42 protein-coding genes and 3 pseudogenes (1 of these 45 only partly in view) are annotated in these 42,498 nt (G+C 73.1%); 18 read left to right on the plus strand and 27 right to left on the minus strand.

Annotation, left to right across the window (positions count from 1 at the left end; genetic code table 11):
• On the plus strand, positions 1–161 hold the 3' end of the coding sequence (locus ACFXGN_RS17805) for a DUF6493 family protein (RefSeq protein ID WP_384859679.1). 2,599 nt of this gene lie to the left of the window's left edge; the window shows 161 of its 2,760 coding nt (coding positions 2,600–2,760); its start codon lies off the left edge, out of view; the stop codon is at positions 159–161.
• A gap of 88 nt (positions 162–249) precedes the next feature.
• On the plus strand, positions 250–1,698 hold the full coding sequence (locus ACFXGN_RS17810) for a GNAT family N-acetyltransferase (protein ID WP_384859682.1): 1,449 nt from the start codon (positions 250–252) through the stop codon (positions 1,696–1,698).
• On the opposite strand, the gene ACFXGN_RS17815 is transcribed toward ACFXGN_RS17810, so the two are convergent.
• Entirely contained in the window at positions 1,616–2,836 is a 1,221-nt protein-coding gene (locus tag ACFXGN_RS17815) for a trans-sulfuration enzyme family protein (protein ID WP_384859685.1), read from the minus strand. The two genes, ACFXGN_RS17810 and ACFXGN_RS17815, sit on opposite strands and share 83 nt — an antisense overlap.
• 59 nt (positions 2,837–2,895) lie before the next feature.
• Between ACFXGN_RS17815 and ACFXGN_RS17820 the strand changes: the two genes are divergently transcribed.
• Genes ACFXGN_RS17820 through ACFXGN_RS17830 form a run of 3 tightly spaced genes read left to right on the plus strand, consistent with a single transcriptional unit; the run spans position 2,896 to position 5,664 of the window.
• A complete protein-coding gene (locus ACFXGN_RS17820) occupies positions 2,896–3,393 on the plus strand; it encodes an Lrp/AsnC family transcriptional regulator (protein ID WP_384859687.1) in 498 nt (165 codons plus the stop codon).
• 40 nt (positions 3,394–3,433) lie between these two features.
• Positions 3,434–5,146, plus strand: coding sequence for a DUF885 domain-containing protein (locus ACFXGN_RS17825; protein ID WP_384859689.1), 1,713 nt, complete (start codon positions 3,434–3,436; stop codon positions 5,144–5,146).
• Positions 5,147–5,178: 32 nt separating this feature from the next.
• The gene (locus ACFXGN_RS17830) at positions 5,179–5,664 is read left to right on the plus strand and encodes an Lrp/AsnC family transcriptional regulator (protein ID WP_351783998.1); all 486 of its coding nucleotides are present in this window, start codon (positions 5,179–5,181) and stop codon (positions 5,662–5,664) included.
• Between the two features lie 84 nt (positions 5,665–5,748).
• Here ACFXGN_RS17830 and ACFXGN_RS17835 read toward each other — a convergent pair whose 3' ends face one another.
• The 3 genes from ACFXGN_RS17835 to ACFXGN_RS17845 form a co-directional block, all read right to left on the minus strand.
• Positions 5,749–8,811, minus strand: a complete 3,063-nt coding sequence (locus ACFXGN_RS17835) for an AAA family ATPase (protein WP_384859692.1) — start codon at positions 8,809–8,811, stop codon at positions 5,749–5,751.
• The gene (locus ACFXGN_RS17840; protein ID WP_384859695.1) at positions 8,808–10,055 is read right to left on the minus strand and encodes an exonuclease SbcCD subunit D; all 1,248 of its coding nucleotides are present in this window, start codon (positions 10,053–10,055) and stop codon (positions 8,808–8,810) included. Before ACFXGN_RS17840 ends, ACFXGN_RS17835 begins: the two co-directional genes overlap by 4 nt.
• Before the next feature lie 420 nt (positions 10,056–10,475).
• Entirely contained in the window at positions 10,476–11,102 is a 627-nt protein-coding gene (locus ACFXGN_RS17845; RefSeq protein ID WP_384859698.1) for a YigZ family protein, read from the minus strand.
• A 124-nt stretch (positions 11,103–11,226) separates the two neighbouring features.
• Here ACFXGN_RS17845 and ACFXGN_RS17850 point away from each other — a divergent pair, with 124 nt between their 5' ends.
• A complete protein-coding gene (locus ACFXGN_RS17850; RefSeq protein WP_384859701.1) occupies positions 11,227–11,670 on the plus strand; it encodes a CoA-binding protein in 444 nt (147 codons plus the stop codon).
• A 330-nt stretch (positions 11,671–12,000) separates the two neighbouring features.
• On the opposite strand, the gene ACFXGN_RS17855 is transcribed toward ACFXGN_RS17850, so the two are convergent.
• From ACFXGN_RS17855 to ACFXGN_RS17865, 3 genes are all read right to left on the minus strand, one after another.
• On the minus strand, positions 12,001–12,564 hold the full coding sequence (locus ACFXGN_RS17855) for a YbaK/EbsC family protein (protein ID WP_384859704.1): 564 nt from the start codon (positions 12,562–12,564) through the stop codon (positions 12,001–12,003).
• Between the two features lie 97 nt (positions 12,565–12,661).
• On the minus strand, positions 12,662–13,234 hold the full coding sequence (locus ACFXGN_RS17860; protein ID WP_384859823.1) for a helix-turn-helix domain-containing protein: 573 nt from the start codon (positions 13,232–13,234) through the stop codon (positions 12,662–12,664).
• Between the two features lie 398 nt (positions 13,235–13,632).
• Positions 13,633–14,187, minus strand: coding sequence for a hypothetical protein (locus ACFXGN_RS17865; RefSeq protein ID WP_384859707.1), 555 nt, complete (start codon positions 14,185–14,187; stop codon positions 13,633–13,635).
• 326 nt (positions 14,188–14,513) lie between these two features.
• Here ACFXGN_RS17865 and ACFXGN_RS17870 point away from each other — a divergent pair, with 326 nt between their 5' ends.
• Positions 14,514–15,329: a thioesterase family protein gene (locus ACFXGN_RS17870; protein ID WP_384859710.1), complete on the plus strand. Its 816-nt coding sequence runs from the start codon at positions 14,514–14,516 to the stop codon at positions 15,327–15,329.
• 198 nt (positions 15,330–15,527) lie between these two features.
• Here ACFXGN_RS17870 and ACFXGN_RS17875 read toward each other — a convergent pair whose 3' ends face one another.
• Positions 15,528–16,274 (minus strand): acyltransferase, encoded by a 747-nt coding sequence (locus tag ACFXGN_RS17875; protein ID WP_384859712.1) that lies wholly within the window; start codon positions 16,272–16,274, stop codon positions 15,528–15,530.
• Between the two features lie 131 nt (positions 16,275–16,405).
• Here ACFXGN_RS17875 and ACFXGN_RS17880 point away from each other — a divergent pair, with 131 nt between their 5' ends.
• Entirely contained in the window at positions 16,406–16,933 is a 528-nt protein-coding gene (locus ACFXGN_RS17880; RefSeq protein ID WP_351796858.1) for a gamma carbonic anhydrase family protein, read from the plus strand.
• Positions 16,934–17,079: 146 nt separating this feature from the next.
• Here the strand turns inward: ACFXGN_RS17880 and ACFXGN_RS17885 are convergent, their stop codons facing one another.
• Together ACFXGN_RS17885 and ACFXGN_RS17890 are read right to left on the minus strand one after the other, a co-directional pair.
• Positions 17,080–17,727: a DedA family protein gene (locus ACFXGN_RS17885; RefSeq protein ID WP_384859714.1), complete on the minus strand. Its 648-nt coding sequence runs from the start codon at positions 17,725–17,727 to the stop codon at positions 17,080–17,082.
• A 229-nt stretch (positions 17,728–17,956) separates the two neighbouring features.
• Complete coding sequence (locus tag ACFXGN_RS17890) at positions 17,957–18,409, minus strand: DUF4442 domain-containing protein (protein ID WP_384859717.1); 453 nt, start codon at positions 18,407–18,409, stop codon at positions 17,957–17,959.
• A gap of 130 nt (positions 18,410–18,539) precedes the next feature.
• Between ACFXGN_RS17890 and ACFXGN_RS17895 the strand changes: the two genes are divergently transcribed.
• Together ACFXGN_RS17895 and ACFXGN_RS17900 are read left to right on the plus strand one after the other, a co-directional pair.
• Entirely contained in the window at positions 18,540–19,667 is a 1,128-nt protein-coding gene (locus ACFXGN_RS17895; protein ID WP_384859720.1) for a hypothetical protein, read from the plus strand.
• A 217-nt stretch (positions 19,668–19,884) separates the two neighbouring features.
• On the plus strand, positions 19,885–21,240 hold the full coding sequence (locus ACFXGN_RS17900) for an MFS transporter (protein ID WP_384859722.1): 1,356 nt from the start codon (positions 19,885–19,887) through the stop codon (positions 21,238–21,240).
• Here ACFXGN_RS17900 and ACFXGN_RS17905 read toward each other — a convergent pair.
• Together ACFXGN_RS17905 and ACFXGN_RS17910 are read right to left on the minus strand one after the other, a co-directional pair.
• Positions 21,202–22,047 (minus strand): spermidine synthase, encoded by an 846-nt coding sequence (locus ACFXGN_RS17905; protein WP_384859725.1) that lies wholly within the window; start codon positions 22,045–22,047, stop codon positions 21,202–21,204. The two genes, ACFXGN_RS17900 and ACFXGN_RS17905, sit on opposite strands and share 39 nt — an antisense overlap.
• Before the next feature lie 67 nt (positions 22,048–22,114).
• A complete protein-coding gene (locus ACFXGN_RS17910) occupies positions 22,115–22,801 on the minus strand; it encodes a DNA alkylation repair protein (protein ID WP_384859728.1) in 687 nt (228 codons plus the stop codon).
• A 688-nt stretch (positions 22,802–23,489) separates the two neighbouring features.
• On the opposite strand from ACFXGN_RS17910, the gene ACFXGN_RS17915 reads away from it, so the two are divergent.
• Positions 23,490–24,248: a TVP38/TMEM64 family protein gene (locus tag ACFXGN_RS17915; RefSeq protein ID WP_384859731.1), complete on the plus strand. Its 759-nt coding sequence runs from the start codon at positions 23,490–23,492 to the stop codon at positions 24,246–24,248.
• 50 nt (positions 24,249–24,298) lie between these two features.
• On the opposite strand, the gene ACFXGN_RS17920 is transcribed toward ACFXGN_RS17915, so the two are convergent.
• Positions 24,299–24,745, minus strand: a complete 447-nt coding sequence (locus ACFXGN_RS17920; protein WP_384859734.1) for a nuclear transport factor 2 family protein — start codon at positions 24,743–24,745, stop codon at positions 24,299–24,301.
• Between the two features lie 184 nt (positions 24,746–24,929).
• Here ACFXGN_RS17920 and ACFXGN_RS17925 point away from each other — a divergent pair, with 184 nt between their 5' ends.
• Positions 24,930–25,334 carry a PPOX class F420-dependent oxidoreductase gene (locus ACFXGN_RS17925; protein ID WP_384859736.1) on the plus strand — a complete coding sequence of 135 codons (405 nt, stop codon included), beginning with the start codon at positions 24,930–24,932 and terminating at the stop codon, positions 25,332–25,334.
• Between the two features lie 76 nt (positions 25,335–25,410).
• Here the strand turns inward: ACFXGN_RS17925 and ACFXGN_RS17930 are convergent, their stop codons facing one another.
• From ACFXGN_RS17930 to ACFXGN_RS17940, 3 genes are all read right to left on the minus strand, one after another.
• The gene (locus tag ACFXGN_RS17930) at positions 25,411–26,946 is read right to left on the minus strand and encodes an alpha/beta fold hydrolase (protein WP_384859739.1); all 1,536 of its coding nucleotides are present in this window, start codon (positions 26,944–26,946) and stop codon (positions 25,411–25,413) included.
• Positions 26,947–27,287: 341 nt separating this feature from the next.
• Complete coding sequence (locus tag ACFXGN_RS17935) at positions 27,288–28,160, minus strand: undecaprenyl-diphosphate phosphatase (RefSeq protein ID WP_384859742.1); 873 nt, start codon at positions 28,158–28,160, stop codon at positions 27,288–27,290.
• Between the two features lie 82 nt (positions 28,161–28,242).
• Positions 28,243–28,713 carry a winged helix-turn-helix transcriptional regulator gene (locus ACFXGN_RS17940; RefSeq protein ID WP_384859745.1) on the minus strand — a complete coding sequence of 157 codons (471 nt, stop codon included), beginning with the start codon at positions 28,711–28,713 and terminating at the stop codon, positions 28,243–28,245.
• 135 nt (positions 28,714–28,848) lie between these two features.
• Here ACFXGN_RS17940 and ACFXGN_RS17945 point away from each other — a divergent pair, with 135 nt between their 5' ends.
• On the plus strand, positions 28,849–30,018 hold the full coding sequence (locus ACFXGN_RS17945) for a thiolase family protein (RefSeq protein ID WP_384859748.1): 1,170 nt from the start codon (positions 28,849–28,851) through the stop codon (positions 30,016–30,018).
• Between the two features lie 248 nt (positions 30,019–30,266).
• Here ACFXGN_RS17945 and ACFXGN_RS17950 read toward each other — a convergent pair whose 3' ends face one another.
• Positions 30,267–31,172, minus strand: coding sequence for a Gfo/Idh/MocA family protein (locus ACFXGN_RS17950; protein WP_384859750.1), 906 nt, complete (start codon positions 31,170–31,172; stop codon positions 30,267–30,269).
• 135 nt (positions 31,173–31,307) lie between these two features.
• Here ACFXGN_RS17950 and ACFXGN_RS17955 point away from each other — a divergent pair, with 135 nt between their 5' ends.
• Positions 31,308–31,844: a DinB family protein gene (locus ACFXGN_RS17955; protein ID WP_384859753.1), complete on the plus strand. Its 537-nt coding sequence runs from the start codon at positions 31,308–31,310 to the stop codon at positions 31,842–31,844.
• A gap of 407 nt (positions 31,845–32,251) precedes the next feature.
• Positions 32,252–32,731 carry a hypothetical protein gene (locus ACFXGN_RS17960; protein WP_384859756.1) on the plus strand — a complete coding sequence of 160 codons (480 nt, stop codon included), beginning with the start codon at positions 32,252–32,254 and terminating at the stop codon, positions 32,729–32,731.
• An 8-nt stretch (positions 32,732–32,739) separates the two neighbouring features.
• Here ACFXGN_RS17960 and ACFXGN_RS17965 read toward each other — a convergent pair whose 3' ends face one another.
• From ACFXGN_RS17965 to ACFXGN_RS18000, 8 genes are all read right to left on the minus strand, one after another.
• Positions 32,740–33,213, minus strand: a complete 474-nt coding sequence (locus ACFXGN_RS17965; RefSeq protein ID WP_384859758.1) for a hypothetical protein — start codon at positions 33,211–33,213, stop codon at positions 32,740–32,742.
• 69 nt (positions 33,214–33,282) lie between these two features.
• Positions 33,283–33,966 (minus strand): uracil-DNA glycosylase, encoded by a 684-nt coding sequence (ung, locus tag ACFXGN_RS17970; RefSeq protein ID WP_384859761.1) that lies wholly within the window; start codon positions 33,964–33,966, stop codon positions 33,283–33,285.
• Between the two features lie 85 nt (positions 33,967–34,051).
• Entirely contained in the window at positions 34,052–35,629 is a 1,578-nt protein-coding gene (locus ACFXGN_RS17975) for an ABC transporter substrate-binding protein (RefSeq protein WP_384859762.1), read from the minus strand.
• 148 nt (positions 35,630–35,777) lie between these two features.
• On the minus strand, positions 35,778–36,545 hold the full coding sequence (locus tag ACFXGN_RS17980) for an SDR family oxidoreductase (RefSeq protein ID WP_384859764.1): 768 nt from the start codon (positions 36,543–36,545) through the stop codon (positions 35,778–35,780).
• Between the two features lie 23 nt (positions 36,546–36,568).
• Entirely contained in the window at positions 36,569–37,330 is a 762-nt protein-coding gene (fabG, locus tag ACFXGN_RS17985) for a 3-oxoacyl-ACP reductase FabG (RefSeq protein ID WP_384859767.1), read from the minus strand.
• 182 nt (positions 37,331–37,512) lie between these two features.
• Complete coding sequence (locus ACFXGN_RS17990; RefSeq protein WP_384859770.1) at positions 37,513–37,896, minus strand: DUF3037 domain-containing protein; 384 nt, start codon at positions 37,894–37,896, stop codon at positions 37,513–37,515.
• Positions 37,893–38,735 (minus strand): HipA family kinase, encoded by an 843-nt coding sequence (locus tag ACFXGN_RS17995; RefSeq protein ID WP_384859772.1) that lies wholly within the window; start codon positions 38,733–38,735, stop codon positions 37,893–37,895. Before ACFXGN_RS17995 ends, ACFXGN_RS17990 begins: the two co-directional genes overlap by 4 nt.
• A gap of 125 nt (positions 38,736–38,860) precedes the next feature.
• On the minus strand, positions 38,861–39,160 hold the full coding sequence (locus tag ACFXGN_RS18000) for a tyrosine-type recombinase/integrase (RefSeq protein ID WP_384859775.1): 300 nt from the start codon (positions 39,158–39,160) through the stop codon (positions 38,861–38,863).
• A 168-nt stretch (positions 39,161–39,328) separates the two neighbouring features.
• On the opposite strand from ACFXGN_RS18000, the pseudogene ACFXGN_RS18005 reads away from it, so the two are divergent.
• Positions 39,329–39,537 (plus strand): annotated as a pseudogene (locus ACFXGN_RS18005) (ATP-binding protein); the annotation flags it as partial.
• Between the two features lie 121 nt (positions 39,538–39,658).
• Here ACFXGN_RS18005 and ACFXGN_RS18010 read toward each other — a convergent pair.
• On the minus strand, positions 39,659–40,045 hold the full coding sequence (locus ACFXGN_RS18010) for a hypothetical protein (protein WP_384859778.1): 387 nt from the start codon (positions 40,043–40,045) through the stop codon (positions 39,659–39,661).
• A 123-nt stretch (positions 40,046–40,168) separates the two neighbouring features.
• On the opposite strand from ACFXGN_RS18010, the pseudogene ACFXGN_RS18015 reads away from it, so the two are divergent.
• A pseudogene (locus ACFXGN_RS18015) lies at positions 40,169–40,279 on the plus strand (DUF6891 domain-containing protein); the annotation flags it as partial.
• 505 nt (positions 40,280–40,784) lie between these two features.
• Positions 40,785–42,185 carry an IS701 family transposase gene (locus tag ACFXGN_RS18020; protein ID WP_384859781.1) on the plus strand — a complete coding sequence of 467 codons (1,401 nt, stop codon included), beginning with the start codon at positions 40,785–40,787 and terminating at the stop codon, positions 42,183–42,185.
• A 187-nt stretch (positions 42,186–42,372) separates the two neighbouring features.
• On the opposite strand, the pseudogene ACFXGN_RS18025 reads toward ACFXGN_RS18020, so the two are convergent.
• Positions 42,373–42,498 (minus strand): annotated as a pseudogene (locus ACFXGN_RS18025) (IS5/IS1182 family transposase); the annotation flags it as partial.

The following is a 42,498-nucleotide window of genomic DNA, read 5'->3' on the forward strand; positions in this document are numbered from 1 at the left end:
TCGCGGCGGACTGCGTGGAGCGGTGCGGGGCGGGCGGGGAGGTGGCCGGGCTGGAGGCGGTCGCCTCGGGGCGGGGCGCGTCGCAGTTCGTCGTGCAGGCCAGACGGCTGCTGGGCGCGCTCCGACAGGGGGCCGATCAGACCCCGCCAAGAACGGTCTGAATCGGCCTTTATCCTGCTAGAGCAGCGCTTAACCCGTCAGTCACAGAGCGTTCGTGATCGCGCAACACCACTGGGTCACAGTGAGGTCATGACCGATGTGACGTCCTCGAAGAGCACCCGCCGCCCGCACCACTGGCGGCACGACCTGATCGAGCTGGCCGCCATGTTCACCGCCGTGGTGGTGGCCGACACGATCGCCAAGACCATCGCCAAGGGCCCCGACGGCCGCTACCTCCTGGTGTTCTCGGCGATCGCGCTGGTCGCCACCGCCGCGTTCCACACCTGGTGGGCGCGGCGGCACGGGCACACGAGTCACGCCCCTCCCGCAGGTCATCCCGGCGGACGCTCCCGCACCGGCCCGTCCACGCACCCGGCGGACGGCTCCGCCGGGGCGCCGGAGGCCACGGCCGGGTCCGGGGAGTCCACCGGGACCGTGCTGTGGCGGATGCGGACGACCGTCGCCGACGCGCCGGGCAGCCTGGCCGCGCTGTGCACGGCCCTCGCCGGGCTGCGCGTGGACATCCTGACCCTCCAGACGCATCCGCTGGCCGACGGCACGGTCGACGAGTTCCTGCTGCGCGCCCCCGCCGACCTCTCCGCCCGGACCCTCGCCCGGGAGACGGCGGAGGCCGGCGGCCGGGACACCTGGACCGAGCGGGCCGACGCCCACGACCTGGTCGACACCCCGACCCGGGTCCTGGAGCTGGCGACCCGTACCGCGCTCGACGCCGCCGAACTGCCGCTGGCGCTGCGGCGGCTCCTCGGCCGCTGCACCCTCCACTCGGTGCCCGCCGTCTCGCTGACCGGCCGTTCCACCGGCGAACCCGTCCCGGTGGAAGGGGTCCTGGAGGAGACGGTGATGCGGCTGCGCGACCCGCACGGCGGCACGCTCGTCGTGGAGCGGCCCCATCTGCCCTTCACCCCGACCGAGTTCGCCCGCGCCCGGGCCCTCGTGGAGCTCGACGCCCGGCTCGGCCCCCGCGTCCCGCACGGCCGGGACGTCCTGACCCTCCCCGAGGGCAACGAGATCACCGTCCGCCGGGCCGACCGGCGCGACCTCCCGGCCGCGCGCGCCATGCACGACCGCTGCTCGGCCGACACACTCGCCCAGCGCTACCACGGCCCGGTCGGCGACGCCGACCGCTATCTCGACCACCTGCTCAGCCCCCGCTTCGGCCGCACCCTCGCCGCGCAGACCGCCTCCGGCCGCCTCGTCGCCCTCGGGCACCTGCTGTGGGACGGCGACGAGACGGAGGTGGCGCTCCTGGTGGAGGACGACTGGCAGCGGCGCGGCGTCGGCGCCGAGCTCCTCGGCCGTCTGGTGGCGATGGCGGAGGAGGCCGGCTGCGCGAGCGTCTACGCCGTCACCCGGGCGTCCAACACCGGGATGGTGGCCGCGATGCGCGCCCTCGGTCTGCCCCTGGACTACCAGATCGAGGAGGGCACGCTGGTGATCACCGCCCGGCTGACCCCGAAGCCGTCAGCCCGGCCGAGGCGGGAACAGCGTCCGGAAGGGGCCCGGCGGGCGGAGCGCTGAGCGCCCGGCTCAGGTCGCGCCACAGGTCGTCGACGTCCTCGAGACCGACCGACATCCGGAGCAGCCGGTCGCTGACGCCCGCCGAGCGCCGGTCCCCCTCGGCCACGATCCGGTGGCTGATGGAGGCCGGGTGCTGGATGAGGGTGTCGACGCTGCCGAGGCTGACCGCCGGGGTGATCAGCCGGACGCCGGAGATCACGTCGTACGGGTCCCCGTACACCTCGAAGGCGATCATCGCGCCGCCGATGCGGGGGTAGTGGACCCGTTCGACCCGGGGATCGGTGGTGAGCCGCCGTACCAGCTCCGCCGCCGTCGCGGACGCCGCCCGGACCCGTACCGGCAGGGTCGACAGACCGCGCAGCAGCAGGTACCCGGCGAGCGGGTGCAGCACCCCGCCGGTGGCGAAGCGGACCTGGCGCAGGGTCCGGGCGAACTCCTCGTCGCAGGCGACGACCCCGCCCATGACGTCGCCGTGCCCGCCGAGGTACTTGGTGGCGCTGTGCAGCACGATCCGGGCGCCCCGTTCGACCGGGCGCTGGAGCACCGGGGTGGCGAAGGTGTTGTCGACGAGCAGGGGCACGGAGCCGCAGGAGTGCGCGAGGGCGCGCAGGTCGGCCTCGGCGAGGGTCGGGTTGGCGGGCGACTCGACCATGACGAGGCCGGTGTCGGGCCGGATCGCCGCCGCGATGCCCGCCGGGTCGGTCCAGGTCACTTCGGTGCCGAGCAGTCCGGCGTCGAGGAGGTGGTCGCTGCATCCGTAGAGGGGCCGGACCGCGACGACGTGCCGCAGGCCCCGGCTCGCGCGGGCGAGCAGCACGGCGGTGAGGGCGGCCATGCCGCTGGCGAAGGCGACGGCCGCCTCCGCTCCCTCCAGCCGGGCGAGGGCCTCCTCGAAGCGGGCGACGGTGGGGTTGTCGAGCCGGGCGTAGACGGGCGGTCCGTCGAGCCGGGCGCCGGTGGTGGCGAACTCGTCGATCCGGGCGGCCTCCGCCCGTGCGTCGTACGAGGGGTAGGTGGTGGACAGATCGAGCGGCGGTGCGTGCACCCCGAGCCGGGCGAGGTCTTCCCGTCCGGCGTGCACGGCTTCGGTGGCGAGGGCCCTCGGGGTGGCCGAGGTGCCGTAGTCCATGGCGTCCATGGCGAGACTGTGAACGAATACCGGAAAGTAGTGGATAAGTCCCGTGCTACGTTCGACAGATGGCCGATTCTGTCGTACTGGACACGGTTGATCTGCACATTCTTCGCCTCCTGCAGAACGACGCCCGGACCACCTATCGCGAGCTCGCCGCAGAGGTCGGGGTGGCTCCTTCGACCTGCCTGGACCGCGTCGCCCGGTTGCGGCGCACGGGTGTGGTGCTCGGGCATCAGCTACGACTGGATCCGGCCAAACTCGGCCGGGGGCTTGAGGCGCTGCTGCTCGTCCAGGTCCGCCCCCACCGGCGGGAACTGATCGCTCCGTTCGTCGACCGGATCCGGGCGCTGCCGGAGTCCCGTGCCCTGTTCCATCTGACGGGACCCGACGACTACCTGGTGCACGTGGCCGTGGCGGACCCTTCCGACCTGCAGCGACTCGTGCTCGACGAATTCACCTCGCGCCGGGAGGTGGCGCGCGTGGAGACCCGGCTGATATTCCAGCAGTGGGAGTGCGGGCCGCTCCTGCCGCCTTCTCCGGCCCCTTCCATGTCAGCCGACTGAGCCCGGACGAGGGTGACGCGGGCCCGAGGAAGGCGTCAGGATGGCCCCCATGCCAGAGACTTCCCCCCACCCGCTGCCCCGCCAGGTCGCCGACAACCACGTCGACGCACTCATCGCCCTCGACCCGATCACCGGTACGTATCTGGGAGTCGCCGAGAGCGCCGGGCAGTTGCCCGACTTCTCCCCCGCCGGTCAGCGCGCGGTGGCCGACCTCGCCCGGCGCACCCTCACCCGGCTCGACGTGGCGGAGCGCGCGCCGGGCGCGGACAGCGAGGCGGAGCGCCGCTGTGCCCGGCTGCTGCGGGAGCGTCTGACGGCGGAGCTCGCCGTGCACGAGGCCGAGGAGAATCTCTGCGCGGTCAGCAACATGCGGTCCCCGGCGCACAGCGTGCGGATCGTCTTCACGGTGATGGCGACGGAGACCGAGGCGGACTGGACGGCGGTCGCCTCCCGGCTGCGGGCGGTTCCCGCCGCCCTGGAGGGGTACCGCGCCTCGCTCGCCCTCGGTCTGGAACGGAAGCTGCTCGGCGGTCCCCGGCCGACGGCCACGTTCATCGGCCAGCTCACCGAGTGGGCGGGCGCGGAATCCGGGGCGCCGGGCTGGTTCGAGGAGTTCGCCGCCGGTGGCCCCGACGCGCTCTCCGACGACCTGCGCGCGGAGCTGACGAAGGCGGGCCGGGGCGCCACCGAGGCGGTGCTCGCGCTGCGGGACTGGATGCGGGACGTGTACGCCCCGGCCGTGGCCGGGGCCCCGGACACGGTGGGCCGTGAGCGGTACCAGCGCTGGACCCGCTACTTCAACGGCACCGATCTGGACCTCGACCAGGCATACGCGTACGGCTGGACCGAGTACCACCGGCTGCTCGGGGAGATGCGGGCCGAGGCCGAGCGCATCCTGCCGGGGGCCGGTCCCTGGGAGGCGCTGGCCCATCTCGACGAGCACGGCACGCACATCGAGGGCGTGGAGGAGGTGCGGGTCTGGCTCCAGGAGCTGATGGACGAGGCGGTCGAGGCGCTCGACGGCACCCACTTCGAACTGGCCGACCGGGTGCGGCGGGTGGAGTCGCGGATCGCCCCGCCGGGCGGTGCGGCGGCCCCGTACTACACCGGGCCCTCGGAGGACTTCACCCGGCCGGGCCGGACCTGGCTGCCGGTGGACGGCACCACCCGCTTCCCCGTGTACGACCTGGTGTCGACCTGGTACCACGAGGGGGTGCCGGGCCATCACCTCCAGATCGCGCAGTGGGTGCACGTCGCCGACCGCCTCTCCCGCTACCAGGCGACGATCGGCAAGGTCAGCGCCAACATGGAGGGCTGGGCGCTCTACGCGGAGCGGCTGATGGACGAGCTGGGCTTCCTGCCCGACGCGGAGCGGCGGCTCGGCTACCTCGACGGCCAGATGATGCGTGCCTGCCGGGTGATCGTGGACATCGGGATGCACCTGGGCCTGGAGATCCCGGCGGACTCGCCGTTCCATCCGGGCGAGCGGTGGACCCCGGAGCTGGCCCAGGAGTTCTTCCAGCGGCACAGCAGCCGTCCGGCGTCGTTCGTGGAGAGCGAGATGACCCGCTATCTGTCGATGCCGGGGCAGGCAATCGGCTACAAGCTGGGCGAGCGGGCCTGGCTGCTCGGGCGGGCCAACGCGCGGGCGGCGCACGGCGAGGCGTTCGACGCGAAGGCCTGGCACATGGCGGCGCTCTCGCAGGGGCCGCTGGGTCTCGACGACCTGGTCGAGGAGCTCTCCCGGCTCTGAGGCGCGGACCGAGGGATTCCCCGGTGATCGACTTGATCGGCCGGGGAATCCCCTGCTATCCCTGCCTCGTGAGCACCGCATACGTTCCCGACGCCACCGACTGGCGCATCCTCGAAGCCCTCCAGTCCGAGGGCCGCGCCACCTTCGCCGAACTCGCCCGTACGGTGGCGATGTCACCGTCGGCGGTGACCGAGCGGGTCCGGCGCCTGGAGGAGACCGGGGTGATCACCGGGTACACGGCGGTCGTCGACCAGGAGCGGCTCGGGCTCTCCGTCCTGGCCTTCGTACGGCTCCGCTACCCGAACGGCAACTACAAGCCGTTCCACGATCTGCTCGACACGACGCCGGAGGTCCTGGAGGCGCACCACGTCACCGGTGACGACTGTTTCGTGCTCAAGGTCACCGCGCGCTCGATGCGGCACCTGGAGGAGATCACCGGGAAGATCGGCGCGCTCGGCTCGGTGACGACCAGCGTCGTCTACTCCTCACCGCTGGCCCGGCGTCCGATCGGCCGCTGACGGCGGCCCGGTCCCGGGCGGGCGGGGCCCGGTGGGACACCGTCCGACGGTGCCGGGCCCGGCGGACCGTGCCCGCGGGCGGGGTCAGCCGCCGAGGGCCTCGCCGCCGGTCCGCAGCCTCACCGCGGAGCCCTTCCTGGTCTTGACCAGCTCCAGCTGTGCCGGAACGCGGCGGCGCAGATCGGCGACATGGCTGACGATGCCGACGCTGCGGTCCCGCTCGCGCAGTGAGTCGAGGACGTCGAGGACCTCGTCGAGGGTCTGTTCGTCGAGGCTTCCGAAGCCCTCGTCGATGAAGAGGGTGTCGAGCCGGACCCCGCCCGCCTCGTCGCTGACGACGTCCGCGAGGCCGAGCGCGAGGGCCAGCGAGGCGAAGAAGGTCTCGCCGCCGGAGAGGGTCGCGGTGTCGCGTTCGTTGCCGGTCCAGGCGTCGACGACGTGCAGGCCGAGTCCGGCCCTGCGGCCACCGGAGCGGGCGTCGGAGTGGACGAGGACGTAACGGCCCGCGGACATCCGCTGGAGGCGGGCGCTGGCGGCGGCGGCGACCTGTTCGAGGCGGGCGGCCAGGACGTACGACTCCAGGCGCATCCGGCGTTCGTTCTCGGCGGAGGTGCCCGCGGTGAGGGCGGCGAGCCGGGCGACCCGGTCGTACTCCTCGCGCAGCGGCCCCAGACGGCGGACCTCGGTCATGGCCTGCCGGGAGAGGGTGGCGAGTCCGGTGGACCGGTCGCGGGCGGCGGTCAGTACGGAGGAGGCGTCGCGGAGCGCGCGCCCGGCGGCGGTGTCGGCGGCGGCGGCGCCCGCCGGGTCGGCCGGGGGGAGCTCGGCGGCGGCCGAGGCGCCGGGCTCGGCGAGGCGGTCCTCGACGACGACCGCCTCGGCCCGCCAGGCGTCCACGCGGTGCTGGTGGTCCCGGCGTTCGGCGTCGGGCAGCAGCGCGGCGGCGGCCTCGGCCGGGGTGGTGAAGCCCGCCCGGTAGGCGGCGTCCGCGAGGCCCCCGTCGGCCTCCTTGAGCCGCTCGGCGGCGAGTTCGGCGGCGCGGACGGTCCCGGTGGCGTCGACGAGGAGGGCGATGCGCCGCTCCAGGAGGGCGGCGTGTTCCGCGACCCGGGCGAACGCGCCCCGGCCCAGGGCGATCTCCTCCTCCAGGGCGGTGGCCTCGGCGTCCAGGGTCTCGCGCCGCGAGGTCCGCGCGGCCACCCGGCGCTCGGCCTCCCGCTGCGCCGAGGCCCGGCCCTCGTGCTCCCGCTCGGCCCCCGCCAGTGCCTCCCGCGCGCTGTGGGTCCGGGCGGCGAGCGCGTGTGCCTCGCGGTGACGGTGGATCAGTTCCTCTACCTCGGCGGCGAGTCCGGCGACCGAGGGGCCGTCGGCCGGGTCGGTGGTGGAGCCCGCCGCGCCGGGCGGGCCGTCCGCGAGGGCCTCCGCGCGGGCGGCGGACCAGGACTCGCGGACGACGGCGCGTTCGTTCTCGGCGGCGGTACGGAGTTCGTCGGCGCGGGTGTAGGCCGCGTAGGCGGCTTCCTCGGTGGCGCGGTCGACATGGTCGGCGGTGGTGCGGGCGGGCGCGGGATGCGCGGCGGAGCCGCACACCTGGCAGGGCTCGCCGGGGGCGAGGGTGACCGCGAGTTCGGCGGCGATGCCCTCCAGACGGCGGGACTTGACGTCGAGCCAGTTCTCGTGGGCGGTGTTGCGGTGTTCGCGGGCGTCCGCGAGACGGGCCCCGGCCGCTTCGGCGTCCTCGGCGAGGGCGTCGCGGCGGCGGGCGGCGGCGAGTCTGCGGCGGGCGGGTTCCAGGCGCCCGGCGAGGTGCTCGGCGCGGGCGGCGGCGTCCCGCGCCTCCTCGACGTGTCCGGTGAGCGCGGCGCGCCGCGCCTCCCAGTCGGCGAGCCAGTCGGCCGCGTCACGGAGGACGGCTTCGTCGGCGCGGGCCTCCCGGGTGAGGACGGCGCGTTCCTCGGCGATCACGGCGGCCCGGTGCTCGGCGCGGCGGGCCGCCGCGAGCCCGCCGAGTTCCCCGCGCAGCCGGTGTTCGAGGGCGGTGAGCTGTTCGGCCCCGGCGTCGGCGAGGTCGGGCGGCAGGAGGGAGCGGGAGCGGGTACGAGCGGTGCGGGCGGCGGTGTGGGCGCGTTCGGCGTCCTGGCGCAGGGCGAGCGCGGGGGCCACCCGGTCCGCCTTGACGGCCCGGTCGAGGGCGGTCTGGAGCCGGTCGCGCTCCGGGGCGTGCGCGGCGAGGCTCTCCTTGCGCCGGAGTGCGTCGGCGTGCCGTTCCTGGCGGTGGGCGAGGTCGTTCTGGGCGTCGAGCGCGGTGCGGGCCGCGCTCTGCCGGGCCTCGGCGGCGTCGAGCCGTACGCGGGCGATGTCGAGGGTCTCGCGGGCCTCGGTGCGGGCGACGGCGGCCCAGGTGAGGACGGCGGCGGCGAGTCCCGGTTCGCCGGGCCTCGCGTCCACGGGGGTGCGGGCGACGTCGAGGCCGCCGGCCGCCTGGCCCATGCGGTGGGTGAGGGCGAGGAGGCGTTCGTCGCCCTCCTCGACCTGTCGCTGGGCGCGGCGGCGCAGTTCGGCGAGGCGTTCCTCGACGGCGGCGAAGCGGCGGGTGTCGAAGAGACGGCCGAGGAGTCTGCCGCGGGCCTCGGCGTCGGCGCGCAGGAACCGCGCGAAGTCGCCCTGGGGCAGCAGGACGACCTGGCAGAACTGCTCGCGGCTCATGCCGACGAGCTGGGTGATCTCCTCGCCGGTCTCCTGGTGGGAGCGGCTGAGGCCCTGCCATTCGCGCGTGGCGGGGTCGTACTCGCGCAGCCAGGTCTGGGCCTTCTCGGTGGTGAAGCCGCCGCCGCGCTTCTTGGGGCGCTGCTGGGCGGGGCGCCGGGTGATCTCCAGGCGCCGGTCGCCCACGGTCAGTTCGAGGACGACCTCGGTGGTGGTGCCGACGGGCGCGTGGTCGCTGCGCAGGGAGGCGCCGGGGGTCTGGCGGGCGCCGGGCACGCTGCCGTACAGGGCGAAGCAGACCGCGTCGAGGACGGAGGTCTTGCCCGCGCCGGTCGGTCCGTGGAGGAGGAAGAGACCGGCGGACGACAGCGCGTCGAAGTCGACGGTCTGTCTGGCGCCGAAGGGGCCGAACGCGGCGATCTCCAGACGGTGCAGTCTCACCGGTCCCCCTCGCGCTCGGCCGTGTCGGTCCGTACGTCGTCGAAGGCGCCGTACAGGACCGTCCGCTCGGCGCCGTCGAGGGCGGCGCCGACGCGCACATGGGCCACGAAGTCCTCCGCGATCTGCTGGTCGGTGCGGTCCCTGAGGCGGGCGCCGTAGGAGGTGGCGGGGTCGTCGGCGGTGCGCTCGGGGTCGAAGACGAGGTGCAGGGCGTGCGGGAAGCGCTCGGTGAGCCGGGCCATGGGTTCGGCGGGGCGGACGGGGTCGGTGAGGGTCGCTTCGACCCAGGACGTCTCGTGGCGGGTGAGCGCGGGGTCGTCGAGGAGCGCGTCGAGGCGTCCCCTGATCCGGGCGAGGGCGCGCGGGACGGGGCAGTCGAGGCGTACGGCGGAGGTGATCGCGCCCCCGGCGGCTCCGGGGGCGCCCCCGGAGCCTTCGGAGCCGCCGGGGGCGGGCGCGGAGCCTTCGGGGGCGGGCCCGACGGAGGGGCCGAGGTCCACCAGCCACATGGTCTTGCGGTGGTCGGCCTCGGAGAAGGAGTAGGCGAGCGGGGAGCCGGAGTAGCGGACGTTCGGCGTGACGGTCTGGCTGCCGTGCAGGTGCCCGAGGGCGACGTAGTCGACGCCGTCGAAGATTCCGGCGGGGACGGCGGCGACGCCGCCGACGGTGATGTCCCGTTCGCTGTCGCTGGGCTCGCCGCCCGCGACGAAGGCGTGGGCGAGGACGACGGAGCGGGTCCCGGCGGGCCGGGTCGCGAGGTCGGCGCGGACCCGGTCCATCGCGGCGGCGAGGACGGCCTCGTGTCCGGCCCTCTCCGCGCCGAGCCGTTCCCTGACGAGGGCGGGTTCGAGGTAGGGCAGGCCGTAGAGGGCCACGTCGCCGTGTCCGTCGGCCAGGACGACGGGGGTGCCGACGGCCGCCGGATCGGTGCGCAGATGGATCCCGGCCCTGCCCATGAGTCCGGCGCCGACGCCGAGGCGGCGGGCCGAGTCGTGGTTGCCGGAGATCATGACGGTGGGCACCCCGGCCTCGGCGAGGCGGTGCAGGGCGGTGTCGAAGAGTTCGACGGCGGGCAGCGGGGGGACGGCCCGGTCGTAGACGTCCCCGGCGACGAGGACGGCGTCCACCCGGTGCTCGTGGACGGTGGCCACGAGGTGATCGAGGAACGCGGCCTGGGCTTCGAGGAGGCCGACGCGGTGGAAGGACCGGCCGAGGTGCCAGTCGGAGGTGTGCAGGAGCCTCACGGTGCCGTCCCACCCCGCATGTGTGCCGCTCCTCGCCGCCGGTTCCCGTCGTGTGTGCCCTCCACGCTATCCCGCCGGGGGGTGTGACCGGGGCCTCATGCCCGGGGTGACCGTGGGCCGTGGGCGTGGCCGTGGGGTGGGGACGGACCCCGGTCCGGTGCCGATGCCGGTCCCGATCCCGGTCCCGGCACGGTGCCGGTCCCGACCGGTGTCCGTCCCTGGGTCCGGCCGGACCTCGGTCCCGGCCCGACCCGGGCCGGTGTCGACCCGGGCCGGTGTCGGCCCGGCCGCTGTCGGTACCGGCCCCGATCCGGGCCGGTCTCCGGACACCGCCCGGCCCCAGCCATCCGGCTCTCCGACCAGCTCTACGACCCCCTCGAACGGCTCCGGCGACGGGGCACGCGGCCCCGGGCGGTGCCGTCACGCGTCGCCGTACGCCTCGCCGCCGAGTTCGCACGACGCCGTGCCCGCCGTGGCGTCCGCGAGCCAGGCGCGGAAGGCGGGGACGTCCGCGTCCGGGAGGCCGATCTCGATCGTGACGGCGTCGGCGTACCGCACGTCCCGGACGGCCCGGCCGGTCGCCCGCAGGTCGTTCTCCAGCTTGCCCGCCCGCTGGTGGTCGACGGTGACGGTGACGAGCCGGAAGCGCTGCCGGGTCACCGTGCCGAGCGTGTCGATGGCCTCGCCGACCACTCCGCCGTAGGCGCGGATGAGCCCGCCCGCGCCGAGCTTCACCCCGCCGTAGTAGCGGGTGACGACAGCAGCGACGTACCGCATGTCCCGGCGCAGCAGCATCTGGAGCATGGGCACCCCCGCCGTGCCGCCGGGTTCGCCGTCGTCGCTGGCCTTCTGGACGGAGGCGTCGGCGCCGAGGACGTACGCGTAGCAGTTGTGGGTGGCGGTCGGGTGCTCCTTGCGGACGCGCGCGACGAACTCCTGCGCCTCCCGCTCGTCGGCGACGGGCGCGAGCGCGCAGAGGAAGCGCGAGCGGTTGATCTCGGTCTCGTGGACGCCCTCGCGGGCCGGGGTGCGGTACTGCTCCTGCATCCGGCCAGCCTACGTTCCCGCCGGGGCCGGGCCGCCCGGCGGGAATCAGGGCCCGGGGCGGCTCGTTGTCGGGGAGGAAGGCGGCCGTCAGGACGGGCCGCGCCGAGGAGAGGCAGTACGAGCGATGAGCGGCGACACGACGACCACCACCGGACCGGCCGGGTACTCCGCGTCGGAGGCGGTGCGCAGGATCCTCACGTCCACCGGGGACACCTGGGCGGTGGTGGGGCTCTCCTCCAACACGGCGCGCGCGGCGTACGGGGTCGCGGGCGTCCTCCAGCGCTTCGGGAAGCGGATCGTCCCGGTCCACCCCAAGGCGGAGACCGTCCACGGCGAGCGGGGGTACGCCTCGCTGGCGGACATCCCGTTCCCGGTGGACGTCGTGGACGTGTTCGTGAACGGCGATCTGGCGGGCGCGGTCGCGGACGAGGCGGTCGGGATCGGCGCGAAGGCGGTCTGGTTCCAGCTGGACGTGATCGACGAGGCGGCGTTCGCACGCACCCGCGCGGCGGGCCTCGACATGGTGATGAACCGCTGCCCGGCGATCGAGATCCCCCGCCTGGGCTAACGGCACCCGTCAGGGGCCAGTGACGCCGTCGACGGCCGGGGAGCCGGGCGTCCCGGGGCTCCGCAGCCCGCCGCAGGCGGACGGCCCGAGGTGGAAGAGGACACGGTGTCCCGAAGGCGCGCCGGGGCGCCCGTAGACGCGAAGAGCCCTCTGTCCATGCCGGGTAGCGGCTGATGACGAGGGCCGGGCCCGGGGCCGTACCTCGGTGTCGGCCCGGGGCAGTACTCCGATGTCCGCTCGGGGCCGGGCCCGGGCGCCGCGCGTCTCGGTGCCGGGACCGGAGGTTCTGGCGGTCGCCCGGTCCGCGCTCCCGCCACCGGCGCTCCGGTCTCAGCCGAGCGGGACGCCCAGGCCCTCCAGGACGGTCACGCCCGGAAGTTGGGCGAACGCCTTGCCCGGCAGGATGAGTTTGCCGCGCCTGCGCCCGCTGCCTACGAGGACCCAGTCGGTGTCGACGACGGCGGCGTCCACGAGGAGCGGCCAGTCCCCGGGGAGGCCGATGGGGGTGATGCCCCCGTACTCCATGCCGGTCTCGCCGGTCGCGGTGTCCATCGGGGCGAAGGACGCCTTGCGGGCGCCGAGGTGCTTGCGGACGGCCCCGTTGACGTCGACCCGGGCGGCGGACTTCACGACGCAGGCGGCCAGTGTGGTCGTGTCGCCCCTGCGGCCCGCGACGACCACGCAGTTGGCGGAGGCGTCGAGCAGTCCGGGCCCGTGGTGCTCGACGAAGACGGCCGTGTCGGCGATGGCCGGGTCGGTGTCCACGTACAGCAGCCGCTCGACGGGGACGGGGCCCGTCCAGGCGCGGACGGCGGCTGCGACGGGTCCGGTGAGCAGGTCGAGACGCTCGGCGGCGGGGGTGGCGTCTTCGAAGGCTCCGATGGGTGCGCGCATGGGCACACGCTAACAACCGGCGCCCCGCGCGGGACCGTTCGTCCCCCCGTACGTACGGGCCTCTCGGTCGGCGGATCGTCTCCGCGTACGGACCGTCTCAGCGTACGGGCGGGATGGAGACCGCCATGGTCATCTCCACCGGCACGGTCCCGTCGTTGCGGTACGCGTGTGCCGTGTTGGCCTCGAAGACGGCCGAGGTGCCCGTGGGCAGGGTGTGCTCCGCGCCGTCCACGACCAGGGTGAGGACGCCGGAGGTCACGCTGAGCAGTTCGACCGTGCCGTCGGGATGCGGGTCGGAGGCGCTGCCGTCGCCGGGCATGAGGGTCCAGGACCACAGTTCCAGGGGACCCCGGGCCTCGGTGCCGACGAGGAGGGTGGTCTGGCTGCCGGTGGAGGTGGACCACATGCGCACGGCCCGCTCCGGCGGGACGAGCCGGACCTGGGGGCCCCGCTCGTGGTCGAGCAGGGTCGTGATCGAGACACCGAGGGCGTCGGCCAGTTTGACGGTGGTGCCGACGCTGGGGTTCGTCCGGGCCTGCTCGATCTGGATGATCATGCCTCGGCTGACGCCCGCCCGAGCGGCGAGGGCGTCCAGGGTGAGCGCCCGCTCCTTGCGCCAGCGCTTCAGGTTCCGGGCTAGCGACTGCGTGAGCTGGTCGAGGTCCGACACGTTCCGTCCCATGTCCTGGATGAAAGAGTCCAATGGAGTGAACTACGGTGGGATGTACCGCATGGTTCACCGCACTGTACTGCCCGTACGGGTCCCAGGGCCCGCGCGGTCCGTGCGGTGCGCGTCCGCGAGGGCGCGGCAGGCCGTCCGGCCCTGGTCACCGGCTCCCTGGAGGAGCGGACGCTCCGGGCGCGTGGCCGGGCCACGGCCCGCCCGGTCTCCACCCCCGGGAGCGGCCCCGGAATCGCGGCCGGAGATACGGCGGAGACCGTCTCCGGAGCCGTACCCGGGACCCTGGAGTCGCCTACGGGCCCCGGGGCGTCTCCGGCCCCGGGGCGTCTCCGGAAAGCGCGCCCCAAGCCGCGTCCGAGGCCCCCCGTCACCCGGTCACTCCGTCGTCACCCCGACTCCCCCGCCTCCTCCCCGTCCGCGGCGGTCAGCGCGTCGGCGATCATCCGGGTGGCGAAGGCGCGGTCGCCGGTGACCCGGTTGATCAGCTCCGCGAGCAGGAAGGCGGTGGCCTCCAGGGAGTTCATCTCCTCCGGCGTCCACTCCCCGTACTGGCGGCGCCACAGGCTGGGGCTCAGACCGGTGCCCGCCGCGACGACGAGGCCCGCCATGGTGGGGACGGTCTCGGGGCGGATGCTCCGGGGCATCATCCGCATCGTGGTCACCAGATTGGGGACCACGTACTCGATGACGTCCTGGTCGTGCTGTTCGCAGGCGCTCCGCAGCCACTTCATGAACATGAAGATGAGCGTGCACGCCCCGTCCAGCAGGTCCTGGGCGCCCGTGGGGCCGAGGGACCGGATGAACTGCCCGTCGAGGCGCCGCTGTTCGTCCGCGTCCATGACCTGGCCGTCATAGACGGCCTTGAGCCGGGAGTCGATCACCAGGAGCGCGGCGCTCACGTCCCCGGCGGGTGCGTAGCGGGGGTCGCAGGACGATGGCACAGGAGTCCTCCTCACGCGGGCCGCGACGGGCGGCGCGGCACGATTGCACGGTAGTCCGCCGATCGGACCGGTTCGGGGGATTCCACGGGGAAGACCCCCAGGGGTGAACCGGGCCCGCGCGACGACGGAAGTCCCCTACGGAACCGGCCGCTTGACGCGCTGTGCGGGAGATCACACCGCCGACGGGGTCGGCGCTCCCTACGATGCGTGAGGCGTACAGCTACCCCCGTACCCCCTCTGTCGGCGCACCCACCCGGCCGCCCGCCCCACCCCGCTCCGTCTGCCCGCCCCGCTCCGTCCCGTCCCGCTTCAGGAGGCCCGATCCCGTGACCACAGGCGCCCTCGCCCCCGCGAGCTACTACGAGCGGACCGGTGAGCACCACTTCAAGCCCACGGCCCACGCGGGCGGCGCGTGGAGCACCGACGAGCAGCACTTCAGCCCGCTCTCTGGGCTCGTCGCGCACGCCGTGGAGCAGCACCTCGCGGCCCGGCCCGCCGCCGCGCACGGCCCGCTGGTCCTGTCCCGGATCAGCTACGACATCCTCGGCAGGATCGCCCTCGACGAGTGCGCGGTCACCGTGGAGACCGTCCGCCCCGGGCGGACCATCGAACTCCTCGAAGCGACCGTCACCATCGGCGGGCGCGCGGTCGTGCGCGCCCGTGCCTGGCTGCTCGCCGCCCAGGACACCTCGGCCGTCGCCGACAGCCCCGTCGAGCCGCTGCCCGCCCCCGAGGAGCTCGACCGGTGGGCGATGGGAGCCGCGTGGAACGGCGGGTACGTCTCCTCGATCGAGGTGCGCCGGACGCCCACGGTCCGCAGGGGGCGCGCCACGGCGTGGCTGTCCACGCCCCTCACCCTGGTCGCGGGCGAGGAGACCGGCCCGCTCGCCTCGTACGTGACGCTGGTGGACACCGCGAACGGGATCGCCGTGCAGCAGGACCCCGGTGCCTGGATGTTCCCCAACCTCGATCTGACGATCCATCTGCACCGGCAGCCGAGGGGCCGCTGGACCGGCCTCGACACGACGGTGGTCTTCGGGCCGTCGGGGCAGGGGCTCACCAGCAGTGTCCTGCACGACGTCCACGGGCCCGTGGGCCGCGCGGAGCAGATCCTCACCGTCCGTCCGCAGCCCGGGGGGTGAGCCTCCAGGCGGTGCCGGGGATTCCCGGCCCGGTCACTCCGGTGCCTCGTACCGGCCGCCGGGCCACTGGGCGGACATGGTGTGCTCGACGTCCTTCCTGCCCTGCCGGGCCCGGACTCCGTCGCGGGCCGGTGGCGCGTGACGGCCGCGTACCCCACGAGCACCTGGTCGTCGAAGTCCTCCGAGCCCGGCCGGGGCTCAGCCGGTCCGCTGGACCTCCCACGCGGCGAGCGCGGCGAGCTGCTCCGGGGTCACGTGTTCCGGGATCGGTACCGGGGCCGGGGTGCGGAGCGGGGGCTGCCAGCCCTTCTCGGGGTCCCAGCCGCGCACGATCCGGGCCGGGGCACCGGCGACCACCGAGTGGTCGGGCACCTCTCCCCGTACGACCGCGCCCGCCGCGACGACCACGTTCCGGCCGAGCCGGGCGCCGGGCAGGACCACCGCGCCGGTGCCGAGCCAGCAGCCGGGCCCGATGGAGACGGGTGCGGAGCGGGGCCACTGGCGGCCGACCGGCTCGTCCGGGTCGTCGTAGCTGTGGTTGGTGGAGGTGATGTAGACGTACGGACCGCAGTAGGTGTCCGAGCCGATGGTCACCTTCGCGTCGGCGATGACATGGCTGCCCCGGCCGAGGACGACCCCGTCGCCGAGGGTCAGGACCGTGTCCTCCCCGAGGTCGAGGTCCGGCAGCATCCCGGCGGTCAGCGTGACCTGTTCGGCGATGATGCAGCACTCGCCGATCTCGATCCACCGCTCGCCGAAGACGGTGCCCTGCGGGAAGGCGAGCCGGGTGCCCGCGCCGAGGCGTCGGAAGCGGAGCCTGCCGGGGTGCTCGGCGGTGACCGATCCCGTCTCCCGCACCCAGCGCCAGCCGCCCTGCACGGCACGGGCGAGAACCCGGCGCCGCCAGGCGGACAGGGAGGAGAACGTGTTTCGGTTCCTGGGCACCCGGCCACCGTAGTCGGCGGTGTCGTGCCTGTTCAGTGCGGTGCGCTGTGATGTCCGTCATGAGCACGGCATAGGCTGCCGCCGGGGGCACCCCCGGGCTCGGCACGACCGCTGACGATCAGGAGCGAACCATGACAGAGGCGTTGATCAAGGGTGTGGGCGGCAAGGAGCCGCGGATCGACCCGACCGCCTTCACCGCGCCGACGTCCGTGGTCCTCGGCGAGGTGACCCTCGGTGCGCGGGCCAGCGTCTGGTACCACGCGGTGCTCCGGGCGGACTGCGGGGCCATCGAGATCGGCGAGGACTCCAACGTGCAGGACAACTGCACGGTGCACGTCGATCCCGGCTTCCCCGTCTCGATCGGCGCCCGCGTGACCGTCGGCCACAACGCGACCGTGCACGGCTGCGTCATCGAGGACGACGTCCTCGTCGGCATGGGCGCGACCGTCCTCAACGGCGCGCGGATCGGCGCCGGTTCGCTGGTCGCCGCGCAGGCGCTCGTCCCGCAGGGCATGGAGGTCCCGCCGGGCTCGCTGGTCGCGGGCGTTCCGGCGAAGGTCCGCCGCCCGCTGACCGAGGAGGAGCGGGCGGGCATCCGGCTGAACGCCGAGATGTACCTGCACCTCGCCAAGGGCCACGCGGAGGCCTTCGAGGACTGAGCCAGCCGTCGGATCCCCCCGGGGGTACGGGACCGGGCTCCGCCGTCGGATCCCCGTGGGTACGGGACCGGGTCCGGGTCCGGGTCCACGGGGGAGGGGGCGGGGCCTGTCGACAGGCCCCGCCCCCTCCCCCGTACGCACGGGGCTCAGTCGGCCGCCGCGACCGGCTCCGGGGACCCGGACCGCTCCGCCGCCGCCTTCTTGGCGCGGTTCTTGACGATCAGCAGCGAGGCGGCGCCGATCAGCAGGGCGAGGACGAGACCGAGCCAGGAGAAGCGCTTGAGCCAGGCCTCCGCGACGATGCCGACGGAGTAGATGACGGCCGTGGTGCCGCCCGCCCACAGGATGCCGCCGAGGACGTTGGCGACGAGGAACTTCCAGTACGGCATGTGCAGCACGCCCGCCAGCGGCCCGGCGAAGATGCGGAGGAGGGCGATGAAGCGGCCGAAGAAGACGGCCCACATGCCCCATTTCCGGAAGGAGTTCTCGGCCAGGCCGATGTTGGCCTCGCTGAAGTGCCTGGGGAACTTCCTCTCCAGCCTGGCTAGCAGCGGACGGCCGCCCTTGCGGCCGATCGCGTAACCGATCGAGTCACCGATGATCGCCCCGGCGACGGCGCAGGCGCCGAGCACGTACGGGTTGATGTCGCCGTGCTGCGAGGCGAGGAGCGCCGAGCTGACGAGGACGATCTCACCGGGCAGCGGGATGCCCAGGCTCTCCAGCCCGATCACCACCCCCACCAGGACGTAGACGGCGATCGCGGGGATCGTCTCCAGCCACTCCTGGACGTGCACGCGGCTTCCTCCCGTTTCGACTGCCCGGCCGCGCCCGGCCCGTGGTCGGGGCCGGGCCGCCGTCGTGCCCCGGCCGGGCACGACCGGGGCACTCTACCGGTCGGGGCGACCTCGCCGGGCCGCCGCCCACCGGGAACGCGCACCGCCCCCGCACCCCCGGGGAGGGGTACGGGGGCGGCGCGGGACACGCCCCGCCGTCCCGGCGCCACCGGGCGGCGGGCGCGGGACGTCAGGAGTTCGGGCGGAGCGTCCAGACGACCGTCATCTCGCCGGTCACGGCGCCGTCCTCACGGGTGATGTCGATCCGCACCGGGAACTCGGGGCGCTCTCCGGCGTCGAGTTCGGCGATCACCTCGGCGGCGGGGCGGCCGAGGGTGGCGGTGGCGGTGACGACGCCCATGGCCAGCTTCTTGTAGCCGATCTCGGCGCGGACGGCGAGCGGGACCGCGCGGCCGAGCTGGGCGCCGAAGGCGGCGAGCACGACGGCGCCGCTGGCGGACTCGGCCAGGGTGAACATCGCTCCGGCGTGCGGTCCGCCGACGTGGTTGTGGTAGGCGGGCTGGTCCGGCAGGCGGACGACGGCGCGCTCGGCGGTGGTCTCCAGGAACTCCAGGTTCAGGGTCCCGGCCATGGGAACCGTGGCGGCGAGCATCTCGCCCACGGACATCTGGTCTGCGCTCATGGACCCTGATGTTACCCACCGGTAGTAGCCTTGGCCATCCCTTCGCACCCCTGGGTGAGAAGGGGCTCCGCGCGCGCGTGCCCGGGGCGGGCGTGGTCCGGTCGCCCCCGCACCTCTATGGTTACTGGCCATGTGGCCAGGACAGCAGCCGCCCGGGGGCGAGCAGAACCCGCAGGACCCGAACCAGAACCCCTATCAGCAGCCGGGGTACCAGCAGCCGAACCCGTATCAGCAGCCGCCCGGCCAGCCGGGTCACCCGCAGCCGTCGGCCCAGCCCGGCTATCCGCAGCCGCCCACGCAGCCCGGATACCCGCAACAGGGGTACGGGCAGCAGGGGTACGGGCAGCAGCCCGGGTACGGACAGCAGAACCCGTACCAGCAGCCGACCATGCCGCAGCAGCAGTACGGGGCGCCCGCGCCCGGCGGACCCGGCGGACCCGGGGGCACTCCCGGCGGCGGGAAGAAGAAGACCACCCTCGTGGCGATCGTGGCCGCGACCGCCGTGGTGGTCGCGGCGGGCGCCACCGCCTTCTTCGTCCTCGGCAAGGAGGACGGCGAGAAGCCCGTGGCCGACGACCGGAAGCCGTCCGTGACGGCTTCCGCCCCGACGGACCCCAGCGCACCCCCGACCCTCGCCAACCCGCGCGACGGCGCCGCCCAGCAGCCGACCGTCCCGGGCTGGAAGGTCGTCTACAACCCGAAGTACGGCACCCTCTTCGACGTACCGCCGGAGTGGGAGGTGCAGAAGCCCGGTTCGCTGACCTTCTTCGACGACGAGAAGAAGAACGACGGCAGCCCGCTCGTCACCATGTCGAGCCCCACCCGCCTCAAGAGCCAGTGGTGCACCTACGACGTCGACAAGAACGGCAGGGACGAGAGCTGGAGCCTGAGCACCGCGGGCACCAAGGGCGGCCAGGGCGCCAAGAACACCGACGCCGCCTCCCGCAGCGAGGCGGGCACCTGGGTCTGGGGCGGCTACGCGCAGCACATGCCGCAGAGCACCATCCAGATCACCAAGCCCGTGCCGTACACCACCGCGTCGGGCCTCACCGGCAGCCTGGCCACCGCCAAGGCGCCGAACGTCAAGAAGCGCAACAAGTGCGAGACGGACGGCAAGTCGTACGCCTTCACCTTCAAGAACGCGCAGGGCGACTTCTCGACCTGGGTCCTCTACGGCGCCGCCGGTGTCGCCGACGAGCTGCCGGACACCGTCATCCGGAAGATCCTCTCGACGGTCCGGCTCGCCCCGTCGTCCTGAGCCCGCACCACCCTCCGGCGCCCCTCGGGCCGTCCGGGGCCCGGGTCTCCTGAGGCTCGGGCCCTCCGATCACGGCACCGGGCCCGGTGCGCGGTCCGTCCGCGCACCGGGTCCCGCCCGTCCCACGCGCACCGGCCGCACCGACCGCCCCAACCGTGTCCGCCTGCCGGAGCCGCCCTCCCGGATATCGGTTTGACGTCGGAGGGCGCCGACCGGAATGGTCCCCGGGGTGAGCACCCTCCCCGACGCCTCCCCCGGTCGCCTCCCCGAGTGGGCCGGCCGCAACTACGTCCTCCTCACCGCCGCCACCGTCGTGACCAATCTCGGCACACACGGCGCGCTGATCGCCACGACCTGGGCGGTGTTCGAGTCCGGCGGCGACGCGGGGGACGCCGGACTGGTGGCGATGGCGCGCTTCCTGCCCCTCGTCCTCTTCCTGCTGATCGGCGGCGCGGTCGCCGACCGGGTGCCCCGGCACCGGGTGATGGTCGCCGCCAACGTCCTCAACTGCGTCTCCCAGGCCGTCTTCGCCGCCCTCGTGCTCACCGGCGAGGCGCAGATCTGGCAGATGATGGTGCTCACCGGGCTGTGCGGCACCGGGCAGGCGTTCTTCAACCCGGCGGCCGAGGGGATGCTGCTGTCCACCGTCACCGGGGAGCAGGCGAGCCGGGCCTTCGCCGTCTACCGGATGGCCATGCACGGCGCCGCCATCGGCGGTGCCGCGCTCGGCGGCGCCCTCGTCGCCTTCGTCGGACCGGGCTGGGTCCTCGTCATCGACGCGGTCGCGTTCGCGCTGGCGGGCGGACTGCGGGCCTTCCTCGACGTGAGCGGCATCCCGGACCGGGCGCCCGGCGGCGGTCTCTTCGCAGATCTGCGGGACGGCTGGCAGGAGTTCGTCGGCCGCCCCTGGCTGTGGTCGATCGTCGCCCAGTTCTCCGTGGTGGTGGGCCTGATCGGGGCGGTCGAGGCGGTCTTCGGACCGATGGTCGCCCGGGACGAGCTCGGCGGCGCGCGCCCCTGGGGCATCGCGCTCGCCGCCTACGGCGCGGGGACCGTGGCCGGTGCCGTCCTGATGACCCGGTGGAAACCGCGCCGGATGCTGTTCGTCGGGACGCTCTGCGTCTTCCCGATCGCACTGCCCTCGGCCGCGCTCGCCGTACCCCTGGACGTGGTGGGGCTCATCGCGGCGATGTTCGTCAGCGGTGTGGCGATCGAGGTGTTCGGCGTGTCGTGGATGACGACGATGCACCAGGAGATCCCCGAGGAGAAGCTGTCCCGGGTCTCGGCGTACGACTGGTTCGGCTCGACGGCCCTGCTGCCGCTGACGACCGCGCTCGCGGGCCCGGCGGAGAGCGCGTTCGGCCGGAGCGAGGCGCTGTGGGGCGCGGCGGCGCTGATGACGCTCGTCACCGCGCTCGTCCTGCTGGTGCCCGACGTGCGGAACATGACCCGGCGCCCGCACTCCGGGAAGACCGACGGGACGCCGCCGGTCCCGGAGACGGCGCTCTCCGGGACCGTCGCGGGGGCCGCCGGATCACCCGATGCCGAAGGCGCCCTCCGGCGGAACGGGTGAGGGTACGGCCCCGGCGTCGAGGACCGGTTCCGCGTCCCCGGTGAACCGGCGGACCTTCTCCCCGTGCTCCACGCGCGCGGGGAAGGCGTCCGCCGCCGCCCGCCGCGCGAGGCGGGCGGTGTCGAGTTCACGGGCGGAGGCGACGAGGACCGCGTTGCCGAAGCGGCGCCCGCGCAGCACGGCGGGTTCGGCGACCAGCGCCAGTTCCGGGAAGACGGTGGCGAAGGTGGCCAGCTGGGAGCGGAGGAAGGCGAAGGGCGCCCCGTCGGCCAGATTGGCCGCGTAGACGCCACCGGGCCGCAGGACGCGCCGCACCTCGCGCGCGTACTCCACGGAGGTGAGGTGGGCGGGCACCCGCGAGCCGCCGAAGACGTCGCCGACGATCAGATCGGCCGAGGCGGCGGGGGCGGCCTCCAGCCAGCGCCGGGCGTCCGCGCCGTGCACCGCGATCCCGGAGCCCTCGGGCAGCGGCAGGTGCTCGGCGACCAGGGCGAGCAGCCCGAGGTCGGCCTCCACGACGTCCTGGCGCGAGCCGGGCCGGGTGACGTGGACGTACCGGGGCAGGGACAGCGCCCCGCCGCCCAGGTGCAGGACGTCCAGCGGGGCGCCCTCCTCGGCGGCGCCGTCGACGACGTGCGCGAGCCTGCGCGCGTACTCGAACTCCAGGTGCGCCGGGTCGTCGAGGTCCACGTACGACTGGGGAGCGCCGTCGACCGTCAGAAGCCAGGCCCGCTCCCGGTCCACGTCGGGCATGAGGCGCGCGGTGCCCTGGTCGGTCTCGCGCAGGACGGGAAGGTGCTCGTTCACGCCCTCATTCTGCCGGGACCCGGGCGCGGCTCCGCCGGGGGAGGTCCCGCGGGGCTCGCGGGCCGGTTCAGAGGTGCTTGGTCGCTTCCCGTACCGAGAGCGGGGAGAGTGCGCCCCCGTGGGCGGCGACGAAGGCGCGGACCTCCGCCGGGGACGTCTTGGCGTACTCGCGCAGGCTCCAGCCGATGGCCTTGCGGAGGAAGAAGTCGGTGTCGGGGGCGCGCCGCAGGCAGTACGCGAAGAGGCGGTCGGCGTCGGTGTCCGCCGTGAAGCGGAGCTGGTGGAGGAGGGCCGTCCGGGCCACCCAGAGGTCCTCGTCGCCGATCCACTCGTCCATGCGGGCGGCGAGCGCGGGATCGGCGGCGACGAGCCCGCCGACGACATGGGCGGCGAGGTGGTCGACCGTGTCCCACCAGGAGACGGTGGTGACGAGACGCCGGGCGACGGGCAGGAAGCCGGAGGAGCAGCGCCGGACGTGACGGCGCAGGTAGTCCACGGCGAAGTAGTGGTACTCGCGCTCGGGCAGGGCGAAGCAGCGCAGGGCGACGGCGGCGCAGTCCCGCTCGTCGGGGCGGGGCGTGCCGTCGAGGACGGTACGGGAGAGGGCACGGCGCTCGGGCGTCCGCAGCCCGAGGAAGGGGGCGACGCCCTTCATGTACGCGGTCATCTCCTGCGCCCGGAAGGGGTTCCCGGCGGCGGGATAGACACGGGTGAGCCGCGCGAGGAGGACATCGGCGAGGGCGCTGTCGGGCACGGACCCGGCGTCGCCGACGGAAGGGGCGGGGGCGGACGCGCCACCGGAGACGGCGCGAAGCGGCTCGGCGGAGCCGCCCGTGACGGTACGCGGCTCGGCGCGGCCCGGGGCCGTACGGACGGAGGCCGCACGGCCCGCGTTCGCACGGCCCGGAGTGGCTTCTTCCGGCTCGGCGCGGTCCGGAGGCGTACGGTCCGACTCCGCGCGGTCCGGAGACGTACGGTCCTGCTCCGCGCGGTCCGGAGGCGTGCGGTCCGGGATCGTACGGACGCGGGTCGCCCGGTCCGGGGCTGTACGGGCCAGGGTCGCGCGGTCCGGCTCAGCACGGCTCCGGGTCGCCCGGTCCGGGACCGTACCGGCCCGGGGCGTGCGCTTCGGAGTCGTACGGCCCCGAGTCGCCCCGGCGGTCTCCCGGTCCGGCTCCTGCCCTGAGCCGTCCGGGGGCGTACGGTCCGGCCCGGAGTCGTCCGGGGTCGTACGGTCCGGCCCGTGGCCGTCCGGGATCGTGCCGTCCCGGTCCGCACGAGCCGCGCCCGCCCGGCCGGGTTCCGGGCCGCCCGTGGGACCGGTTTCCGGCCGTGCGGTGCCGCTCATGGGGTCTCCCTGCCCTGCGTGCGCCGGGACCGGACCCGGGCGGACATGACGCGCATTACGGCGATCATACGGAGGCGTCCGTTACTCTCCCCGAATGCTCGCTCCCGCACCCCGGCCGCCGGGCTCCCTCGCCCTCCGCTGCTCCCGGGTCCTGCTCTCGCCCCGCGCGCGGCTCTCGCTGCTCGCCCTGCTGCTGCTCTCGGCGGGTTCCCTCGTGCTGCTCTACGAGCCGCAGCGGCTGCTCTCCTCGGGCTGGCGACCCCGGGCGGACGGGGCGGGCGCGGTACTGCTGTTCGCCCTCGCGTACGGGGCGTGCACGGCGGCGTTCGTGCCGAGGCCGGTCCTCAATCTGGCGGCGGGCGCGCTGTTCGGGTCGGCCTTCGGTCTGACGGCGGCGGTCGCGGGGACGGTGCTGGGCGCCGGGATCTCCTTCACGCTCGGCCGGGTCCTGGGGCAGGACGCGCTGCGGCCGTTGCTGCGGGGCCGCTGGCTGACGGCGGCGGACGGGCAGCTGAGCAGGCACGGGTTCCGTTCGATGCTGGCGATCCGGCTGTTCCCGGGGGTGCCCTTCGCGGCGGCGAACTACTGCGCGGCGATCTCGCGGATGGGGTACGCACCGTTCCTCCTGGCGACGGCGCTGGGCACGGTGCCGAACACGGCGGCGTACGTGGTGGCGGGCGCCCAGGCCGATTCGCCGGGGTCCCCCGCGTTCCTCTTCTCGGCGGGTTTCATCGTCGTCTCGGGCCTCGCCGCCGCGGTGCTGGCCTGGCGCAAGCGGCACCGGCTGCGGGGCACCGGCCCGGCGCCGGTACCGGACGTGGCACCGGAACCGGTGGGCGGCGCGGCGCGCTGACCCCGGGCGGGCCAGGAGAGTACGGGGCCGTCCGTGACGGTCCCGGCGTCTCAGCCCGTACGGCGCCACCGTTCGTCGACGACGACCGAGCGGAGGCGCCAGCCGTCCGGGGTGCGGCGGGCACCGAAGGCGTAGCGCCCGCCGCAGACGAAGTCCTCACCGGAGGCGAAGCGCATCGGATTGACGTAGGCGGCGTCGACGTCGGCGAGGTCGCCGGTCTCCGGGAAACCGCCGGGTGTCCGGAAAGTGACCCTGCGGTTCACGATGAGGTGCTGGCGTACGGGGAACAGCGGCATGGTCGCGGCCAGCCACTCCGCGGCCTCGGCGGCGGAGCCCTCGATCCCGCCGGAACCCCGGTAGTCGGCGCGGCCGTCGGAGGTGAAAAGGGCCTGGTAGGCGGGCCAGTCACCGTCGTCCACGGCCGTCGCGTAGCCGGTGACGAGATCGTCGAGGGCGAGCCGGTCCATCACGGCGGAGAGGTCCACGCGCTGTGTCATCGCCTCAGTGTCCGTCAGCGCCCGCCGGTGGCCAAGGGGCGTGCACGACACGGCCCCGGCCCCTCCGGGAGCCCGTCGCCCCGTCCCGCGCGCGCCACGGCGAAGGGCGGCCGGTTGCCGGGGAACCGGGGCTGGATGGGGTAGGAGAGGAGACGACATCCGTACGCGTCCGAAGGGAGCCATCGTGTCCGCTGAACTCAGCGACAGGCTCAAGGAACTGCTCGACAGCCCCGTCTTCGTCACCATCGCCACCATCCAGCCCGACGGAAGCCCCCAGGTGTCCCCGGTGTGGGTGAAGCGCGACGGTGACGACGTGCTGATCTCGACGACCGTGGGGCGGCGCAAGGAGAAGAACCTGCGCCGTGATCCCCGGGTCACCGTGCTGCTCCAGCCGTTCGACTCCCCGTACGAGTACGCCGAGATCCGCGGCACCGCCGAGCTGGGCACCGAGGGCGGTCAGGAGCTGATCGACGAGCTCTCGTTGAAGTACGTCGGCAAGGAGTACCGCGAGTTCAACCCGGACGCGGCCGGTGACGCCCCGCGCGTGGTCGTCCGCATCACCCCGCGGAAGGTCGTCGGGCGGCTCTGAGCCCGCCGGAACCGTGCCCGGTGCCCCGCGTCCCTGACGGACCGCGGGGCACCGGGCACTCCTGTGCGGCCCCGGGTCAGCCCCTGGGGTCGGTGAGGTAGCCGTCGATCACCCGCATCGCCTCCACCGTGGAGCCCCTGCGGTAGAGCCAGTGGCCCACGACGTCCATGGTGAACAGGGTCGCCTTCGGGAACGAGCGTGCCATGCGGCGCGCTCCGGGCAGCGGGGTCGCGAGGTCGAGGGTCGCGTTGACCACGAGGACGGGCGGAAGGGGGCCCGCCGCCTGGGCCGGACGGGGCTTGGGCGGCATCGTCCAGCCCTGGCAGCCGAGGACGGTGTCCAGCGACTGGGAGTTGTAGCGGACGTGCGGGGCGGCCTTGGCGACCCGCTTGAGGATGGCCCGGTACTCGGCGTGGTCGCGGATCCGGAAGTCGTAGTCCCGGCACAGCGCGATCCGCGAGGCGATGTCCCTGCCGGAGGGCAGCCAGAAGACCTCGCCCCTGCCGGAGTGCAGGGCGGCCAGTTGCTTCGTCGTCTCCTCCCGACTGCCCTTGCCGACGGCGAAGGTCAGGAAGTCGGTGAGCTGGTCGGCGTCGATCTTGGTCCGCGTCGGGCCGTTCGGGCCCGGATCGCGGAGTTCGCCCGCGTCGGCGCGGGCGAACAGCCCGTCGGTGACGGCGAGGACGTCCTTGCCCTTGAGCGCGCAGGACGCGTCCTTCTCGCACCAGGCCGCGAGCCGCCTGAGGGCGGTGTCGACGGTGACGGCGCCGTCGGTGAGGTAGCGCTCGACGTTCGACCGGTCCGGGTCCATGGCGCTGTCGAGCGCCAGGGCGCGGAGCCTGCCGGGGAACAGCCGGGCGTACCGCTCGCCGAGGAAGGTGCCGTAGGAGTGGCCGATGAAGCTGATCCGGCTCTCGCCGAGGGCGGCGCGGATCGCGTCCATGTCACGGGCCACGGTCTCCCCGTCCATGTGGGCGGCGAGCGGCCCCGTCCGCCGCAGACAGCTCTCCGCCAGTTGCCCGTTGAGGGCGCGCATCCGTGCGAACTCGGCGGCGTCGCGGGGGCGGGCGGGGATCGATCCGATGAGGCTCTCGTCGCAGTCGGCGCTCTGGCTGCGGCCGACGCCACGGGGGTCGAAGCCGACCATGTCGAAGCGCTGGAGCATGTCGGGGGTGTAGCCGCTGATCGGGTCGTCGGCGTACAGGGCGTCGTCGGCGCCGGGCGCGCCGGGTCCGCCCGGGTTCGACATCAGGACGCCGATCCGGCGCGCGGGGTCGGTGGCCCGGTGGCGGGCGACGAAGATGCCGACCTCGGGGCCGTCCGGCTTCGACCAGTCCACCGGCACCCGCACCGTGCCGCACTCGGCGCGCGGGCTGGGCTCGGGGTAGGGCGGCTCGGCCTGACAGGGGCCCCAGGCGATCGGCGGTACGGAGGCGGCGGCGCCGGTCGGCTCCTGGGCGACGGCCGTACCGGGGGCGGCCAGGGAGGCCGCGACGAAGGAGGCGGCGGACAGGACGAGGAGGAGACGTGCCGAGAGGGCCCGTCGTCCGGAGGAACGGGGCGGCGCCGACGCGCGGTCGGGGCGCGGGCTGGGATGTGGGCTCGTGTTCACACGGGGACTTTCCCGGTCCCGTATGACGGTGTCTCCATGGGCACGTGGTGGGAACGTAACAAGGGCTCGGCCCCTCGCGGATGCCCGCCCGGGGCTTCGGGGCTTCAGGGCTTCGGGCGAAAGCGACCGGGCCACCGGGGCACCCCGAGCCCCGGCCACCGCCCCCGCACCCGGGCGCCCCGGTGGCTGCCCCGCCCCCCGTGGCCCTCCGCCGTCCCCTCGGCGGACTCGCCCGGCCGTGCCTTCCGGCGGCGCACGCGCGGAGGGCCCGCACGGCCTCTGCCGTACGGGCCCCTCCGTAGTGCTCCGTGGTGCTTCCGCCGCGCCTCCGCGCGGGCCGGTCAGCCCGCCGACTCGCCCGCGTGGGGGCTCAGGACGTCCGTGCCGACCAGGATCAGGATCAGGATGCCGAGCAGGATCCGGTAGATCACGAACGGCATGAAGGACTTCGTGGTGATGAACTTCATGAACCACGAGATCACCGCGTATCCGACGACGAAGGCGACGATCGTGGCGAAGATCGTCGGCCCCCAGGAGACGTGGCCCTCGCCCGCGTCCTTCAGCTCGTAGGCGCCCGAGGCGAGGACGGCGGGGATCGCGAGGAGGAAGGAGTAGCGCGCGGCCGACTCGCGGGTGTAGCCCATGAGCAGACCGCCGGAGATGGTCGCACCCGAGCGGGAGACGCCGGGGATCAGGGCCATCGCCTGGCAGAAGCCGTAGATGAGGCCGTCCCGTACGCCGAGGTCCTTGAGCGTCTTGCGCTCGCGGACCACCCGGTGGCGTCCGCCTGCCTCGTCGCGGGCGGCCAGCCGGTCCGCGACGCCGAGCACGACACCCATGACGATCAGGGTGGTGGCGATCAGCCGCAGATCACGGAAGGGCCCCTCGATCTGGTCCTTCAGCGTGATGCCGAGGACGCCGATCGGGATCGAGCCGACGATCACCAGCCAGCCCATCTGGGCGTCGTGGTCGGAGCGCATCGCCTTGTCCGTGAGGGAGCGGAACCAGGCCGAGACGATCCGGGCGATGTCCTTGCGGAAGTAGATCAGCACCGCGGTCTCCGTGCCGATCTGGGTGATCGCCGTGAAGGCCGCCCCCGGGTCGTGCCAGCCGGCGAACGCGGCGGTCAGACGGAGGTGCGCGCTGGAGGAGATGGGAAGGAACTCCGTCAGCCCCTGGACGAGCCCGAGGATGAACGATTCGAACCAACTCATGGGGCTAGGGCCGTCCCGTTATGTACGTATGTGGTCAGAAGGTCGAGCGCAGCGTACTCCCCCGAAGTGACGGGCAGGTTGTTCAGACCGGTCGAGGGTGCGTCGGGCCGGTCACGGTCCAGCCAGGGGCCCGGACGCGGGCCCTGAGCGAGTCGCTGTCGGCCTCGTCGCCGCAGTGCGCGCACACCACCCGGGGGCTGAGGACCTCGCCGCACCGGTGCTCCAGGACGACCGGGCGGTCGTCCGCGTTGAGGTGGCGGTCGCCCCAGGCCATCAGGGTCATCAGGACCGGCTGGAGCTCCTCGCCCGCCCGGGTCGCCCGGTACTCGAAGCGCGGGGGGTGCTCGCTGTACGGGACCTTCTCCAGGATTCCCGCCTCGACCAGGCGCTTGAGGCGGGAGGTGAGAATGTCACGGGGGGCGCCGGTGTTGCGGGCGATCCGGTCGAAGCGGTGCACGCCGAGGGAGACCTCGCGGAGCACGAGCAGCGAGTACTTCTCGCCGACGAGCGCGAGGGTGTCGGCGATGGAACAGGGGCGGGGCGCGGCCTTCATGAGGTCAGGGTAGGACAGCCCGGGGCAGTGGGTCCGGAAATCCAATCGACTGGCCGGAGAGGGTTTGAAAGTCAAACCCACTGGGTTACGTTACTGACGAGTGTCGGTCCATTTCTCCAACCCAGGAGCCCCGTCATGCGCGACGCCGTCATCGTCGAAGCCGTCCGGACCCCGATCGGCAGGGGCAAGGCGGGCGGAGCCCTGTCCGGCGTCCACCCCGTCGCCCTCCTCTCCCACACCCTGCGTGCCCTGATCGAACGCTCCGGCATCGACCCCGCCCTCGTCGACGACGTGATCGGCGGCACCGTCGACCAGGTCGGCGAGCAGGCCATGAACACCACCCGCTACGCCTGGCTCGGGGCCGGGTTCCCCGAATCCGTGCCCGCCACCACCGTCGACCGCCAGTGCGGCTCCTCCCAGCAGGCCGTCCACTTCGCCGCGCAGGGAGTCCTCTCGGGGGCGTACGACATCGCCGTGGCCTGCGGGGTCGAGTCGATGAGCCGCGTCCCGATGTGGTCCAACGTGCCGCCCGGCGCCGACCCCTTCGGCCCCGGTGTCGCCGAGCGCTACCCCGGGGGCCTCGTCCCGCAGGGCATCAGCGCCGAACTGATCGCCGCCGAGTGGTCCCTCGGACGGGAGGCCATGGACGCCTTCGCCGCCGCCTCGCACACCAGGGCGGCCCGCGCCTGGGCGGACGGACTCTTCGACGCCGAGGTCGTCCCGTACGGGGACGTCCGCCACGACGAGTCCGTCCGCCCCACGACCACCCCCGAGATCCTCGCCGGGCTCCGCCCCGCCTTCGAGGACCCCGGCTTCGCCGCCCGCTTCCCCCGGATCGAATGGTCCGTGACCGCAGGGAACAGCAGCCCGGTCAACGACGGCGCCTCGGCCGTGCTCGTGATGGCCGCCGACACCGCGCGGAGTCTCGGCCTGCGCCCTCTCGCCCGGCTGCACTCCTTCGCCGTCACCGGCTCCGACCCGCTGCTCATGCTCAGCGGGGTCATCCCCGCCACCGAGAAGGTCCTGCGCCGCTCGGGCCTCTCGCTCGACGACATCGACCTCTTCGAGATCAACGAGGCCTTCGCCAGCGTCGTCCTCGCCTGGCGGAAGGAGACCGGCGCCGACCCCGACAGGATCAATGTGCACGGCGGCGCCATCGCCCTCGGCCACCCCCTGGGCGCCAGCGGCACCCGGCTCACCACCACCCTGGTGCACGCCCTGCGGGCCAGGGGCGCCCGCTACGGACTCCAGGCGATGTGCGAGGCGGGCGGCCTGGCCAACGCGATGATCGTCGAGGCGCTCTGACCCGTACGGCCGCCCGACCCGTACGGCCGCCGGGTCCTCGAGTGCCGGGTCCGCGCGGTCACCGAAGCCCCCGCCGGAAGGCCCTGCCGCACAGGCCTGACGGATGGGCCCGGCAGACGGGCCCGGCAGACGGGCCTGTGAGACAGCTCCGACAGGACTGTCCTGCCCGCGGACCACGTCGGCCGACCGCGCACCGGAACCGGGACCCGTGTCAGGGGGCTCGGCGCCTCGCCGGCCACCCGCCCCGCTCAGGACGCCTGGGTCAGCGCCTCGCGGACGACCCGCTCGCACAGTTCGTGCGTGGCCAGCGCGTCCCGCGCGCTCAGCACCCGGCCCTCGCGCACCGCGTCGAGGAAGCCGAGCACCGCCTGCTCGATACCGCGCTGCCGGGCCACCGGCACCCAGTCTCCGCGCCGCCGCAGGGTCGGCTGGCCCTTGTGGTCGACCACCTCGGACAGATTGAACACCTGACGCTTGGTGTCCTGCCCCGAGACCTCCAGGATCTCCTCCGTGGAGCCGTTCATCCGGTTCATCATGCCGATGGCGGTGAAGCCGTCGCCGGAGAGCTGGAGCACCACGTGGTGCATGAGCCCCTCCCGGACCCTGGCCCGCACGTCGACGTGCTCGATGTCGCCGGGCAGCAGGAACCGCAGGGTGTCGACGACATGGATGAAGTCGTCGAGCACGAACGTGCGCGGGTCCTCGGGCAGCCCCACCCGGTTCTTCTGGAGGAGGATCAGCTCGCGCGGGTGCTCGACGCACTGCGCGTAGCCCGGCGCGAGGCGCCGGTTGAACCCGACCGCCAGGGAGACCGACCGCTTCTCGGCCAGTTCCACGATCCGCTCGGAGTCCGCGTACTCGTACGAGAGGGGCTTGTCGACGTACGTCGGCACGCCCGCTTCGATCAGCCGTTCCGCGATCTCCGCGTGGGCGGCGGTCGGCGCGTGCACGAAAGCCGCGTCGAGCCCGGCGGAGAGCAGCGAGCCGAGGTCGCGGTGGCGCTGCCCGGCGGGCAGGCGCAGGGTGTCGGCGACCCGGTCGAGGGTCTCGGCGGTACGGGTCTGGAGGTGGAGCTCGACGCCCGGGAGGCTGCCGATCACGGGAAGGTACGCCTTCTGCGCGATGTCACCGAGTCCGATGCAGCCAACCTTCACGTGGTCTCCCTCGTCGTGTCCACCGGCCCAGCTCACAGGGGCCGTTCCCGCTGGTCAGCTTACGCGGACCGGTTCGCGGGCGAACGGCGGCGGTCCGACGGAAAGCGGTGGCGCGGCCGGGAGGCTTGGGGCACGATGCCGCGCATGACCATCGAAAGCACGGCCTCCGTCCCCCGCGTCGACCCCGGCACCACCACGGGAGAGCGCGAGGCGCTGGAACAGTGGCTCGACTTCCACCGCGCGACCCTCGCGATGAAGTGCGAGGGGCTCACCGACGCCCAGTTGCGCACCCTTTCCGCCCCTCCGTCCGACCTCAACCTCCTGGGGCTCGTCCGTCACATGGCGGAGGTGGAGCGCGGCTGGTTCCGCTCGATCCTCGCCGGTGAGGAGGTCCGGTACATCTACTCCACGGAGGAGGACCGCGACGGGGACATCCACGTCTCGGACGAGGACACCTACGAGGAGGCCCACGCCACCTGGCAGGCGGAGATCGCCCGCGCGCGGAGCATCGCCGCCGCCCATGAGCTGGACGATCTGGGCATCGGCACGCACCGCGGCGGGAAGACCTTCAACCTGCGCTGGATCTACCTCCACATGATCGAGGAGTACGCCCGCCACAACGGCCACGCGGACCTCATCCGTGAGCGCGTGGACGGCACGACCGGCGACTGACCGGGGCCCGGCCGGGTCCTGGACCATCCAGGCCAGATCCGCGATCCCGCCCGTCCGAAGTCCGCCCGGTCCGGGCCCGTCCTGGCCCGAAGCCCGGCCGCGCCGAAGCCCAGCCCGGTCCGAAGTCCGACCGACCGAGGTCCGCCCGGCCCGACCCGACCCGAAGTCCGGCCGGTCCGGGGTTCGCCCGGCTCCGGCACCAGGCCCGGCCAGCACCCCAGGCCGGCCGGGGCACTGGCCGACCCCTGCCCCGGCCGGGGCCGGCCCCCGGTCGCGCCGACAGCGCCCGCGCACGGTCAGGCCCGGTCCGACCCGGTCAAGTCCGCCGTCCTCCGGCCTCACCCGTGCGGGGCATTCCCCGCCGGTAGGGGCGCGGGGACCGTCGTCGGCCCAGCAGAGTGACGCGGGTGCATGGAACCCGAACCACAGCGAAGATCCTGGTCGGGGCGGCCGTGGCCGCCCTCGCGGGGTGCGTGTCGGTGGACGCCCCGTCGGCCCCGCCCTCCCCCGCGCCCGCCACGGACTCCCTCCGCCCTGCCCAGGCGGTGGCGCCGCAGATCGTCGAGGGCCCGGCCCGCGAGGCGCTCGAAGCGGCGCTCCCCGCTCCCCCGCCGTCCACCGCTCCCCGCTCCGCGCCCCCGGCCGAACCGCACCGCCGGGCGCTCCCGCCCCGGCCGGAGGCGGCGCGCCCGGAGGCCGTACCCCCACGTCGTGAGCGGACCCGCCCGGCGGCCCGGCCGTCGCTCCCCGGACCGCCCGTACTGACGGGCCTGCCGAGGAAGCCCCCGGTGTCCCGGGCGGACGTGTGCGCGCTGGGCGAGCGGTACGGGGGCTGGCGGCCCGGCAGTGACACGTCGAGGATCTGCCACGGTGTGTACGGCCGCTGACCTCCCCGTCATCGCCCCCTGAGCCGCAGCTCCAGCCGTTCGATCGCCGCCCGCACCCCGTTGCCGTAGCCGTCGTCGTCCAGGTGGTCCGAGGCGACACGGGCCCGGTCGAGGTGGACCCGGGCGGCGTCGGGCTGCTGGAGCTTGACGTAGTCGGCGGCCAGGTTGAGGTGGAGGGAGGGGTACAGGGCCCGGAGCGCGGCGGCCGAGTCATGGGCGACGACCCGCTCCTCGACGAGGCTCCCCGCCGCGCTCAGGGCCCGCAGGTCCCAGGCCAGCTCCGTGTCGGGGTCGTCCTGGGCGTCGGCCATGTAGTGGGCGAGGGTGCAGCGGTGGAGCGGATCCCCCTCGGGGCCGATCTCCTGCCACAGCAGACCGAAGCGGTTGCGGGCCTCCTCGCGGTCGCCGCCGTGGAGCAGCATCATGGCCTGCCCGATCCTGGTCATGACGCCGTCGTCCGACACCTGCTGCTGCTCGGTCACCGCGACCTCCACCGCTTCGCCCACTGGGAGGCCGACGCTAGCCGCCCCCGCCCCGGATCGGGCCGAGGCTCAGCCGAGGTCCGGGACGCGCCAGTCGATCGGCTCGTGTCCCTGGGCCGCGACGGCCGCGTCGATCTGGGTGAAGGGCCGCGAACCGAAGAACTTCTTCGCCGACAGCGGCGAGGGGTGGGCGCCCTTCACCACCACGTGCCGCTCCTCGTCGATGAGCGGCAGCTTCTTCTGCGCGTAGTTGCCCCAGAGGACGAAGACGGCCGGGTCGGGACGCGAGGCGACGGCGGTGATGACCGCGTCGGTGAACTTCTCCCAGCCCTTGCCCTTGTGCGAGTTCGCCTCGCCGGAACGGACCGTCAGGACCGCGTTGAGCAGGAGGACGCCCTGCTCGGCCCACGGCATCAGATAGCCGTTGTCGGGGACGGGGTGGCCGAGCTCGGCCTGCATCTCCTTGTAGATGTTCCGCAGGGAGGGCGGGGTCTTCACCCCGGGCCGTACGGAGAAGCAGAGCCCGTGGCCCTGCCCCTCGCCGTGGTAGGGGTCCTGACCGAGGATCAGGACCTTGACCTTGTCGTACGGGGTGGCGTCGAGGGCGGCGAAGACCTCGTCCTTCGGCGGGAAGACCGGTCCTGCGGCGCGCTCCTCCTCGACGAACTCGGTGAGCTGGGCGAAGTAGGGCTTCTGCAGTTCCTCGCCGAGGACACCCCGCCAGGACTCGGGCAGCATGTTGGTATCGGTCACGGTCGACAACCTCCGGTGGACGTTCCTGTCTACGCCGCAGAACCTACCGGGGGCCACTGACAACGGCCCCCGGCGGTCCGTTCTCCTACCAGCTGGCCCGGCGGTTCAGCTCCCAGAGCTGCATGACCGTCTGCGGGTCGAGGGCGCGCTCGCCGCCGCCGATGTCGTCACGTGCCGCGATGTAGAGCTTGCCCTGCCACAGCGGCAGCAGCCGGACGTCCTGGACCATGATCTCCTGGGCCTCCACGAACTCGTTCGTGACGGTCCCCCGGTCGCTCTCGCGGCGGGACTTGGGGATGAGTTCGTTGGTGATCCGGGGGCTGATGTACGGGGTGCCGAGGACGTTCTCCTTGCCGAGGAACGGCGCGACGAAGTTGTCCGGGTCCGGGAAGTCGGGGAACCAGCCGCGGCCGAAGACCGGGTACTCGCCCTTCTGGTATCCGGCCTGGAACGCCGTCCAGGGCTTGCCGCGCAGGGTGATCCTGAAGAGGCCGGACTCCTCCAGCTGGCGCTTCAGCTCGGCGAACTCGGCGGCGGTCGAGGAGCCGTACCGGTCCGTCGTGTACCAGAAGGTCAGCTCGACGGGATCGGTGATGCCCGCGTCACGCAGGATCTTCTTGGCCTTCTTGGCGTTCGGCGCGCCGTAGCGGTCGAAGAACTTGGTGGTGTGAGCGGCGATGCCCTTGGGCACCATGGAGTACAGGGGTTCGGCGGTGCCCTGGTAGACCTTGTTCACCAGTTCGTCGCGGTCGACGAGCTGGGCGACGGCCCGGCGGACGGGCAGCTTCGCGGCGGTGGGGTCCTGGGTGTTGAAGACGAGGTAGCGGATGTCCGCGCCCGTCGACTCCACGATCTGGAGGCCCTTGTTCTCCGGCTTGTCGTCCTGGAGGGAGACGACCTCCTCGGCGGTGAGACCGCGGTAGGTGGCGTCGATCTCCTTCTTGCGGAGGGCGGTGACCATCGCTTCGGAATGGTCGAAGTACCGGATGGTCACGCCGCCGTTCTTGCGGTCGGCGAAACCCTTGTAGGTGGGGTTCTTCGTCAGCTGCGCCGTCTTGCGCTCGGCGTACGAGTCGAGGACGTACGGTCCCGAGCCCACGACCTTGCCGTCCTTGCGGAGCCGGTCGGCCGGGTACTCGGCCGGGTCGACGAGGGACATCGCCGGGGTGGCGAGGATGAACGGGAAGGTCGCGTCCGGCTTGTTGAGCCGGAAGACGACGGTCCGGTCGCCGACCGTCTCGATCTTGCCGAGCGAGCCGAGCATCCCGTTGGGGCCGCCCTTGGAGTCGATCGTGCGGATGCGCTCGATCGAGTACTGCACGGCCTTGGCGTCCAGCTTGTGCCCGTTCGAGAACGTGAGGCCCTCGATGAGCTTGCATTCGAAGACCCGGCTGGAGGTGTCGGTGAACTTGCAGTCGGCGGCGTCCGACTGTGGAGTCGTACTGCCTGTCGGGAAACTCACCAGGGTCTGGAAGACGTTCCGGAAGAGTTCCCAGGAATTGTCCCAGGCGGCGGCCGGGTCAAGCGTGGAGGGAGAACTCGTCGTACCGATGACGATTCTCTGATCCCCAGGGGATTCACTGTCCGAGAAGACACCGCATCCGGTCACCAGGGATATGGACACAAGGGCTGCAGCGGCCTGCAGACTGGTCCGGTTGAACACGTGCACGCTCCTCGTTCAGCCAGGGGTCGGCCGACGATACCGCAGCACCCCGCCAGGTCAATCGTCCGGTCTGACGGGGCACTTGAGGCATTCGACCCTCAACCGGGCCCAATCCGGACACTCATTCCGGAAAGTGTCCGGATATCGGTCACCCGACTCCGGCGTTCAGGAAAATCCCGCCGTCGACGACGAGCGTCTGCCCGGTGATCCACTCCGACTGCGCCGAGGTGAGGAAGGCTGCCGCGCCGCCGATGTCCTCGGGCTCGCCGAGGCGGCCGAGCGGATAGGCCGCCGCCGCCTCCGCCTCCCGGCCCTCGTAGAGCGCCTGCGCGAATTTCGTCTTGACCACGGCCGGGGCAATGGCATTGACGCGTACGAGCGGCGCGAATTCATGCGCCAGCTGAAGGGTCAGATTCACCATCGCGGCCTTGCTCATTCCGTACGCGCCGATGAAGGGCGAGGCGGAGACACCGGCGATCGAGGCGATGTTCACGATCGCGCCGCCGTGCTCCTTCTGCCAGGCGTGCCAGCTCCGCTGGGCGAAGCCGAGCGCGGAGACCACGTTCGTCTCGAAGACCTTGCGGGCCACGCCGAGGTCCAGATCGGCGAGGGGGCCGAAGACCGGGTTCGTACCGGCGTTGTTCACGAGGAAGTCGAGGCGGCCGAAGCCGTCCATCGCCGCCTCGACGGCGACGGCCTGGTGAGCCTCGTCGTGGGCCTTGCCGGGGACGCCGATCGCCCGGTCGGCGCCGAGGCGCTCGACGGCCGCCTTGAGGGCCTCCTCGCCCCGTCCGGTGATGACGACCCGGTCGCCCCGGGCGACGAGCGCCTCGGCGACGCCGTACCCGATGCCCCGACTCGCGCCGGTGACGAGGGCCACCTTGCCGGAGAGCTCCGGGCGTTCCTGTGCGGTCATGACCTGCTCCTCGCTTCCGGACGTCAGTTGAGCGGGCCGCCGGCCACGTACATGACCTGACCGGAGACGAAGCCCGCGTCGTCGCCGGTGAAGAAGGCGATGGCGTTCGCCACGTCCTCGGGGCGGCCGACGCGCTGCACCGGGATCATGGACGCGGCGGCGGCCTGGAAGTCCTCGAAGCCCATGCCGACGCGCTCGGCGGTCTGGGCGGTCATCTCGGTGACGATGAAGCCGGGCGCGACGGCGTTGGCGGTGACGCCGAACTTGCCGAGCTCCTTGGCGAGCGTCTTGGTGAGGCCCTGCAGACCGGCCTTCACGGCCGAGTAGTTGGCCTGGCCCCGGTTGCCGAGGGCCGACGAGGAGGAGAGCGACACGATCCGGCCGAAGCCCGCGTCCACCATGTGCTTCTGGCAGGCCTTCGCCATCAGGAAGGCGCCCTTGAGGTGCACGTTCATGACGAGGTCCCAGTCCGACTCGGACATCTTGAAGAGCAGGTTGTCGCGGAGCACGCCCGCGTTGTTGACGAGGATCGTCGGCGCGCCGAGCTCCTCGGCGACCCGTGCGACGGCGGCCTCGACCTGGGCCGCGTCGGACACGTCGCAGCCGACCGCGAGGGCGGTCCCACCGGCCGCGGTGATCTTCTCGACGGTGTCTCCGCAGGCCGCCTCGTCGAGGTCGAGCACGGCGACGGCGCGGCCCTCGGCCGCCAGACGGATCGCGGTGGCGGCGCCGATGCCCCGGGCGGCACCCGTGACGACGGCTACGCGCTGCTCGGTGGTGGACATGCTTGGTTCTCCTCGCCCTTGGAACGTCCCTGGTCGCGGCCCGAACCGGTCGCCCGCTCCTGCGTCCCGCACATGAGCGACCGCTTAGTATCGTCCGCAGGACGAGACGCTAGAAGCCCCGGCACCCGGTGTCAACGGCCCACCGGGTGCACCTGGTCACTCCCCGTTCCGGGCGGACGCGGTCAGCGCACCAGGATGCCCATGAGCCGTTCCACCTCGGCCTCGGGGTCGGCCGTCAGACCGGTGTGTACGGGGCCCGGCTGGACGACCGTGGAGCGCGGCGCGATCAGCCAGCGGAAGCGCCGTCCGGCGTCGTCCCCTGCCGCCTGGCCCGCGTCGTCGCCGCCCAGGCAGACCCCTTCGACGGCCCGCAGCGCGGCCAGGACACCGGTGACGTCGGCCGTCGGGTCCAGGACCGAGAGCTTCGCCTCGTCCAGGTGCGTACGGGCGGCCACGAAGGACCGGGCACGGCAGTAGACGACCACTCCCGCGTTGAAGCACTCGCCGCGCTCGACCCGCGGCACCACGCGCAGCAGCGCGTACTCGAAGACATCGCGGTCGGTCACGGGGTGCTGTCCTTCTCGGTGGGGTGCGGCCGGGGCGCGAGACGCTCGGCGAGCCAGCCGGGCGGTCGCTGCGGCCGGTTCTCCCTGCGCGGGCCGAGGGTGATCCGCTCGTGGATGCTCGCGGCGCGCGGCAGGAGCGCCTCCACGTACGCGGCGCGCAGTGCGTCGGTGCTCGTGAAGCCGGGCTCGTCGACGAGCCACTCGTCGGGCACGTCGGCGGCGACCTCGTCCAGGAGCGCGCGGGTGACCAGCGGCGCCAGTTCGGCGGCGGCGGTGGCGACGTCCGGCGCGAACGGGGCGAGCGCGTGGTCGGAGGCGTCGTACGGCTTGGCGGCGGACGCCTGGGCGCCGGGCCAGTTGTGGTGCCAGATCATGGTGGCGCCGTGGTCGATCAGCCACAGGTCGCCGTGCCAGACGAGCATGTTCGGGTTGCGCCAGGACCGGTCGACGTTGTTGACGACCGCGTCGAACCAGACGACCCGGCCCGCCTCCGCCGGGTCCACCTCGTACGCCAGCGGGTCGAAGCCCAGCGAGCCGGGCAGGAAGTCCATCCCCAGGTTGAGCCCGCCGCTCGCCTTGAGCAGCTCCTGCACCTCCTGGTCGGGCTCGGAGAGTCCGATGACCGGGTCGAGCTGGAGACCGACCAGCCGGGGCACCCGCAGCCCGAGCTTCCGGGCGAGCTGCCCGCAGATCACCTCGGCGACCAGGGTCTTGCGGCCCTGCCCGGCGCCGGTGAACTTCATGACGTACGTACCGAGGTCGTCGGCCTCGACGATCCCGGGGAGCGAGCCACCTTCACGCAGGGGCGTGACATAACGGGTCGCTACGACCTCTTCCAACACTTTCCCAGGCCACCCATCTCTTGAGCCCTACAGTCCACGGACGGCTCCTCCAGGGCGTGAAGACGGAAATCACCGGTCGGCGGCGCTACGGAGAATCCGGGGAGTTCCGGCCGACAGGCCGGTCACCCCTGCTCGCCCAGCAGACCGTCGACGATGCCGCACCCCTCACAACCGGCCTCCAGCATGAAGTGAGCATAGTAACCGAGGGTGATCGTCGACGCGGAGTGTCCGAGCCGCCGAGCCAGGGTCACAACGGACTCTCCGGCTTCCGGCATGATCGAGGCGTAGGTGTGCCGAAGCTCATGAAAACCGTCCTTCGGGGCCGCCGCCCACTGCCAGGGTTTCGCTCCCTCGGCGCGCGGCGGGATGACGTCGGCCTTGGCCAAGGCCGACGTCCAGGTGTAGGTGTTCCAAGCGTTCACCGCGACGGCGTCGCCGAAGCACGTGGTGAGCAGCAGGGAACTCCCTCCCCTCCAGCTTCCCCCACGGCAGCTCTACCGCTACCGGCGGAAACGCCTATGGCGCTTCAATGGCGCATGTCTGGTTCTGAGGGGGCCGGATCACGGCAACGTGATCCGGCTACCCGACTCCAGCCCGACCTCGACCCGGCAAGGTCAAGGACCTGGCCACCCTCTCGTTCGTCGAGGGCAAGGCGAACGCCGCCCCGCTCGGGCCGCCCGGGGTCGGCAAGACGCACATCGCCGTCGCTCTCGCGGTCGCGGCCTGCCGGGCCGGCTACTCGATCCACTTCACCAGCCTCGACGACATGGTCCGCAACCTCAAAACCGCCGAATCCGCTTCAGATGGCTCAAGCGCTTCGTCGCACGAGAGGTCAACCGCCACCTCACCAGCGCATTCAGCGGCACGCCCGGACCGTCTCCTCCAGCTTGACGATCTGTAGAAGCCTCGGCGTCAAGCCCTCAGGCAGTCGTGCACACCACGAAGGCCCGGATGCCCTCCTGCACGGTATTGGTGTTCCGGACGGTCACCTGCCAGCCCGTAGTGCCCCCGAACGAGGCGATGATGAAGGACCGCCCGGTGTCGGCGCCGGCGACGAGGCCGACGTTGACGCCTCCACCGCCGGTGCTGACCGTGCCCGCGGGACAGGTCACGGTTGCGTTGCCGATCTGCCCCGCGGGCACCGTCACCAAATCACCGAAGGTGCGCTGAAACGAGGCTGCGGCCTTCAAGGCGGCCCGGTCCCCGGGCGACGGTGCGCCGGAGCCGGTGTTCTGGGCGACCGCCGCTCCCGCCCCGGCGGTGAGCAGCGCGGCGGCTGTCAGGGCGGCGACCTTGATGCGTCTCATGTCGATCTCCCTCTGTCCGTGTGTCAGATGGGTCCGGCATCCCCCCTCTCCCGCGGGTCATCCGCGATGTCACTCGTTCGCCGCACGCAGGAACGATCCCCCCTCCGCCGATGGAGGGAGGGCCCGGAACGGCTCACCCGCGTGCTCGCCGCCCTGCGGGAGGCCGGTATCACGGCCCGCGAGGACTTCACCCGCTGCCGCAGCTGCGGCCGGTCCGAGATCGGCGGCGACGGACGAGCCCACCCGATTCGGTACGGCGCCTCATGGTGGGCGGCGGTGGTCAGCCGACAGAGCAGAACGTGGCGCAGGAGCGGCCAGTGCGGGCGGAGGCGAAGTCGGATCGGCGGCCGGGCGGCCTTGGCGGGGCCCGTCTTTCCGGGGGTAGGCGGCAGGACGTACAGGGCGCGCACGTTCGCACCGGGCACCTGCTCGTTGGCCACCGCGATCAGCTTCGGCGCGCTCCAGCGCACCTTCGTGCCGTACACCGGAGCGTCGGGTGACGTCGAGGCGGCCTGTGTCCGGGTAGAACTTCACCGCCTGGACGGGCGGTCCATCCCCACGCGTGCGGGGAGCAGCTCAGCGCGGTCAGGGAGACGGTCCGTCCCGGGGGCGGGGTGAAAACCGTCCGGGTGGAGAGCGGCGGGGTGTTCAGGGACTCCTAGCGGTGGTTTGTTGACTGCGGGTCAGCTCAGGGCTATGTAGGAAGAAGGGAAGCGTCACCTCGCCGCTGGGGGCTGTGATGACCGCTCGTGTGCCGTGTCCGCCCGCTCCGGGCCCGCTGGAAGCCTACGCCGCCCGTTTCGATGACATCTTCACCAATCTGGCCCAGCGGCGTGGCTTCCGCGAGTACCTCGCTGGGCTGCTGCTGCCCCGGGACCGCAACAAGACGCTGACCTGCCTGGCGGGTACGGAACCGGTGGTCGGCGCCCAGCATCCCGCGGTGCAGCGGCTGCAGTTCTTCCTCTCGGAGTCGCGGTGGGATCCGGAGAAGGTCAACGCGCGGCGCGTCGAGCTATTGCTGGCTGATCCGGCCGTGGCGCCGCATACGGGCGGGGTGCTGGTGGTCGATGACTCCGGGGACCGCAAGGCCGGCAGCGCGACCGCACACGTGGGCAAGCAGTACATCGGGTCGCTCGGCAAGGTCGACCGCGGCGTGGTCACCGTGACGACCTGCTGGGCCGACGAGCGGCTCCACCACCCGCTGCACGCGGTGCCGTACACCCCAGCCCACCACTTTCCGACAGGCAAGAAGGACCCCGGGTTCCGCAGCAAACTGCAGATCGCCGGTGAACTGACCCGCAAGGCCGAGCAGGCCGGAGTGCCGTTCCGGGCGGTGGCGGCCGATGCCGCCTATGGCGACCACCACAGCTTCCTGCGGGACCTGGGCGAGGCCGGACTGCCGTTCGTGGTCGCGGTCAAACCCAGCCACGGCTCCTGGTCCTACGGCAAGGACACTTACACACCGCGCCTTGCCGCACAGGCCCTGACCTGGACCGATCCCGAACACCCCGGCGACTGGACCCCCGTCGAACGCAGGTTCCGCGACGGGCACACCAGCACCTGGTGGGCCGCCGAGGCATCGCTGGGATTCTGGGGACCGGACGGCAACGTCCGCCTGGTCGTGACCACCACCGATCCGCAGAGTCTGCCTTCGCAGTCGACCTGGTACCTGGCCACCGACCTGCCCCGTCCCGGCAGCCGACGCGCCGCCACCAGCCCACAGCCCCCGGCCGACCTGGCCGAAGTCGTAAGGCTCTACGGACTTCGCCACTGGATCGAACAGAGCTACAAGCAGGTCAAGGACGAACTCGGGTGGGCCGACTTCCAGGTCCGCTCTGACACCGCCATCCGCCGTCACCAGACCCTGGTCACCTGCGCCTTCTCCTTTTGCTGGAACACCTGGTTCACCCCACCGCCGGCCTCCGCCCGGGCACCGGAACCGGCACCGCTCCCAAAGAGGGGGCCCTCCCGGACCCCACCAGCCCCGCACGGCCTGCTGGCCCCAGGCGATCCGAGCCGTCCGTGGCTGGCTGACGCCCTGGCACACGCTGCAACGCTACTGGTCCGCCTGGACCACCAAGCCCCCACCCGAGGAACTGAAAGCCCTGCTCAACACCCTCGCCCGCGGACACCCGCTTGATCTCTACCACCCGGTTTAACAAACCACCGCTAGGCGGTGACTGTCGTCCGGGCCGGAGCCGACACGGAGGCCGACGATGCCTCGGGCCGCTTGCCGGTCCCTTCGTCGGTGGGCGGGCCGTGATCCTTCGACGCCCACACCCCCACCGTGATGCCGACGCCCAGCAGGGCGGACGCACAGACCCCGGCTAGGACTTGTCTGACAAAGGATCTTGGGTAGGTTCGCGGAGCCAGAGGATGAGTGCGGCGAGGTGGACTCCTGCCTTGTAACGGGCGGCGAGTTTGTCGAAGCGGGTGGCGATCGCGCGGAACTG

The organism is Streptomyces sp. NPDC059247 (assembly GCF_042754005.1).
Taxonomy (GTDB): Bacteria; Actinomycetota; Actinomycetes; order Streptomycetales; family Streptomycetaceae; genus Streptomyces.

Excerpts from the sequence above, each read along its gene's own strand:
- ACFXGN_RS17935 (WP_384859742.1), bottom strand. The coding sequence starts at position 28,160 with ATGAGTTGGTTCGAATCGTTCATCCTCGGGCTCGTCCAGGGGCTGACG.
- ACFXGN_RS17845 (WP_384859698.1), bottom strand. The coding sequence starts at position 11,102 with ATGCAGGAGCAGTACCGCACCCCGGCCCGCGAGGGCGTCCACGAGACC.
- ACFXGN_RS18010 (WP_384859778.1), bottom strand. The coding sequence starts at position 40,045 with ATGAGACGCATCAAGGTCGCCGCCCTGACAGCCGCCGCGCTGCTCACC.
- ACFXGN_RS17900 (WP_384859722.1), top strand. The coding sequence starts at position 19,885 with ATGGTCCCCGGGGTGAGCACCCTCCCCGACGCCTCCCCCGGTCGCCTC.
- ACFXGN_RS17810 (WP_384859682.1), top strand. The coding sequence starts at position 250 with ATGACCGATGTGACGTCCTCGAAGAGCACCCGCCGCCCGCACCACTGG.
- ACFXGN_RS17880 (WP_351796858.1), top strand. The coding sequence starts at position 16,406 with ATGACAGAGGCGTTGATCAAGGGTGTGGGCGGCAAGGAGCCGCGGATC.
- ACFXGN_RS17855 (WP_384859704.1), bottom strand. The coding sequence starts at position 12,564 with ATGCGCGCACCCATCGGAGCCTTCGAAGACGCCACCCCCGCCGCCGAG.
- ACFXGN_RS17945 (WP_384859748.1), top strand. The coding sequence starts at position 28,849 with ATGCGCGACGCCGTCATCGTCGAAGCCGTCCGGACCCCGATCGGCAGG.
- ACFXGN_RS17895 (WP_384859720.1), top strand. The coding sequence starts at position 18,540 with ATGTGGCCAGGACAGCAGCCGCCCGGGGGCGAGCAGAACCCGCAGGAC.
- ACFXGN_RS17920 (WP_384859734.1), bottom strand. The coding sequence starts at position 24,745 with ATGACACAGCGCGTGGACCTCTCCGCCGTGATGGACCGGCTCGCCCTC.
- ACFXGN_RS17820 (WP_384859687.1), top strand. The coding sequence starts at position 2,896 with ATGGCCGATTCTGTCGTACTGGACACGGTTGATCTGCACATTCTTCGC.
- ACFXGN_RS17825 (WP_384859689.1), top strand. The coding sequence starts at position 3,434 with ATGGCCCCCATGCCAGAGACTTCCCCCCACCCGCTGCCCCGCCAGGTC.
- ACFXGN_RS17940 (WP_384859745.1), bottom strand. The coding sequence starts at position 28,713 with ATGAAGGCCGCGCCCCGCCCCTGTTCCATCGCCGACACCCTCGCGCTC.
- ACFXGN_RS17890 (WP_384859717.1), bottom strand. The coding sequence starts at position 18,409 with ATGAGCGCAGACCAGATGTCCGTGGGCGAGATGCTCGCCGCCACGGTT.
- ACFXGN_RS17955 (WP_384859753.1), top strand. The coding sequence starts at position 31,308 with ATGCCGCGCATGACCATCGAAAGCACGGCCTCCGTCCCCCGCGTCGAC.
- ACFXGN_RS17980 (WP_384859764.1), bottom strand. The coding sequence starts at position 36,545 with ATGACCGCACAGGAACGCCCGGAGCTCTCCGGCAAGGTGGCCCTCGTC.
- ACFXGN_RS17915 (WP_384859731.1), top strand. The coding sequence starts at position 23,490 with ATGCTCGCTCCCGCACCCCGGCCGCCGGGCTCCCTCGCCCTCCGCTGC.
- ACFXGN_RS18020 (WP_384859781.1), top strand. The coding sequence starts at position 40,785 with ATGACCGCTCGTGTGCCGTGTCCGCCCGCTCCGGGCCCGCTGGAAGCC.
- ACFXGN_RS17850 (WP_384859701.1), top strand. The coding sequence starts at position 11,227 with ATGAGCGGCGACACGACGACCACCACCGGACCGGCCGGGTACTCCGCG.
- fabG (WP_384859767.1), bottom strand. The coding sequence starts at position 37,330 with ATGTCCACCACCGAGCAGCGCGTAGCCGTCGTCACGGGTGCCGCCCGG.
- ACFXGN_RS17815 (WP_384859685.1), bottom strand. The coding sequence starts at position 2,836 with ATGGACGCCATGGACTACGGCACCTCGGCCACCCCGAGGGCCCTCGCC.